The 45,391-nt window shown below is 63.7% G+C and carries 45 protein-coding genes; 25 read left to right on the forward strand and 20 right to left on the reverse strand.

Annotated elements, in window-relative coordinates; all coding sequences use genetic code 11:
• Nucleotides 1-36: 36 nt before the first annotated feature.
• The 3 genes from EN943_RS05575 to EN943_RS05585 are packed head-to-tail and all read left to right on the forward strand — an operon-like array spanning nucleotide 37 to nucleotide 3,816.
• Complete coding sequence (locus tag EN943_RS05575) at nucleotides 37-957, forward strand: sugar ABC transporter permease (RefSeq protein ID WP_127411824.1); 921 nt, start codon at nucleotides 37-39, stop codon at nucleotides 955-957.
• A complete protein-coding gene (locus EN943_RS05580) occupies nucleotides 957-1,814 on the forward strand; it encodes a carbohydrate ABC transporter permease (RefSeq protein ID WP_127411825.1) in 858 nt (285 codons plus the stop codon). The genes EN943_RS05575 and EN943_RS05580 overlap by 1 nt, the downstream gene beginning before the upstream one ends.
• 22 nt (nucleotides 1,815-1,836) lie before the next feature.
• Complete coding sequence (locus EN943_RS05585; protein WP_127411826.1) at nucleotides 1,837-3,816, forward strand: glycoside hydrolase family 127 protein; 1,980 nt, start codon at nucleotides 1,837-1,839, stop codon at nucleotides 3,814-3,816.
• Here EN943_RS05585 and EN943_RS05590 read toward each other — a convergent pair.
• Nucleotides 3,803-4,540 (reverse strand): gamma-glutamylcyclotransferase, encoded by a 738-nt coding sequence (locus EN943_RS05590; RefSeq protein WP_127411827.1) that lies wholly within the window; start codon nucleotides 4,538-4,540, stop codon nucleotides 3,803-3,805. The two genes, EN943_RS05585 and EN943_RS05590, sit on opposite strands and share 14 nt — an antisense overlap.
• Before the next feature lie 116 nt (nucleotides 4,541-4,656).
• Entirely contained in the window at nucleotides 4,657-5,511 is an 855-nt protein-coding gene (locus EN943_RS05595) for an AraC family transcriptional regulator (RefSeq protein WP_245475588.1), read from the reverse strand.
• A gap of 175 nt (nucleotides 5,512-5,686) precedes the next feature.
• On the opposite strand from EN943_RS05595, the gene EN943_RS05600 reads away from it, so the two are divergent.
• The 8 genes from EN943_RS05600 (at nucleotide 5,687) to EN943_RS05635 (ending at nucleotide 13,355) form a co-directional block, all read left to right on the forward strand.
• Nucleotides 5,687-6,451 (forward strand): phytanoyl-CoA dioxygenase family protein, encoded by a 765-nt coding sequence (locus EN943_RS05600; protein ID WP_127411829.1) that lies wholly within the window; start codon nucleotides 5,687-5,689, stop codon nucleotides 6,449-6,451.
• 230 nt (nucleotides 6,452-6,681) lie between these two features.
• Complete coding sequence (locus tag EN943_RS05605; protein WP_127411830.1) at nucleotides 6,682-7,704, forward strand: ABC transporter permease; 1,023 nt, start codon at nucleotides 6,682-6,684, stop codon at nucleotides 7,702-7,704.
• Nucleotides 7,705-7,742: 38 nt separating this feature from the next.
• Nucleotides 7,743-8,711 (forward strand): sugar ABC transporter substrate-binding protein, encoded by a 969-nt coding sequence (locus EN943_RS05610; RefSeq protein WP_127411831.1) that lies wholly within the window; start codon nucleotides 7,743-7,745, stop codon nucleotides 8,709-8,711.
• Between the two features lie 60 nt (nucleotides 8,712-8,771).
• Nucleotides 8,772-10,289, forward strand: coding sequence for a sugar ABC transporter ATP-binding protein (locus EN943_RS05615; RefSeq protein WP_127411832.1), 1,518 nt, complete (start codon nucleotides 8,772-8,774; stop codon nucleotides 10,287-10,289).
• Nucleotides 10,290-10,300: 11 nt separating this feature from the next.
• A complete protein-coding gene (locus EN943_RS05620; protein WP_127411833.1) occupies nucleotides 10,301-11,251 on the forward strand; it encodes a ribokinase in 951 nt (316 codons plus the stop codon).
• Nucleotides 11,248-11,709, forward strand: a complete 462-nt coding sequence (rbsD, locus tag EN943_RS05625) for a D-ribose pyranase (RefSeq protein ID WP_127411834.1) — start codon at nucleotides 11,248-11,250, stop codon at nucleotides 11,707-11,709. The genes EN943_RS05620 and rbsD overlap by 4 nt, the downstream gene beginning before the upstream one ends.
• A gap of 1 nt (nucleotide 11,710) precedes the next feature.
• Nucleotides 11,711-12,541, forward strand: coding sequence for a 3-methyl-2-oxobutanoate hydroxymethyltransferase (locus tag EN943_RS05630; protein WP_127411835.1), 831 nt, complete (start codon nucleotides 11,711-11,713; stop codon nucleotides 12,539-12,541).
• Between the two features lie 121 nt (nucleotides 12,542-12,662).
• On the forward strand, nucleotides 12,663-13,355 hold the full coding sequence (locus EN943_RS05635; RefSeq protein WP_127411836.1) for a DUF2270 domain-containing protein: 693 nt from the start codon (nucleotides 12,663-12,665) through the stop codon (nucleotides 13,353-13,355).
• A gap of 97 nt (nucleotides 13,356-13,452) precedes the next feature.
• On the opposite strand, the gene EN943_RS05640 is transcribed toward EN943_RS05635, so the two are convergent.
• Nucleotides 13,453-13,596: a hypothetical protein gene (locus EN943_RS05640; protein ID WP_081714329.1), complete on the reverse strand. Its 144-nt coding sequence runs from the start codon at nucleotides 13,594-13,596 to the stop codon at nucleotides 13,453-13,455.
• A gap of 426 nt (nucleotides 13,597-14,022) precedes the next feature.
• On the opposite strand from EN943_RS05640, the gene EN943_RS05645 reads away from it, so the two are divergent.
• The 3 genes from EN943_RS05645 (at nucleotide 14,023) to EN943_RS05655 (ending at nucleotide 16,289) form a co-directional block, all read left to right on the forward strand.
• A complete protein-coding gene (locus EN943_RS05645) occupies nucleotides 14,023-14,466 on the forward strand; it encodes an SRPBCC family protein (RefSeq protein WP_127411837.1) in 444 nt (147 codons plus the stop codon).
• Between the two features lie 158 nt (nucleotides 14,467-14,624).
• Nucleotides 14,625-15,773 (forward strand): amidohydrolase, encoded by a 1,149-nt coding sequence (locus EN943_RS05650; protein WP_127411838.1) that lies wholly within the window; start codon nucleotides 14,625-14,627, stop codon nucleotides 15,771-15,773.
• Between the two features lie 42 nt (nucleotides 15,774-15,815).
• Nucleotides 15,816-16,289 (forward strand): VOC family protein, encoded by a 474-nt coding sequence (locus EN943_RS05655; RefSeq protein ID WP_206522732.1) that lies wholly within the window; start codon nucleotides 15,816-15,818, stop codon nucleotides 16,287-16,289.
• Between the two features lie 20 nt (nucleotides 16,290-16,309).
• On the opposite strand, the gene EN943_RS05660 is transcribed toward EN943_RS05655, so the two are convergent.
• Nucleotides 16,310-17,311: an NADP-dependent oxidoreductase gene (locus EN943_RS05660; protein WP_127411840.1), complete on the reverse strand. Its 1,002-nt coding sequence runs from the start codon at nucleotides 17,309-17,311 to the stop codon at nucleotides 16,310-16,312.
• A 66-nt stretch (nucleotides 17,312-17,377) separates the two neighbouring features.
• Nucleotides 17,378-18,193, reverse strand: a complete 816-nt coding sequence (locus EN943_RS05665; RefSeq protein WP_127411841.1) for an oxidoreductase — start codon at nucleotides 18,191-18,193, stop codon at nucleotides 17,378-17,380.
• A 103-nt stretch (nucleotides 18,194-18,296) separates the two neighbouring features.
• Between EN943_RS05665 and EN943_RS05670 the strand changes: the two genes are divergently transcribed.
• Nucleotides 18,297-18,860, forward strand: a complete 564-nt coding sequence (locus tag EN943_RS05670; RefSeq protein ID WP_127411842.1) for a TetR/AcrR family transcriptional regulator — start codon at nucleotides 18,297-18,299, stop codon at nucleotides 18,858-18,860.
• 126 nt (nucleotides 18,861-18,986) lie between these two features.
• Here EN943_RS05670 and EN943_RS05675 read toward each other — a convergent pair whose 3' ends face one another.
• Nucleotides 18,987-20,048 carry a hypothetical protein gene (locus tag EN943_RS05675; RefSeq protein WP_127411843.1) on the reverse strand — a complete coding sequence of 354 codons (1,062 nt, stop codon included), beginning with the start codon at nucleotides 20,046-20,048 and terminating at the stop codon, nucleotides 18,987-18,989.
• A 74-nt stretch (nucleotides 20,049-20,122) separates the two neighbouring features.
• On the opposite strand from EN943_RS05675, the gene EN943_RS05680 reads away from it, so the two are divergent.
• Nucleotides 20,123-21,325: a cytochrome P450 gene (locus tag EN943_RS05680; RefSeq protein ID WP_127411844.1), complete on the forward strand. Its 1,203-nt coding sequence runs from the start codon at nucleotides 20,123-20,125 to the stop codon at nucleotides 21,323-21,325.
• A 73-nt stretch (nucleotides 21,326-21,398) separates the two neighbouring features.
• On the opposite strand, the gene EN943_RS05685 is transcribed toward EN943_RS05680, so the two are convergent.
• The 4 genes from EN943_RS05685 to EN943_RS05700 all read right to left on the reverse strand — a co-directional run bounded on the left by EN943_RS05685 (nucleotide 21,399) and on the right by EN943_RS05700 (nucleotide 24,673).
• Complete coding sequence (locus EN943_RS05685; protein ID WP_164778084.1) at nucleotides 21,399-22,988, reverse strand: GH3 auxin-responsive promoter family protein; 1,590 nt, start codon at nucleotides 22,986-22,988, stop codon at nucleotides 21,399-21,401.
• Complete coding sequence (locus EN943_RS05690; RefSeq protein ID WP_127411846.1) at nucleotides 22,978-23,721, reverse strand: hypothetical protein; 744 nt, start codon at nucleotides 23,719-23,721, stop codon at nucleotides 22,978-22,980. Before EN943_RS05690 ends, EN943_RS05685 begins: the two co-directional genes overlap by 11 nt.
• A gap of 400 nt (nucleotides 23,722-24,121) precedes the next feature.
• Nucleotides 24,122-24,319, reverse strand: a complete 198-nt coding sequence (locus EN943_RS05695; RefSeq protein ID WP_023809368.1) for a hypothetical protein — start codon at nucleotides 24,317-24,319, stop codon at nucleotides 24,122-24,124.
• A 120-nt stretch (nucleotides 24,320-24,439) separates the two neighbouring features.
• Complete coding sequence (locus tag EN943_RS05700) at nucleotides 24,440-24,673, reverse strand: hypothetical protein (RefSeq protein WP_127411847.1); 234 nt, start codon at nucleotides 24,671-24,673, stop codon at nucleotides 24,440-24,442.
• Nucleotides 24,674-25,083: 410 nt separating this feature from the next.
• Between EN943_RS05700 and EN943_RS05705 the strand changes: the two genes are divergently transcribed.
• From EN943_RS05705 to EN943_RS05720, 4 genes are read left to right on the forward strand one after another with little or no spacing between them, the layout of a single operon-like run.
• Complete coding sequence (locus EN943_RS05705) at nucleotides 25,084-26,088, forward strand: substrate-binding domain-containing protein (RefSeq protein ID WP_127411848.1); 1,005 nt, start codon at nucleotides 25,084-25,086, stop codon at nucleotides 26,086-26,088.
• Nucleotides 26,085-27,086 carry an ABC transporter permease gene (locus EN943_RS05710; protein WP_127411849.1) on the forward strand — a complete coding sequence of 334 codons (1,002 nt, stop codon included), beginning with the start codon at nucleotides 26,085-26,087 and terminating at the stop codon, nucleotides 27,084-27,086. Before EN943_RS05705 ends, EN943_RS05710 begins: the two co-directional genes overlap by 4 nt.
• Nucleotides 27,083-27,847: an ATP-binding cassette domain-containing protein gene (locus EN943_RS05715; protein ID WP_127411850.1), complete on the forward strand. Its 765-nt coding sequence runs from the start codon at nucleotides 27,083-27,085 to the stop codon at nucleotides 27,845-27,847. Before EN943_RS05710 ends, EN943_RS05715 begins: the two co-directional genes overlap by 4 nt.
• A gap of 39 nt (nucleotides 27,848-27,886) precedes the next feature.
• A complete protein-coding gene (locus EN943_RS05720) occupies nucleotides 27,887-28,972 on the forward strand; it encodes a Gfo/Idh/MocA family oxidoreductase (RefSeq protein ID WP_127411851.1) in 1,086 nt (361 codons plus the stop codon).
• 15 nt (nucleotides 28,973-28,987) lie between these two features.
• On the opposite strand, the gene EN943_RS05725 is transcribed toward EN943_RS05720, so the two are convergent.
• Complete coding sequence (locus EN943_RS05725) at nucleotides 28,988-29,263, reverse strand: hypothetical protein (RefSeq protein WP_127411852.1); 276 nt, start codon at nucleotides 29,261-29,263, stop codon at nucleotides 28,988-28,990.
• A gap of 145 nt (nucleotides 29,264-29,408) precedes the next feature.
• Between EN943_RS05725 and EN943_RS05730 the strand changes: the two genes are divergently transcribed.
• Entirely contained in the window at nucleotides 29,409-31,424 is a 2,016-nt protein-coding gene (locus EN943_RS05730) for an amidase (RefSeq protein WP_127411853.1), read from the forward strand.
• Between the two features lie 207 nt (nucleotides 31,425-31,631).
• On the opposite strand, the gene EN943_RS38220 is transcribed toward EN943_RS05730, so the two are convergent.
• The 9 genes from EN943_RS38220 to EN943_RS05775 form a co-directional block, all read right to left on the reverse strand.
• On the reverse strand, nucleotides 31,632-31,844 hold the full coding sequence (locus tag EN943_RS38220) for a hypothetical protein (RefSeq protein ID WP_245475589.1): 213 nt from the start codon (nucleotides 31,842-31,844) through the stop codon (nucleotides 31,632-31,634).
• Between the two features lie 209 nt (nucleotides 31,845-32,053).
• Nucleotides 32,054-32,284, reverse strand: a complete 231-nt coding sequence (locus EN943_RS05740; protein WP_245475591.1) for a hypothetical protein — start codon at nucleotides 32,282-32,284, stop codon at nucleotides 32,054-32,056.
• Between the two features lie 48 nt (nucleotides 32,285-32,332).
• The gene (locus EN943_RS05745) at nucleotides 32,333-32,980 is read right to left on the reverse strand and encodes a ThuA domain-containing protein (RefSeq protein WP_127411854.1); all 648 of its coding nucleotides are present in this window, start codon (nucleotides 32,978-32,980) and stop codon (nucleotides 32,333-32,335) included.
• 41 nt (nucleotides 32,981-33,021) lie between these two features.
• On the reverse strand, nucleotides 33,022-34,044 hold the full coding sequence (locus EN943_RS05750) for an LLM class flavin-dependent oxidoreductase (protein ID WP_164778086.1): 1,023 nt from the start codon (nucleotides 34,042-34,044) through the stop codon (nucleotides 33,022-33,024).
• A 70-nt stretch (nucleotides 34,045-34,114) separates the two neighbouring features.
• Nucleotides 34,115-35,002 carry an ABC transporter permease gene (locus EN943_RS05755; protein ID WP_127411856.1) on the reverse strand — a complete coding sequence of 296 codons (888 nt, stop codon included), beginning with the start codon at nucleotides 35,000-35,002 and terminating at the stop codon, nucleotides 34,115-34,117.
• A complete protein-coding gene (locus tag EN943_RS05760; RefSeq protein WP_127411857.1) occupies nucleotides 34,999-35,958 on the reverse strand; it encodes an ABC transporter permease in 960 nt (319 codons plus the stop codon). The genes EN943_RS05755 and EN943_RS05760 overlap by 4 nt, the downstream gene beginning before the upstream one ends.
• A 7-nt stretch (nucleotides 35,959-35,965) precedes the next feature.
• Nucleotides 35,966-37,603, reverse strand: coding sequence for an ABC transporter substrate-binding protein (locus tag EN943_RS05765; protein ID WP_127411858.1), 1,638 nt, complete (start codon nucleotides 37,601-37,603; stop codon nucleotides 35,966-35,968).
• 34 nt (nucleotides 37,604-37,637) lie between these two features.
• Complete coding sequence (locus EN943_RS05770; RefSeq protein ID WP_127411859.1) at nucleotides 37,638-38,414, reverse strand: DUF427 domain-containing protein; 777 nt, start codon at nucleotides 38,412-38,414, stop codon at nucleotides 37,638-37,640.
• 14 nt (nucleotides 38,415-38,428) lie between these two features.
• Complete coding sequence (locus EN943_RS05775; protein WP_127411860.1) at nucleotides 38,429-39,787, reverse strand: LLM class flavin-dependent oxidoreductase; 1,359 nt, start codon at nucleotides 39,785-39,787, stop codon at nucleotides 38,429-38,431.
• Between the two features lie 191 nt (nucleotides 39,788-39,978).
• Between EN943_RS05775 and EN943_RS05780 the strand changes: the two genes are divergently transcribed.
• From EN943_RS05780 to EN943_RS05795, 4 genes are all read left to right on the forward strand, one after another.
• Nucleotides 39,979-41,787, forward strand: a complete 1,809-nt coding sequence (locus EN943_RS05780; protein WP_127411861.1) for an ABC transporter ATP-binding protein — start codon at nucleotides 39,979-39,981, stop codon at nucleotides 41,785-41,787.
• Nucleotides 41,788-41,991: 204 nt separating this feature from the next.
• Nucleotides 41,992-42,414, forward strand: a complete 423-nt coding sequence (locus EN943_RS05785) for a hypothetical protein (RefSeq protein ID WP_127411862.1) — start codon at nucleotides 41,992-41,994, stop codon at nucleotides 42,412-42,414.
• Between the two features lie 397 nt (nucleotides 42,415-42,811).
• Nucleotides 42,812-44,707 carry an ABC transporter ATP-binding protein gene (locus tag EN943_RS05790; protein WP_127411863.1) on the forward strand — a complete coding sequence of 632 codons (1,896 nt, stop codon included), beginning with the start codon at nucleotides 42,812-42,814 and terminating at the stop codon, nucleotides 44,705-44,707.
• A gap of 48 nt (nucleotides 44,708-44,755) precedes the next feature.
• A partial coding sequence (locus EN943_RS05795) for an ABC transporter transmembrane domain-containing protein (protein WP_245475602.1) occupies nucleotides 44,756-45,391 on the forward strand: 636 nt, incomplete at its 3' end.

The following is a 45,391-nucleotide window of genomic DNA, read 5'->3' on the forward strand; positions in this document are numbered from 1 at the left end:
CAAGGAGGAGGGGGACGCAGCGCCAAGGGAACAGCCATGACCTCCATCGCAGCAACCACCGCCCCGCCCCGCGCCCGCAAAGTCGCCGGCCGCCAACAATGGATCGGCCTGCTCTATGTCGCGCCGGCTGTTGCGCTGGTCGTCGTCTTCTTCCTGATCCCGCTCGGCATGACGGCGTGGATGTCGCTGCACAACTGGCCGCTGATGGGCGAGCACAGTTATATCGGCCTCGGCAACTATATCGCCATCCTGCGCGACACCAGGTTCTGGAACGCGCTGCGCTTTACCGCCTACTACACCGTGATCGTCACGATCGCGATCTTCGTGGTGGCGTTTCCGCTGGCGCTGTTCGTCGAACGGCCGCGGCCGCTGACCAATCTCTACCGGACCATGTTCTTCATGCCGGCGGTTGTCGGCTTCGCCTCGGCCAGCCTGCTCTGGTCATGGCTGCTGAACGTCGATTCCGGCCTGTTCAGCCCGGCCGCCTATGACCTTGGCCTGATCGACAGGAAGTTCAACCTTTTGGCCACCTTCCAGCCGGCCTTCTGGTCGATCATCGCCATGGTCGTCTGGAAGGTCGCCGGCTTCACCATGATCATCCTGATGGCCGGCCTGCAATCGATCCCGCAGGACCTGCAGGAAGCCGCCGTCATCGACGGCGCCGGCCCTTTCGCCAGGTTCCGGGCGATCACCTTGCCGCTGATGCGCCGTACGCTGGCGCTGGCGCTGATCCTCTCCGTCGCCGGCTCGATCCTCGCCTTCGACCAGTTCTATATCATCCTGCGCGGCGGCCCGCGCAACCAGACGCTGACGGCGGTCTACTGGATTTTCAACCAGTCCTTCGTGTCGTTCAAGCTCGGCTATGGCGCGGCACTTTCCATGGTGCTGCTCGTCGTCCTGGTGGCGCTCAGCCTCGTCCAACTTTGGCTGTTGCGCAAACCCGAGGGGCTCGACTGATGGCGCAGGCCGCCTCCCGCAACCGCAAGCTCGCCGCCCGCATCGCAGAGCATTCGACCGGCATCGTCGCCTCGGTGCTGTTTGCCGCGCCGATTGTTTGGGCGGTGCTGTCGGCGTTCAAGCCGGCGGCCGAAGCACGCCTGCCGCCGCTGCCGCCGTGGCCGACGTCGGGGTTCTCGCTGGAGAACTATGCCACGCTCAACAGCTTCGGCGACGGGCTGTGGGTCTCGGCGCAAAACAGCATCTATGTCTCGGTGATGACGGTGGTTCTGTCGGTCGCCGTCAGCGTGCTGGCCGGCTACGGCTTTTCGCGGTTCCGGTTTCCGTTCAAGGACCTGTTCTTCATCCTCATCCTGTCGACGATCATGATCCCGTTCCAGTCGATCCTGACGCCCATCTTCCTGGTGCTGACCAAGCTCGGCCTGCACAACACGCTGACCGGGCTGGTCGGCGTCTATGTGACGCTGCAACTGCCGTTCTCGATCTTCATGATGCGCAACGCCTTCGACGCGGTGCCGCGCGAGATCGAGGAAGCCGCTCGCATGGACGGCGCCGGCAATCTCACCATGCTTTGGAAAGTGATGCTGCCGCTGGTCTGGCCGGGCGTCGTCACCATCGCGCTGTTTGCCTTCCTCGGCGCCTGGAACGAATTCCTCGCCGCACTCGTGCTGATGACCGACCAGTCCAAATTCACGCTGCCGGTGATGATGACCGCACTGCAGTCGGGCCGCTTCGGCGCCATCGACTGGGGCGCGGTGCAGGCGGGCGTCACCGTGATGATGGTGCCGTGCCTCATCCTGTTCCTGGCGCTGCAGCGCTTCTACATCCGTGGCTTGATGGCCGGGGCCGTCAAATAGACAGACCGAATGGAGTAAGTTCATGACCGCATCGCCATCCGCAAAAACCGGAAACCCAAAGCTCGCCTTCCGCCCGTTGCCGGTGCCGCAGGTCGACGTGCACGGCTTCTGGGGCGACCGCGCCGACGCCGTAGCCACGCGCACCGCCGATATCCTCTACGAGCGCTGCGTCGAGGCCCGCATGCTGGAGCAGATCGATCCGGACCGGCCCTCGCCCGGCGTCGTCATCCCCTTCCACTCGCCCTCTCCCGACGAAGCCGACCGCCAGGGCGCGGAATTCACCGGATCGACGGTGACCACGCAGATGTTCTGGGATTCCGATCTCGGCAAGACGATCGAGACCGCGGCCTATTCGCTCTACCGGCGCAAGAATCCCGAACTGGAGAAGAAGATCGATGCCGTCATCGACATGTATGGCAGGCTGCAGCAGGAGGACGGCTATCTCTCCAGCTGGTATCAGCGCATCCAGCCCGGCAAGCGCTGGACCAATCTGCGCGACTGCCACGAGCTCTATTGCGCCGGCCACCTGATCGAGGGCGCGGTCGCCTACTACCAGGCGACGGGAAAACGCAAGCTGCTCGATATCATGTGCCGCTATGCAGACCATATCGCGTCCGTGCTCGGTCCCGAGCCCGGCAAGAAGAAGGGCTATTGCGGCCATGAGGAGATCGAGCTGGCGCTGGTCAAGCTGGCACGGGTGACCGGCGAGCGCAAATACATGGAGCTGGCGAAATACTTCATCGACCAGCGCGGGCAGCAACCGCATTACTTCGACGAGGAGGCCCGCGCTCGCGGCGCCGACCCGAAGGCCTATCATTTCAAGACCTATGAATACAGCCAGTCGCACATCCCGGTGCGCGAACAGGACAAGGTCGTCGGCCATGCTGTCAGGGCGATGTACCTCTATTCCGGCATGGCCGACATCGCCACCGAATATGGCGACGATACGCTGCGAGCAGCACTCGACCTTCTGTGGGACGATCTCACCACCAAGAGCCTCTACATCACCGGCGGACTGGGACCGTCGGCGCACAATGAGGGGTTCACCAGCGACTATGACCTGCCCAACGAGAGCGCCTATGCCGAGACCTGTGCGGCGGTCGGCCTGGTGTTCTGGGCCAGCCGCATGCTGGGCATGGGGCCGAACGCCCGCTACGCCGACATGATGGAACGCGCCCTCTACAACGGTTCGATCTCGGGCCTGTCGCTCGACGGCTCGTTGTTCTTCTACGAGAACCCACTGGAAAGCCGGGGCAAGCACAACAGGTGGAAGTGGCACCGCTGCCCGTGCTGCCCGCCCAATATCGGACGCATGGTCGCCTCGATCGGCAGCTATTTCTACAGCCTGGCCGACGATGCGCTGGCCATCCACCTCTATGGCGACTCCACCGCACGTTTCGACATATCGGGCGTCCCGGTCATCCTGACGCAGACGAGCAGGTATCCCTGGGACGGCGCCGTCGAGATCACGCTCGAACCGCAGGCGCCGGTCGAATTCACCTTGCACCTGCGCATTCCCGCATGGAGCGCCAGTGCCGGACTGAAGGTAAACGGCGAAGCCATCAAGCTGGCTGAAATCACCAGCGACGGCTACGCCGCGATCAAGCGGACATGGAAAAAGGGCGACAATGTCCGGCTAGATCTCGAAATGCCGATCGAGCGGCTCTATGCCAACCCGCAGGTGCGCCAGGATGCCGGCCGCGTCGCGCTGTCACGTGGCCCGCTGATCTATTGCGTCGAGGCATCAGACAATGAGAGCCAGCCGCATCGCCTGACGCTGCCGCGGACGGCCACCATCGAAGCGCAGCACCGGCCGGAACTTCTCGGAGGCGTGGTGACGCTGTCGACCGCGGCACTTGCCGATGTCTCCGACGGCTGGCAGGACGGGCTCTACAGGCCCGAGCCGCCGGCCACCGCGCAGACGCGCCTGACCGCCATTCCCTATTTCGCCTGGGACAACCGCGAGCCCGGCGAGATGCTGGTATGGCTCAGGGACGGGTGAGGCGCGGCACCCTTCCGATCTCCTCGGCCACCAACGCTTGCAACGCCCACAGATTGCGGTCGCGGATGCCGCACGCATCCAGGTGGCGGATGGTCTCGAAAAGATATTGCGCGCCCGAGCCCCAATGTCCGACGGCGGTGGCCAGCGTCGCAGCGATCGCCTGCTTGTCGAGCTTGCCGGCATAACGCGGATTGGCGGGATCGACGACGAAGCCGAGCGCGCGGCATGAGCCGCCTTCGGTCCTGACCTGCAGCCAGCGCGGCACGTTGACGGCGGGCAGGATGGTCATTTCGCGGCGCAGCAGCGCTTCGAGGTTAGCCGCCACCGGTTCCGCGATCTCGAACACCATACCCTGGCACTGGCCGCCGCGATCGAGCGCCATCATCAAGCCGGGCTTTTCGACCGTGCCGCGAAAACGCTGCACCGTGAAGCAGAACGAACGATGCCAGCCGCTGGCCACCGCGCGTTCTCCGCCCCTCACCTCGCCGGCGGGCTTCCACAGCAGCGAGCCATAGGCAAATAGTTTCAGCGGCCCGGCCGGAGAGCCGGCCAGCACCTCGTCGCGGATACGCGCATAGTCGGCATCGGTCATGTGAACCATGCCCGGCGTCGGCCCGGCATCCTCGACAGCACGCATGGTGCGGGCGATGAGGTCCTCGGTCAGCGCCATCGGCGCCTTGCGCGGCGGGGACGTGCGAGGTGCGGTGGAAATTGGCTTGTTCATGTTCGTGCCTCGGCCATCGTCGCCATGTTGCCCAGGGACCGGAGATTCTCAAGGCCGGCCCGACTCAAGACCTGAACGGTTGCGGCCAACCGCCTGAAAGGAATCGTAAGTATCAACTAACGTCCCGGCGCAACACTCAGTTCGCTGCGCCGCCAGGCCGCCGGCGAGATGCCCACCGAACGCTTGAACTCGCGTCCGAAATGATAGACGTCGCAAAAGCCGCAGGCCTCGGCGACCTCGGCCAGCGGCTGGTCGCCCTGCACCAGCAGCGATTGCGCCTGCATCAGCCGCTCGCGCATCAGCCATTGGTGAGGGCTCGTGCGCAGATGTTTCTGGAACAGCCGCCTTATCTGCGAGGCGCCGAGGCCGGTGACGGTGGCAAGGTCCGGCGCCGTCCAGGCGGAACCGGGCGCGGCGCGCATGGCGTCGAGTGCTGCGGCAAGCGGCTTCGGCAGATCGTCATTGCCGGCACCGTTCACCGCACGGTCGACCAGCAGCAGGAATTCGGCGACCAGCTGGTTGAGGCGCAGGTCGAGCCCGGCATCGCGCCGCCGCAATGCCGCGAACAGCCGCTCGAACCACGGCGCCGGGCCGGTGCCTTCCGTGAACACGGTCCGCAATATCCCTTCGCCGAACAGTTTGCGCCGCAGGATGGCCGGATCGGGTCCGTCGAGCCTGAACCAGAGCAGGGTCCAGGGATCGGCCGGATCGGCCGCGTGCACATGCGGCGCCTCGTTTGCCATCCACACCAGCTGGTTCGCGCGCACCTCCAGCCTTTGCCCCAGCGTCTCCACGAAACCCCGGCCGGACAGGCAATAGAGGATGTCCTGGCCGGGATAGACGGGCCGCTCGATGCGATAATCGGACGCCGCGGCAACCTTGCCGGCGCGCAGCACGCTGAACGCCGTGCGCGTCCATCCGGCCGCCGGCACATAGTGGAAACTCTCGAAAACCGATGTCTTTCCTTGCATGCGCGTTTTATACAAAGAGAGTGCCTTGCTGTCCATTTTGTTCGCTGCCAGGCGCCGCTATGGTCGTTCTCAAGAGGACGGGATCTCGGCAAGCAGTGGCCGGATCCCTCGAGTTTTGCGGGTCTCCAGGCGCTTTGCGCCAGTGGCGGCCCGATGGGACCAGGGAGGCAAGACGATGTTGGCAATGACCAAGCAGGAAACCGAGCTCTATGCCCGCGACGGGTACATTATCCGCAGGGGGCTGCTGAGCGTGGCGGAAGTGGAGGATTTCCGCGGCCATGCCCGCAAGCAGCTCGAGGCGGAAAACAAGAGCGGCGCCGTGATGGCCAAGGGCGACAAGGAGGGCAAGACCACCCTTCTGAAGATGTGGACCAAGGCCGAAGACGACAAGTACGGTCTTCTGGCCCGCGACGAGCGCATGGTCGATCTGGCCGAGGCAGCCGTTGGCAAGCCGATCTACCTCTACAGCCACAAGATGACGATGAAGCAGCCCAACGAGGGCGGCGCTTGGGAATGGCATCAGGATTTCGGCTACTGGTACAATTACGGCTGCCTGGCGCCGGAGATGATGAGCATCTATGTCGCGCTCGACAAGGCGACCCGCGAGAACGGCTGCCTGCAGGTGCTGAAAGGCACGCACAAGCTCGGCCGCCTCAACCATATCAGGGAGAACGACCAGACCAATGTCGAGCAGGAACATCTGGACGCGGCGCTGAAGCGCTTCGAGCACATCTATGTCGAGATGGAAGCCGGGGACGCCCTGATCTTCGACGGCAATCTGCTCCACCGCTCCGATGCCAACCGTTCGGACACCTATCGCTGGGGCTATATCTGCTCCTACAACGCCGTGGAGAACGCGCCCTTCAAGAAGGTGCGCGACTACGGAAACTTCGACGAGATGCGCAAGGTGCCGGCCGGCTCTTTTCGCGAGGCGTCCTGACGCTGCAAATACAGGGTATGGGCTGTGATGCCCGCACCCGGCCATGATCCGGCGAGCCGCAACGGCTTTTCGAAAAATCATGACCGAACAGGGAGATAAAGCCTGATCCTGAATCAGTTCGGGACAGGTCCTGAAGCAGCGGCCCGCGCACGAGCTCGGCTCGGGTCGATGAAAACGGAGGGTGGCCACGCTGGTGAGGACCGGCGGGCCACGCGCAGGGAGGATACTATATGGCCGATGCGGTCAGGACCGGCGCGCGCGCGCCAGCCACGGACCGATTCACGGTGGCGCGGCTGTTGCGGGCGCGCGAGGCGGGCGTGTTCATCGCGCTGCTCGTGCTGTGCCTGGTTTTGTCCTTCGCCACCGATGGATTCCTGACATCGCTGAACCTGCTCAATGTCGGGCGCCAGATCTCGTTGCTCGGGATCATGGCGGTCGGCATGACGTTCGTGCTGATCGCCGGCGAGGTCGACCTGTCGGTCGGCTCTACCTATGCGTTCTCAGGCCTCGCCACCGGTATGCTGATCATTGCCGGCTGGGCGCTGCTGCCGGCGATCGGAGTCGGCCTGATGACCGGCGTCGCCATTGGCCTCATCAATGGCGTGCTCTCCACCTATGGCCGCCTGCCCTCGCTGATCGCGACGCTGGGCATGCTATCCATCGTGCGTGGTGCCGCCCTCATCTTGACCAATGGCCAGCCGGTGACGGTCAACGCCCGCAACGGCGCACTGCCCGACGTGCTGCAGACCTTCTCTTTCATCGGCCAGGGCTATCTGTTCACCATCATCCCGATGCAGCTGGTGTTCTTCGTCATCGTCGCGGCGCTGGCCTGGATCGTGCTGTCCTTCTCCAATTTCGGCTTCCGCGTCTACGCCGTCGGCGGCAGCGCCAAGGCCGCGCGTGTCTCCGGCATCTCCGTCAACAAGGTCAAGATATCAGCCTTCATCCTGATGGGCGTGCTCGCCGCTCTCGCCGGCATTCTGGGCCTCGCCTTCCTGCCCTCTAGCCAGGCTGGGCGCACCGGGCTCGGCCTGGAGCTCGACGTCATCGCCGCCACCATCGTCGGCGGCGCCTCGCTGTCGGGCGGCGAAGGCACCATCCTCGGCACCATTCTGGGCGTGCTGATCATCGGCGTCATGCGCAACGGCCTGGTGCTGCTCGGCGTGTCGCCCTTCGTGCAGGAACTGATGATCGGCCTGGTCATCATCATCGCGGTCGGCATCGACAAATGGAGCACGCGCCGAACGGGTTAATCGCAAAAACAGAAGCAACCAAAAAGGGAGGACTATCCATGAACATCAGACACGTCATTCTCGCAGCCACGCTCGGTCTGTTTCCACTGTCGGCCCACGCCGAATCCAAGCTCGCCGATTTCGCCCTGGCGCCGCGCATCAAGGCCAAGATCGATGCCGGGCAGCCGCTCGACATCTACGTTTCCTACCATGACGTCTCCAACGAATTCGCACCGTTCATGAAGGCTGGCGTCGAGCGCGCCGCCAAGGAGGACAAGGTCGGCGCCCAGTTCATCGGCCCGGTCGGCGCCGATGCCGACGGCCAGATCTCGGAGATCGAGACGCTGATGGGCAAGATGGACGGGCTGGCGATCTCCTCCGTCTCCACCGACGCGCTGGCGCCGGTGATCGACCGCGTCATCGCCGCCGGCATCCCGGTCGTCACCTTCAACACCGACAATCCGGAGAGCAAGCGCCTCGCCTTCGCCGGCCAGGACCTCGTCCAGTCCGGCCGCGAGGCCGGCAAGCTGATGGCCAAGGTGCTGGGCGGCAAGGGCAAGGTGATGATCACCACCATCGACGCCGCCGCACAGTGGTCGCTCGACCGCGAGAAGGGCGCGCGCGAGGCGCTGAAGGCCGAGTCCGGTATCGAGGTGGTCTCGACGCTCAACACCGGCACTGACCCGCAGAAGATCTATGCGGCGATCGAGAACGCCATGCTCGCCAATCCGTCGATCACCGGCGTCCTGTCGCTCGAATGCTGCTCGACGCCGGCCGCCGGCACTTGGGTGGAACGCAACAAGGCCGCCGACAAGGTCAAGGTGGTCGGCTTCGACCTGCTCGACCAGACTGTGCAACTGGTCCAGGACGGCAATGTCGATGCCACGATCGACCAGGCGCCCGAAAAGCAGGGCTTTGCCGCGGTCGACCTGATCGTGCAGTTCCTCAGCGGCAAGCCGATCGACAATGTCGATACCGGCGTCGGCATCTACACCAAGGAAAACATCGCCGAGGTGGCCAAGAAGTAACAAGCCAGCCCTGCGGGGGCGCCGGCTTTGGGCCGGCGGACCTGCTTGGTCAGCCCGCCAATGACAGAGCAACAGACCCCCGCCCCCATCGTCGAAATCTCCGGACTGACCAAGCGGTTCCCCGGGGTGCTGGCACTCGACCGCATTTCCGTCGGCTTCCGGCCCGGCGAGGTGCATGCCGTCATCGGCGAGAACGGCGCCGGCAAGTCGACTCTGATGAATATCCTTGCTGGCGACCTGCAGCCGGACAGCGGCGAAATCCGTATCGACGGCAGCCCCGCCACCATTGCCTCGCCGCTGGCCAGCCGCGCCGCCGGCATCACGGTGGTCTACCAGGAACTGGCGCTCTGCCCGACGCTGACCATCGCCGAAAACATCATGATGTCAGACATGGCGGCGCGCTCGTCGCTGTCCTTCGTACCGCGCGACCGGATGCGGCGCGAAGCGCGCTCGGCATTGACCCGGCTGGGCATGGGCGCGCTCGATCCCGACACCAGGGTCGCGCGCCTGTCGGTGGCAGAGATGCAGCTGGTCGAGATCGCCGGCGCCATCCGCCAGCGCGCCCGCGTGCTGGTGCTCGACGAACCCAATTCGGCGCTGTCCAAGCGCGAGAGCGAGCGTCTGTTCGAGATCGTCAGGCAATTGCGCGGCGAAGGCGTCACCGTGATCTACGTCTCGCATCACCTGAAGGAAGTGCTCGACCTTGCCGACCGCGTCACCGTGATGCGCGACGGCCGTACCATCGAGACAATGGACAATGACGGCCTGTCGGAGGACCGGTTGATCCGCGCCATGGTCGGCCGCGATCTCGACACGGCGGCGCAATGGTCGCTGCAAGCTGAAGCGCGGTCGGATGACGCGCCCATAGTGCTGTCGGTCGAGAAGCTGACCGCGCCAGGGGTGGACAGGCTGAGCTTTCATGCCCGCGCCGGCGAAATCCTCGGCATTGGCGGCCTGCCGGATTCCGGCAAGGACATGCTGGGCGAGGCGCTGTTTGGCCTGTGCCAGCGCAGCGGCCGCGTCACCATAGACGGCAAGGAATTGCGCGCAGCCGACCCGCAAGCCTCGATCCGCAACGGCATGGCGCTGGTGCCGGCCGACCGGCGCGGCGCCGGTGCGCTGTTGTCGATGAGCGTCGCGAACAATGTCGTCTCGGCCTCGCTGCCGCGCTTCTCGCTGGCTGGCTTCATGCGGCGTGGTGCCGTGCGCCGCGAGGCCCGCGCGCAGGTCGCGCGGCTTGACGCGCGCATTTCACATCTTGGCCAGAAACTGGCGACACTGTCGGGCGGCAACCAGCAGAAAATCATCCTCGGGCGCAGCCTGGTCACAAACCCGCGCGTGCTGGTGCTGCACGAGCCGACGCGCGGCGTTGATGTCGGCGCCAAGGCCGAAATCTACGCCATATTGCGCGGCATCGCCGCCGAGGGCGTCGCGGTGGTGATGATCTCGTCGGAGATCCCCGAGTTGATCATGAACGCCGAACGCGTTCTGGTGCTGCGCAATGGTGGCATATCGGGCGAACTGACCGGAGCCGGTATCAACGAGGAAGCGATCCTGGCCCGCGCCATGGCATCCTGAACGAGGCACTGATGAGCACACCAAGAATTACAATCGTCGGCAGTTTCGCGGTCGGCCTGACCATGCGGGCGCCAAAACTGCCGATCTTCGGCGAGACGATGCTCGGCACCGATTTCGACATGGGCGCCGGCGGCAAGGGCTCCAACCAGGCGGTGGCCACGGCAAGGCTTGGTGCGCGTTCGGCGCTGGTCGCCATCATCGGCACCGACAAGCTGGCCGGCATCGCCACCGACCTCTATGCCGCCGAGGGCGTCGATGCGAGCCTGGTCACGACGAGAACCGAGCGCGCCACCGGCGTCGGTTTCATCATCCTCAACGACAAGGGTGAGAACTTCATCATCCTCGACATGGGCGCCAACGAGCTGATGGATGCCGCGACCGTCGACGCGGCCGAAGAGCGCATCGCCGGGAGCGATGTCGTCATGACCGTGCTCGAAGTGCCGATCGCCGCCGCCGCCCGCGCCATGCAGCTTGGCCGCAAGCACGGCGCCCGCACCATTCTCAATCCGGCACCGGCACGCCAGCTTCCCGACGCGATCTTCGCCTCCGTCGATTATCTGACCCCCAACGAGAGCGAGTTGCGCATCCTGCTCGGCCTGCCCGCCGACGACCCACGCTCGTCGCGCGAGCTTGCCGGCGAACTGCGCCGGCGCGGCGTGCGCAATGTGGTGGTGACGCTCGGCCGCAGCGGCGCGCTGATCCTGACCGACGATCTCGATGTGATGGTGCCAGCCGTGCCGGTCGCCGTGGTCGACACCACCGGCGCCGGCGACGCGTTCAATTCCGGCTTCGCGGTGGCGCTGGCCGAAGGACGCGACATCGTCGACGCGGTCCGCTTCGGCGTCGTCTGCGGCGGCATCGCCTGCACAAAGCTCGGAGTCATTCCGGGCCTGCCCGGGCGGGCACAGGCCGACGCGCTCTATGCCGAAGCAATGAAGACAACCTGGAAGGAAACGACATGAACCGTAACCGGCTGCTCAACGCCGAACTGTCGCACGCCATCGCCTCGATGGGCCATGACGACCTGATGATCGTCTGCGATGCGGGCTTTCCGATCCCGTCGAGCGCTTGGCGCATCGACCTCGCCATCTCCCCCGACGTGCCGGATCTCGAAACCGTGCTGGCGCCGATCGCGGCCAACCTGATCGCCGAGCGCGTCGGCTATGCCGATACGCTGCCGGCGCACAATGCACCGCTGCTGGCCAAGCTGAAGCGGCTGTTTCCCGACGCCGATTTCGAGACCACGACGCACGAGACCATCCTTGGCGAAATGGCGGCCAAGGCCAAGGTCATCGTGCGCACCGGCGCTTTCGATCCGTGGGGCAACATCCTGCTCTATTCCGGCGTCGACGTGCCGGCATGGTTCTCCAAGCCCGGTGTCGTCGCGCCCGACTACTATGCCAAGAAGCTGAAGGGCTGAGATGCCGCGCATCTTCGACTTCGGCGGCCGCGAGGTCGAGCGCAGCGTGACGGTTGCTGGCCTGCGCGCGCTGAAGGGCAGCGGACGGCGTGTCGCCCAGGTGACCGCCGAAACCGCCGAAGAGGCAGCAGCCGCCGAGGCTGCCGGCATCGAGATGGTCGTCTGCCGCGCTGCCAACGTGCCCCGCGTGCGCGAAGGGTCGCGCCGCGTCTTCGTCACCGCCGCGCTAGGCTTCGCCGACGCGGTGACATCGGACGAGATCCTGCGAACCGCCTTCTCCGCTATCACGGCGGGTGCCGACGCCGTCATCACCGGGCGTGGTCTCGACACCGTGCGCATGCTCGCCAACGAACAGATCCCGGTGATGGGCCATCTCGGTTTCGTGCCGCGCAAATCCACCTGGGTCGGCGGCATCAGGGCCGTCGGCAAGACATCAGCCGAGGCGCTCGACTTGTGGGAGCGTTTTCGCAGGTTGGAAGACGCTGGTGCCTTTGCCGTCGAATGCGAGATCATCGCTGCTGAGGTGATGGCCGAGATCAACCGCCGCACATCGCTGGTTACCGTGTCGCTCGGCTCGGGCGCCGAGGCCGACGTGGTCTTCCTGTTCACCTCGGACATTTGCGGCGAGAGTGCCCGCCTGCCCCGCCATGCGCGAGCCTGGGGTGATCTGACCGTGCTGCAAAAGGCAGTGAGGGATGCTCGGGTCGAAGCATTGTCGGGCTTCCGCAACGAGGTCGCGGGCGGCAGCTACCCCGGCAACGCCGAGGTCGCCGGCATCGCTCAGGCGGAACTTGACGGTTTTCGCGAGCGGCTGGAGTCGGAACGGGACTAGAAGCTCTATGCCCTCTCCATGCAAGGCAACGCCGCTTCGTTGATCCAGAGGCGCCCATGACCGCCTAGCACCAGGGAACAATGTTGCCGGCAAACTGTTCTGTTCCTTGCCGGAGGATGCCATGAACGACGCGTCGGCAAAGCCCGCTGGCCCCGTCCTTTCATCGGCGGAGCGCGTCAACACGCTGTCCCATTTCCACCGCGCCGAGATCGCTCGCATGGCGGGATGGCGCGACCGGCTCGACCTGACGACCAACTGGGCAATCACGGTGGCGGCGGCGCTGCTTTCGGTATCACTGTCGACGGCGAGTGCACATCACGGCGTGCTGCTGTTCGCCATGCTGCTGATCCTGCTGCTGCTGTGGATCGAGGCGCGCCGCTATCGGTTCTTCGACTTCTATCGGGCGCGCGTACGCCAGTTCGAACGCCACTATTTCGCGCAGATCTTTTCCCCACAGCCCGACTTCGCCTCGGATTGGCTGCTCATCGTCGGCGAAGGCCTGCGCGCGCCAAAATTCCTGCTGTCGCAGCGCGTCGCGCTAGCCCGTCGGCTGCGGCGAAATTACATCTACCTGTTCCTGATCCTCTTGCTGGCCTGGGTGCTCAAGATATCCACACCCAGCCTTCAAACCGTGGGCGTCAGGACCGGTTTTGCCGGCTCGCTTCGCGAAGCCGTGGACAGCGCCGCCCTTGGTCCCGTTCCCGGTGTGGCGATCGTGGTTGTCGTGGCCGCATTCTATGTCGGGTTGCTTGCCATCGTCTTTTTCACGGCCGATGACGACGGCGAACTGTCCTTTGGCGACGTGCATGTTTGACGTTGATGCCCGGCAACACGCCGCTGCAACGCAAACGGCGGCCCGCGCGCTGAGATGGCCGGTCCGCCGAGACGTTTGAGGGAACGGAACTTCGCGCCTAGATGCCGAAGAACTGCTTGCCAACCATGTAACCCAGTGCCGCCACGACCAGCGGAAACAGTGCCGGCGCCGCCTTGCCTAGAAGGGAGACCTGCTGGTCCTTCGCCGGCGTATGACGTGCATTGCCGAGATTCTTGGTCATTGCTTGCCTCAGGTTCGAAAGACTAATTAGCAAATGCTGATTAACAGCATGGCCGCATTAACGGCCTGATAGGAAATCAACTCTGATCAGATGCAAATTCTAATGATCGGCACATGGACGGCAAGGACGCGCTGCCCTATTTAGCGGCGTTCGAAGCATTGACCGGAACGCGCGGCCGTTCGCGCCGCTCGGTAAAACCGCGCCTGAACAACAAGATGGCTCAGGAACCCGATTTAGCAGGTGAACGCCAGCTCCGGAGCCGATGCAGTTCGTCCGAGCTTCGTGTTGATAGGCGCGGGGTCGAAGGGCATGCCCGCAGCGTAGGCAGGCCGCACCCCGTCAAAAAATTCGCAAACCAATGTCGGACTGGTTACGCCTCGTTCGTCCTTGGGGTATCGAACAGGCATTTATGAAAGGATCCAGCATATGCCCGGCACCGTACGTTTGCACCGCGTTCTGACGACCAGCCCTGAAAAGGTCTATCGCGCCTTCGTTGAAGCGGACGCGCTGGCCAAGTGGCTTCCGCCAAACGGCTTCACCTGCACGGTCCATAATTTCGAGGCAAAGGTCGGAGGCACGTTCAAGATGTCGTTCCGCAATTTCACCACCGGCGACAGCCACGCCTTCGGCGGTGAGTATCTCGAACTCGTTCCGGGCGAGCGCCTGCTCTACACCGACAGATTCGACGATCCCAACCTGCCCGGCGAGATACGGGTGACCGTAATCTTGAAAAAGGTGTCGGTCGGCACTGAAATCGACATCACCCAGGCCGGCATACCGGACGTCATTCCGGTCGAGGCCTGCTATCTGGGCTGGCAGGAATCGCTCAGAAATCTGGCAAAGCTCGTCGAGCCCGAGATCAATCAATAGGCTGAGGATGGCCTGGAGAACGGTCGTTTCTGGCCTGCCGAAGCCTGAAACTTGGACTGTGGCGGGAACTGCCCTTTATCGCTAGCAATTCATCATTGCGTTTGACACCCCCTGTGACTGGATGTGTCGATGAAGAATGCAGCGGAGGCTGAAAAAGCATGACTCTGACCAACCGAGACATCGTCGAGTTGACCGCGTGGCGGCGCCAGCTGCACCAGAATCCGGAAATCTCGAATGAAGAGGAGAAGACGGCAAAGGAGGTCGTCGCCTTCCTCGCCGATACAGGGCCGGACAAGGTGCTGACACAGCTCGGCGGGCACGGCGTCGCGGCCATATATGACAGCGGCAAAGCGGGGCCGACGGTGCTGTTCCGTTCGGAACTCGATGCCTTGCCTATCGAAGAACTTTCAGGCGTGCCGCATTCGTCGCACGTGCCGGGCAAGTCGCATATGTGCGGCCATGACGGACACACCGCGATCCTGGCATCCCTCGGACGGCAGTTGGGGCGCGAGCGGCCTGCAAGCGGCCGCGTCGTGCTGATGTTCCAGCCGGCGGAGGAAACCGGCAATGGCGCGGCCGGCGTCGTCGCCGATCCCCGCTTCGGCGAGATCGCGCCGGATTTCGCTTTCTCGCTGCACAACCTGCCTGGCGTGCCGTTCGGCGAGGTGCGGCTCAAGCCCGGCGTGGTCAACTGTGCGTCACGCGGCATGCGCATAATACTGGAGGGCAAGACCGCCCATTCATCCATGCCGGAGACCGGTATCTCGCCGATGCTGGCGATCAGTGAACTGATGCCGGCACTGCCGGCGCTCGGGCGCGGAACCTTCGCCGCCGACGACTTCTCCATGCTGACCGTCACCCATGCCGCGATGGGCGAGGCCGTGTTCGGCATCGCGCCGGCTCATGCGCAGGTGTGGGCAACGCTGCGCACCCGGCGTGACGAGCGCATGGCGAACCTTTGCGCTGCTGCCGAAGCACTGGTCGCCAGGATCGCGGGCGAGCATCGCCTTTCCGCCCGCTGGGACTATCACGAGATCTTCGTCGCCAGCGTCAACGCGCAGGACGCGGTGGAGCATCTGCGGCGCGCGCTCGATGAAGAGGGCGTCGCGCACGGCGAAGAAGCCCTGCCGATGCGCGCCTCGGAAGATTTCGGCCTGTTCGGCCATAGTGCCAAGTCGGCGATGTTCTTCCTCGGTGCAGGCGAGCGGCATCCTGCCTTGCACAATCCCGACTATGACTTTCCCGACGACCTGATCCCGATCGGGTCAAGGATCTTCATGCGCACGGCACGCAATCTCCTGGGCTGACCCCGCCAACTCCAACGCCGAAAGGAACCCGCAATGCCAAAGATACCAAAGAACACGATTTGCCTCTGGTTCGACAAGGACGCCGAGGCTGCGGCACGCTTCTACGCGGAGACCTTTCCCGGCACCAACGTGGGCGCCGTTCACCGTGCGCCGAGCGACTTTCCGTCCGGCAAGAAAGGCGACGTGTTGACGGTCGAATTTACCGTTGCCGGCATTCCCTGCATCGGATTGAACGGCGGCTCCACATTCAAGCAGAGCGAGGCCTTCTCGTTCCAGATCGCCACCGACGATCAGCAGGAAACCGACCGCTACTGGAACGCCATCGTCGGCAATGGCGGCCAGGAGAGCGTGTGCGGCTGGTGCAAGGACAAATGGGGCGTGTCCTGGCAAATCACGCCGCGCACGCTGACCGAGGCTATGGCCGCTGGCGGCGAGGAAGCCAAACGCGCCTTTGATGCGATGATGGAGATGACGAAGATCGACGTCGCGGCGATCGACGCAGCCCGGCGCGGCTGACCTCGATCGCAGCTGAGTTGCTATCTGACCTTGATGACGACCTTGCCCTTGGCGCGTCCTGTTTCGACATAGGCCAGCGCCTCATTGGTCGCCTCGAAGGGAAATATCCGGTCGACGACCGGGCGGATCGCGCCGGATTCGATGAGCGATGCGATCTTGCTCAGCTGCTCGCCCTGCGCCCACATGAAAAGGAACGAGAACGTCACGCCACGGCGCTTGGCTTTCGCTCGAATACCGCGGCTCAGCAGGCGAAGCACCAGCCTCAGCACCACGTTCAGTTCCTTTTCCCTGGCAAATTCCGGATCCGGTGGGCCGGAGATGGAGATGAGCTTGCCACCCGGTTTCAGCACATTCAGTGATTTTTCAAGTGTCCTGGCGTCCTGGCTGTTCAAGACGACGTCGTAGCCCGAAAGGACTTTCTCGAAATCGTCTTTCCTGTAGTCGACGACGACATCGGCGCCGAGCCCCTTGACCAGACCGGCGCTCGCCGCGCTGGAGGTGGTCGCAATGGTCGCGCCGAGATGCTTTGCCAGTTGGATGGCGAATGTCCCCACGCCGCCGGAGCCGGCTTGAATGAAGACCTTCTGTCCCTTCTTCAGGTTGGCCCTTTCGACGAGCGCCTGCCAGGCGGTCAGGCCGACCAGCGGGATCGAGGCCGCCTCCTCCATGCTGAGGTTCCCGGGCTTCAGGGCCACGTCGGCTTCATCCATGGCTATGAACTCGGCGAACGTCCCGATCCGGCCATCGCGCGGCCGCGCATAGACGTCGTCGCCCAGTTTGAACTTGCGGACTGTCGATCCCACGCGCACAACCCTCCCGGCCACGTCGTGACCCAGGATGAAGGGCCGGCGATAGGGCAGGATCAGCTTGAACTCTCCGGTTCTGACCTTGGAATCGAGCAGGTTCACCGCCGCGGCGTGGACCTCGACCAGGACATCGCTGTCCCCGAGTTTCGGCTCCGGCATTTCGGCCAGCCGCAGCGTGCCGTTCTTGCTGTATTTGTCGACGACGAATGCCTTCATGGCAGTGACTTTCCGATAGTGATTTTGGTGCGTCGCATGTGCGTGAAATCCTGTGCTCGCTGTCGTTCAAACCGGCAGGCGGAACTGTTTGCGCAGGCTCTTGTCGAAGATTCCCGCGGGGGCAAAGCGGCGCAGCAGGCTGACCTGGCGCGCAGCCTTGCCGGCGGTGTAGCGCCGTTGCGGACGGGCATCGGTCGCTGCCTTGACGACCACTTGCGCCACCACTTCCGGCCGGTCGGCTACGGGCATCACATCGCGAAGCAGCGCTTCCATCGTAGCTCGGGCCTGATCGTATTCCTGCAGCGGCGAATCCGGTTGGATCCCGTTCTGGTCGAAGACGGTGCGAACGAATGCCGGCTCGATGACCGAGACGCGGATATTGAAGGCACGAACCTCGTGGTCGAGCGATTCCGAATAGCCCTCGAGCGAGTGCTTGACCGCCGAATAATGCGCTGAATACGGCGCCGGCACCAGTCCCAGCACAGAGCCGATATTGACGATGCGCCCTTCGCCACGCCGCCGCATCGACGGCAGCACCGCATTGGTCATGCGGATGACGCCGAACAGATTGACGTCGAACAGGGCCTGCACCTGTGCAATCGAGAATTCCTCGGCGCCTCCAAGCTGGCCGACGCCGGCATTGTTGACCAAGAGATCGATCCGACCGGCCTGCGAGAGTACCGTCGAAACGAGTGCGGCAACGGCCTCACCGTCGGTCACGTCGCAGATCAGCATGGTCACCCCGTCCGGATCGTTGCCGGCCTTGCGCCGGCTGGTTCCGAAGACGGTGAACCCTGCCCGCGCCAGGGCCTCGGCGCTGGCGCGGCCGATGCCCGACGAGGCTCCGGTCACAACAGCGGTTTTTCCGGCATTCGTTTTCATTTCGTGCTCCAAACTCATGAGGGCTAGCTTTTTTGCATCCGTTAAATTACAGTCGTAATATCAGATTATGATCATAATACAATAGCAGAAAGGAATAGCAGCCATGCGCTACGAAAAGGGCAGGAAGGACGCCTCGCGCGGCCGGATCCTGGAGGTCGCCGCCGACCGTTTTCGCGGCGACGGCATCGCCGCGTCCGGACTGGCGACCATCATGAGCGACGCCGGGCTGACCAACGGCGCCTTCTATCCGCACTTTCAATCCAAGGCGCAGCTTGTCCGCGAAAGCGTGGCGGCGGCGATGGAGCTTCAGGCGCAGCAACTGGCGGAAGCATTGGCTTCGGGCGTGGGGATGGCCATCGACACGTATCTGTCGGCCGAGCACCGGGACAATCCCGGAAAGGGCTGCGCGTCAGCTGCGCTGCTGCCGGAGCTCGCCCGTCAGCCGCCTGAAACGCGTGAAGCCTATACAGACCACCTGCTGGTTTTGGTGCGCCAGTTGGCGCAAGCGCTACCGCAGGCCAGGGATCCGGAGGGCGTGGCGCTGGCTGTCTTTGCAACGCTCCTCGGCACGCTGCAAATGGCCCGCGCCGTGGGCGGAACGGAATTGTCCGACCGCATCCTCTCGGCGGGGAAAGACGCGGCCAAGACGCTGATCGAGCAGCGTTAGCGCGGCAGTGTGCAAAGCGGTTCCGCTGCGGTCAAACGACGACTCGCTGTGGGATGCCGCCCCGCGTGGGCAGTGGAGCGATTAGGGGCTGCATTGCATTAAGTGTGAAGCCCAGTTGCGCTCATGTCACTCCCAGCCCAAGAGCCGCGCCAGCCGCTTCTTGAGCGGTCGCAGGGACAGGCGCCGACGCCGGGAGAATCCCGCAATCCTCTGCCGCACCACATGCATGGCATCGGCGTGGATGGCATCGACGCTCATGGTGCCGTTGCCGAGCAAAAGGTCAAGGCCCGAGACCGGGCGCATGATGCCACGCAGAGCCCGCTCATGCATCTCGGCGTAGCGGCTGTAATCCACCCCCGCCTCCCAGCCAGGCGGCCGCGTCAGAACGGACGGGTTGTTATTGATTTCAAAGGTCTGGACCTGGCCGTCGACGATGCCGTAATCGATGCGCCCATAGTCGATGCCGGCCAGGGCGAAGACACGCCCGATCTGCTCGGCATGCGGATTGTCGTCCACGTAGGCGCGGCTTTCGGCCCTGTCGGCCTCGGTGAAGCGGGTGCTCGGAAACTTGATGTACCAGTTCTCATTGATGAAGCAGTGCTGCGGATAGACGGTTGGGCCGACCTTGTAAGCCGAGTATTTGCGGAACCGCCCATCGGCCGAGGGAGCCGCGCCATATTCGACGATCATCAGGTCCGGGTCTTGACGGACATGGCCCGGCAGACGGGCAATCGCTGCTTCCAGCGCATCCGCGCCGTCGATCAGCCCGGTCAACGGCGGCTCATGCTGGCTTTCCCAGCGCACGAAAACTGGAAACCGGCGTACAGACTTGCGCTCACCCAGCCGATGCACATCGAAATGGTTGAGGCCCGCGGCCTTCAGGCGTTTCAGCAAGTCAAAGCGGCGTGGCACGATTGCTGGATCGTTGAGCAGCAACAGGCCCGGATTGAGCGAGGCGATGCGCTCATGGAGGGAGACCGCCGCCTGCAATTGAGCCGGCGCCAGCCTTTCAAAATCCGTAAAGATGAAGGTGCCGGGAGCGAGGGGGCCGAGCCTCGCGGCCAGTTCGTAGGGAATGATCCGGACAAGATCACCAAGCCCATGCTGGTAATAGCCAAGCAGTACGCCCATCGTGTAAGCATGTTGGCGCGTGCAGAAATAGTAAATCGGCCCCTGATTGTTGGTCATGGCCGGGTGTCGATATCCGGGCGTGCACGACACACCACTGTCTTGGCCGACAAGATTGGACTTCTCGCAAGGCAATGCATACCGAATCCCCCTCCAATGCTGTGTTCAATTCCGGCCGGCATCCCTGGCAAGGGATTCGCGCCGGTGCTTTCAAAGGTGCCGCGGACACCTATGCTATCCACGATGAAATGCGACGGCGCGCTCCGGTCTGGCAGGCGCCGTGGGGCGATGTCTATCTCACCGGCTACGATCTTGTTTCGAGCAGCCTCGCCAATCGCAAGCTTTCGCACGTGCCGCCGGCCGATGTAATGGAGGATCCGGATTCCGCGATACGCGACTGGCTGATCTATCAGGAAGGCAGCGCTCACGCCGCCCTGCGCCAGGCTCTGCAGCAGCCCTTTGTCGGCAAGGGCATGCCGGCTTTGCGTCCCATTGTAGCTGAAACGATCGAAGACCTCATGGGCGATTCCGGCTTGTCCGGGACGACCGAAGTCGTGGCCGCCTTCACGCGCGCCGTGCCCGAACGTGTCATTTGCCGCCTGCTTGGCGTACCGGACCAGGACATGCCGATGATCCGGGCATGGTCGGGTTCGATCCGCGCCCTTCTCGATACCGGTTTCGATGATGCCTTCGGCGGCGCCAACTCCGCCGACGAGATGTCCTGCTACTTCGTCGAGCATTTGCGCCATCTGCTTGCCACTGGGCGAATGCCGCCGCTGCTGACCGGGCTGGCCGGCCTGGTCGATGCGTTGGGGCTGACGGCTGCCGGTCGCAACATCGCCTTCCTGGCCTTCGCCGGTCACGAGACCACGGTGCACCTCATCGGCAACATGTTGTTCCATCTTGCTCACCAGCCCGCCCAGTGGGCGGCCCTGCGGGCCGACCGCCGGCTTGCTGCCAGTGCCGTTGCCGAAACGCTGCGGCTGGAAAGCCCGGTGCAGAAGATCTGCCGCTGGCCGCTTGAGCCTGTAATCATCGGCGGCCAGGAAATCGAAAAGAACCGGCTGATGGTGCTGCTTGTCGGCGCTGCCAACCGCGACCCGGCCCAGTTTGCCGACGCATCGCGTTTCGACCTCGGCCGGGCCGGCAGGCAGAACCTGGCCTTCGGCCGGGGCGCGCATGTCTGCATCGGCAGGGCGTTGGCCGAAATGGAAGGTGTCGCGGTGCTGGAAGCCGCACTCACCCACTGGAGAACCGTCGAGCCTGTTGCTGCATGTTGGATGGACAATTCCTCGATCCGCGGCCTGGATGCGCTGACCTTGCGGCTGACGGCCTGACCGGATGGTCGCTTGTCCAGTTTTCATGCCTTTACTCGACAAGCCGGGATTTTCCGCAACACGGGATGCCGCATCATCCTAGGGTGTCCTCCTTGTCCGCCCCGAGTGCCGCTAGAAGCGCTGCGTCCGATCGAGTGAGCAGAACCGGCGCCTTCATTCCGGCGATGCCCGTGCCGCCCTTCATGCGGTGGCGCTTCAGCCTGCCATAGAGGTCGTCCACGCCGGTCGTCCGCAGCGGCCCCAACTGGCCGATGCGGCGGGCATACTCATATTGCGGATTGGCCTTGAGCGCATGGTCGAGGCCGCCGCCAAGCACCTCAACGGCCCGCCCCCGACCGGTCTCGACGAAAAGCCGGTAATGCGGGTGCGGCGTCGCGACCGCCACCAGCAGCGAATAGGTACGATGATCGAGACCGGCCTCGGCCAGCGAGCGCACGACAAAGGCTTCCGTGAGTTTTTCCCCACAGAGATCGGACACCATGCCGGTACGCCCGCTGAAACGCAGGCGCGGCGTGTCACCGGTGAACCCGGTGACTTCGACCATGTCTTGCGTGTCGTAGCGATAGAGGCCGGAGCCTGTGGTCACGATAAGCCGGTAGGTCAGGCCTGCCTCCAACTGCCACGCGAAAAGGTTGGCACCGCTTTCATCGACAAATTCAAAGAACCCGCTTTGCGATGCCAGGATGCACCCGGACCCGTCGCCATAGGGAAACGAAACGGCAGCTTCGGTAGACATCAGCCCTTTGGACTGGATGAAGACATGCGGAAATTGCGCCTGCAATGCGGCGGCAAAGCCACTGCTGGAGGCGTCTGTCCAGCAGCTGATCGTGTCGAGGCGAGGCCAGATCGCCGACAGCTGTGAACTTCCAAGCGCGCCCTCCAGCGCAGCAATGCGGCGGCGCACCACGTCCGGCGGCCGCACGGCGCCCAGCCTGTCCGCAAGCTCCGGCAACAGGCTCTCGGCATCGCGCTGCATCGCGCGCAGGATTTCGGTGAGATAGGTCGGGCTCCAGACCCAGATCAGGCTCAGATCCTCGGCCGCCAGCAGGTGCAGGCAGGTCTGCCTTTGCCATTCGGCGAAATCGCTGAGCAGCCTCAAATCCATCGGTACCGCCGAAACTTGGATCAGGCTATCGCGTAAGGCGCCGAAATAAGCAAAAGGAACAGGACTGCCCAACCTGCGCGCACCGACACGCTCGCTTGCGCCGCGGCCTACCGGGCTTAGCGCGAAATAGCTGTGCCCTTGCGCAACGCCCGGCCGGCGCCGTATCAGTTCCGACATCCAGGGATAGAGACAATCGGTGTAGGCCTGCAGGCCCGTGTCGGTATACGGGATGTATTTCGCGCCACCGGAACTGCCGCCGGTTTGCTCGATAAACCGGACCGGCTCGGCAGTCAGCACATTCTCCTCTCCGGCGACGACACGATCGATGTATGGCGACAAGGCCTCGTAGCCGCAGATCGGCACGAGATCGCGAAAGGACTCGGCCGAAGCGACGTTGGCAAAGTTGTGGTCACCACCAAACACAGTCGCGGGATTGGCTTCTACAAGCCGCCGCAAGAGGCAGCGCTGCGTGGCCTCGATCTGACCGAGCCGCGCCCGAAAACCGGCATCCCCGGCCGCGGTCGCGCCGGCAATCCGTGCCCAGGCCTCAGCGCCCATCTTGCAGCCCTTCGGCAAAACTCGCGGCAGCATAGCGCTTCAGATTGCCGAGTTCGAATTCCGCGAGGCAGGCAAGTTCGACACCTCGGAAGTAGAAGGGATTGGCCCGGAGAAAGAAGGCGGCAAAACGGTTGCGGAATGCTGTTTCCTCGACATCTGCCCACTGTTCCCGCAAGTGGCCTTGCGACAGGCCGAAGTCGATCAGTCCGGTCGACGGCTCGAATTGACGCCCGTATCGGGCAGTTGCGATAGCATCGCGGATCGTCTGCAGGCGGGCCGAAACCGGCCCATCGACGGCTGGAACGAAGTCGCAGAAAAAATTGGGGAGAATGCGGAACGTCCTATGCCCTCCGATGATGGAGAACCAGAACAACCGGCCCGCCACCGCGGCCTTGGCAGCGCCGGCCGCGCGAAAGAAACCGCGCAGCAACACGGGGTCGCCCCAACGCGCGGAATGAAGAACGGTATCGCCGGAGAAGAGATAGTGGACAGTCTCCCCGCCCATGGCCAGTGGCCTGACAAGATAAGTCGAAAAGCCGATAATCTCCCGGTCGCACCGGATGATCACGACAGCATCCTTTTCGGCGAGATCGCGTTCGAAAACATTGCGATCGACTGCCTCGTAGTAGGTTTCATACAAGGCAAACATCCGGTCGCGCTCGTCAGGCGTCAGTTCCCGCACCGGCGTGGTTGTCGAGCCAATGGAACCGATCTCATCCGCAGTACTTTGCACGCAATCTTGCCGCCTATGTGAGACCCCACCAAATCGCATATCAGTCATGGGCTCAGTAGTTCAAGCCGCACCAACCTGAATCTTTATGAACATTTGTCTCGACATTGCCGGCAATGGCCCTTGCGAGTTCGCCGTCCCACTCGACACTGTCGGCCAAAGCGGCCGCATTGGCCGCCAGGGCATAGTGCGTTGGACAGCGGCCGGCGATCACACTGCCGGTCGCCCGCGAAATTGTTCGACCGCTACTTTCGGCTTTGGTCTGCTATCTTCATCGGAAGTCCAAAACTGCCTGTCCGCTTTCGGCCTGAAATGCGATGCCCGATATTGGGCGCAGTAAGGTTAGAGGCTGCCGGGATGAAAGCGCTGCCGATGCATGCGGCGGCATCCCAGCCAATTCTGCTCAGAAGTCGAGAGCGACCATCATGCCGCGGACTTCGGCCATTTCCAGCAGCAGGTCTTGCAGTCTTTCGTCCAGCGCGGCACCGGTCAGCGCCAGAAGCTCGGTGATGCTCTCTCTCATCGATATGACGGCAGCGCCTGTCTTCTCGGCGAGCAGCCGTCCGATGGCAGCTCGGATCAGGTCGTCCTGATCAGACATTGCTTCACCTCCCGGCGCACTGCAACCTCCCCTTGCTTTCCATGCCTCACCGCCGCTTTCGACAACAGGGCGTGATTTCCCATACGGTATGATTTTTGATGCGACATCGGGCAGCTTTGCTCATGCCAACAGACCGTCTCGATGGGCCCGCCAGTCATTCAACACCGACAATGAGGACAGCAGCGAAAAAGGGCCGGGCTGGACCGTTTCAACCGCTGCAAGCAGCGCCAGCGGCACTTCGTGCCGATAAAGCCCAATGCACACGCCCCCTTCGGCCGTTGCCGGCAATTCCGTAATTGTGTCGAAAATCGAAAACGTACCCGTTGGCTCTTCCACGATTTCGAAACGCCCCACCCGAAACCTCCCTCTGCACAAAAGTCGCGACCAACGCGGACATCCCCCAAGTGGTTCCCTGAGGCCGGCACTTTTTTCGCGCCTTGGTTGTAGCGCATGCCGGCAGCACAGTCATGCCCGCAGGACGCACAGTCAAAATCGGTACGCACATTTTAAATCTTGACGCGTGTCAATTTTTTATAAAACATGCGCAAACGCCGGCATGGCATCGGCCGGCGCTCTGGGAGGAGCAATGCCTGACATCGAGAAGCGCCCGAACCGGGCTGCAGTCCGCACATCCCAAAGCGGGCAGCAACCTGTTGGCGAACCATCGCGCCGGGCATCGGGCTGGCCTTGCGCGCGGTCGGACATTGCAGTCGCCGGACAGCGACATTGATGCAGCCCATAAAACAATCAGGAGGAGGAAAACCATGCGCGTGTTCAATTGCCTGAAACTCGGCACGAGCCTGCTTGGCGCCGGCATGCTTGCAACCATCGTCTCAGCGCCCGCCCACGCCGAGGACGCGGCGAAAGTCGCGGCCATCGTCAAAGGCCTCGACAACCCGTTCTTCCAGACCATGCAGAAGGGCATCGAGGAGCAGGCCAAGGCCAACGGCGTCAATGTCAGCGTCCAGGCCGCCGCCAACATGGGTGACGCCACCGGCCAGGCCGACCGCCTGACCGCCATGGCCATGCAGGATTTCGATTGCTACCTGGTCAACCCGATCAGCGTCTCCAATCTCGTCCAGGCGCTGGTGCCGGTCGCCCAGAAGAAGAAACCGATCGTCAACATCGACTCGACCATCGACCCCGAGCAGGCCAAGGCCGCCGGCTTTGCCGTCTCGACCTATATCGGCACCGACAATGTCGCCGCAGGCGCGCTGGCCGGCGAAGAGATGCTGAAGCTGGTGCCGAAAGGTTCCAAGGTCGCGCTGGTCGCCGGCATCGTCGGCGATGTCGGCTCCAACGCCCGCATCAAGGGCTTCAAACAGGCGGTGGAAGGTAAACTCGAAATCGTGGTGATGGTCAGCGCTGACTGGGATCGCGAAAAAGCCTTGACCGCCGCTACCGATATCCTCGCCGCGCACCCGGATCTCGCCGGCTTCTTCGCTGCCAACGACATCATGGCGCTCGGCGTCGAGCGCGCCGTGCGGACATCGGGCAAGGACGTCAAGGTGATCGGCCTCGACGGCATTGTCGATGCCCTGAAGTCGATCGCATCAGGCGAACTCACCGCCACCGTCGCCCAATACCCCTATGTCGTCGGCGCCATGGGCCTCGAAGCCTGCGCTATCGCGGCCAAGGGCAAGGAACTGCCGGCCAACGTGCCGGCACCTGTGCTGTTGATCAACAAGGATAATGCCGAAGCGTCGCTGAAGAATTTTCCGCGTCCGGGCGGCGACTATCCCGATCCCTTCCGCGAGATGCTGAAGTGAGCACACCTGCAGACAACGCGCCCGCCGCCCATTCGGCGGGTGCGGAGGAGAGCCGTCCCTCCCTGGCGGCTCTCCTCCTCGATCCCTCCTTCTGGGCCGACTGGGCATCCGTCGTCGGCCTGGTCGGCCTTGTCATCGTCTTCGGCGTCGCCCAGCCGGTCTTTCTCAGCGTCGCCAATCTGCAGGCGCTGCTGCTGGCGGCGGCGATCCTGGTCGTGCTGTCGATCGGCCAGACCTTCGTCATCGCCACCTCGGGCATCGACCTGTCGCTGGCGGCAGCCGTCATGCTCGGCGCCATCATCCTCGGCCTCGTCAATGCCGCCGGCTACGGCATCTTCGTCGCCTGCGTGCTCGCGGTTCTCGCCACCAGCGCCGTTGGCTTCCTCAACGGGCTTATCATCACGGCAGGCAAGATCCCCGACTTCGTGGTGACGCTCGGCACGCTGTCGGGCATCACTGGCCTTGGCCTCATCCTGTCGGGCGGTGAACCGACCATGGTCGGCTCGACCTTCCTGCTCAAGCTCGCTTCCGGCTCGTTCGGACCGTTCGGTTATCCGGTCTGGGTAGCGATCGCAGCCGTCATCGTCGCCCATATCGCGCTCTACCACACACGCTTCGGCGTGCATTTGCTGGCGACCGGCGGCCAGGCCGAAAGCGCCGGCGCGCTCGGCATCCGCACCAACCGGGTCAAGATCGCCGCCTATACGATTTCCGGTCTCTGCGCCGGCATCGCGGCTATTCTCCTGGTCGCCCGCATCGGCTCGGCCGAACCGCAGATCAACACCAGCCTGCTGCTCAATTCGGTGGCGGCGGTGGTGCTGGGCGGCGTCAGCCTGTTCGGCGGCCGCGCCAGCATTCTGGGACCGGCGATCGGCGCGCTGATGCTTACCGCACTCGTCAACGGCCTGACCTTGCTCAACGTGTCGGCATTCTACCAACCGCTTGCCGTGGGCGCCATCGTGGTGCTGGCGGCGCTGATCATGCGGTATCAGAAATGAGCGCGCCCCATCACATCCCCGCCGCTGAGGCGATCATTGCCTGCGAAGGGCTGAGCAAGCATTTCGGCGGCATCCGCGCCTTCACCGACGTCGCCTTCCAGGCTCGTCGTGGCGAGGTCACCGCCGTCATCGGCGACAATGGCGCCGGCAAGTCGACGCTGATCCGCAGCCTCGTCGGCGTGCATCAGCCCGACGCCGGCAATCTGTTCTTCGACGGCCGCGCGCGGCCCTTCGCCAACCCCGACGAGGCGCGCAAGGCCGGCGTCGAGACCGTGCACCAGAACCTGGCGCTGATCGACGAACTGACGGTCGCGCAGAACCTGTTCCTCAACCGCGAGATCGTGCGCCGCATCGGCCCGTTCGCTTTCCTCGACCGCAAGGCGATGAAACGCGAGGCCCGCTCAATGCTGTCGCGGCTGTCGATCAACGTGCCGTCGATCAACCAGCGCGTGCGACGCCTGTCGGGCGGCCAGCGGCAGGCGATCTCGATCTGCCGCGCTGTCGGCTCCGGCGCCAAGCTGGTGGTAATGGACGAACCGACAGCAGCGCTCGGCGTGCAGGAAACGGCCAATGTCGAGGCGCTGATCCGGCGCCTGCGCGAGCAGTCGGTCTCAGTCATCCTGGTCAGCCACAATTTCGATCAGGTCTGCCGCCTGTCCGACCAGATCTGGGTGATGCGGGCGGGAAAGATGGCAGCGACCGTGCGCGCTTCCGAAACATCAGGCAACGAGCTCGTCGCGCTGGTCACCGGCGCGGCATAGTCCTGCAGCATCAGACTTGAAATCAAAAGGAGTTTGCCGGTGGCACCAATTCGTGTCGGACTTGTAGGTCTTGGAGAGGTCGCGCAGTCGATCCATCTGCCGGTGCTGAGCGATCAGCGCGAGCGCTGGGTGATCGCGGGCGTGTACGACGTCTCGCCCAGCCTGGTGTCGCTCGTCACCTCCGAATATGCGACGGCAAAAGCCTTCGAAACGGCCGAGGCGCTGATCAGTTCCCCCGACATCGACGCGGTCTTCGTGCTGTCATCCGACGACACCCACAGCCGCTTCGTGCATGCGGCGATCAAAGCCAACAAACACATCCTGCTGGAAAAGCCCGCCTGTCTGACGGTGCGTGAGATCGACGATCTGCTGGCGCTGATGCCGGGCTACGACAAGACCCTGTTCGTCGGCTATATGCGCCGCTACGCGCCGGCCTATCTGGCCGCCAGGGATGAGCTGCCGGCCTTCGCCGACATCACCCATGTCCGCATCTTCGACCTGATCTCGGAGGGCCGGCATTTCCTCAAGAAGAGCCGGAACGTCCTCTATCCCAACGACATAGACCCCGCCCTGCTGGCGCGTGGCGCCAAGGAGCGCGACGCGCTGATCCGCGAAGTCGTCGGCGCCGATGCGCCGGCCGACCTGGTGCGCGCCTATCGCGGGCTGACGGCGCTTTCCTCGCACCACATTTCGGCGATGCGCGGGCTGATCGGCGAGCCGGCGCGCGTGCTGGCCGCGCACCGCACCAATGGCGGCGCCAACACATCAGTCACCTTCGACTACGGCCATTTCGCTTGCCTCTATGACGCCGTGGTCGACGATCTCGGCCTGTTCGACGCCATGATCGAGGTGCGCTCCAACACCAGGCGCGTGCGCATCCTCTACGACACGCCCTACATCCGCAGCCTGCCGACCCGTCTGCAAGTCACCGATGCCGGCCCGCTTGGCCCGGTGACGAAGACCTTCGGCCCGCTCTATGGCGACGCCTTCTCGAATGAACTGGAAATTTTCCACCGCCACATCACCGAAGGCACGAAGCCGCTCACCGACCTCGCCGATTCCCGTCGCGACCTGGCGCTGATGGCCGAAATCATCGAGCGGATGAGAGAGAGTGGCGGGCTCTGAGGCGCTGCCTGCTGCCTACTTCCCACAGTGATGGTCGTTGATCTTGTTCACCGCATTCGCGTCCGTTCCGACGCGATGGTAGGAGCAGGCGCCGGCCGCCGTCGTCACCAACTGCTGATCGTAGTAGCGCGGGCCGCCGAACAGGATGTCGATGAGATCGCCTTCGGCGGGAACGTAGCGTTCGGAGTGGACCCGGCGGTCGTGATGCCGGTCGCCAGCCAAGGCCGGGGCGAAAACGCTTGAGCCCATGGCGACAGCGAGAGCTAGGATCGCAACGGATTTCGTGGTCATCGCCAATACCCTCCTGGCCATTCCGGAATCACACCATACATCCAAAACCGCCAGCCGGACAAAAGTTCCAACGAGGACCGCGATAGGCTCTTGCCGAAGCAGGCGGCCTCGCTCATCCATGGCGCGTGGAAATGTGGGACCTGTGATGACCGACCTTCATCTCGTCGAAGCGACGATCGACCAATTGCGCCGCGCGCTCGATGACGGCACCGTCACCAGCGTCGAACTGGTCGGGGCGTATCTGAGGCGCATCGCGCATTTCGACCGGCACGGCGTCAGCCTCAATGCCGTTCCCGTGCTCAACCCTGACATGTTTGAGGAGGCCGCCGCTTCCGACCGGCGCCGTCGCAATGGTACCGTGCTCGGGCCACTCGACGGCATCCCCTACACCGCCAAGGACAGCTACAAGGTATCAGGCCAGACGGTCGCCGCCGGCTCGCCAGCCTTCGAGCATCTCATTGCCAATGAGGATGCCTTCACCATCGCCCGGCTGCGCGCCGGTGGCGCCGTGCTGATCGGGCTGACCAATATGCCGCCGATGGCCAATGGCGGCATGCAGCGCGGCGTCTATGGCCGCGCCGAAAGTCCGTACAATGGCGACTACCTCGCCGCCGCCTTCGCGTCGGGCTCGTCCAATGGCTCCGGCACGGCGACAGCGGCCAGCTTCTGCGCCTTCGGGCTTGGCGAGGAAACCTGGTCGTCCGGCCGCGCGCCGGCCACCAACAATGCGCTGGTCGCCTACACGCCGTCGCGCGGCGTCATTTCGGTGCGCGGCAACTGGCCCCTGGTGCCGACCATGGATGTCGTGGTGCCGCACGCGCGGACAATGCCCGACATGCTCGAATTGCTTGACATCATCGTCGCCGACGATCCCGAGACCCGAGGCGATTTCTGGCGCGCGCAGCCCTGGGTCAAGCTGCCGAAAAGCGCCGATGTACGGCCGCCCCGCTATACCGATCTCGCACTGGCGGGTTCGTTGAAAGGCAAGCGGCTGGGCGTGCCCAGAATGTATATCGGCAGGGACAGCGAGGCCGATGCGCCGATCGAAACCCGCGCCTCGGTGCTTGCCCTATGGGAGCGGGCAGCGGCCGATCTGAAGCGGCTTGGCGCTGAGGTGGTCGAGGTCGATTTCCCCGTCGTCTCCAACTATGAGCACGACCGCCCCGGCGCGCGCAGCATGGTCGAGCGCGGGCTGATGCCCCCAGAGTTCGCCGAGCGCGAACTCTGGGATCTCTGCATCTGGGGCTGGGACGACTTTTTGCGCGCCAATGCCGACCCGGCCTTGCCCGATCTCGTCTCGGTCGACGGCCCAAATATCTTCCCGCAGCCGCCGGGCACGCTGCCCGACCGCTATGAGGGCGGCTTCGATCTGAGGGAATATGTCGAGCGGGCACGGTCCGGCGTCACGCCCGTCACGGAAATCCCGACGATTGAAGAAGGCCTGAAGGGCCTCGAAGCGACAAGGCGGATCGATTTCGAGGACTGGCTGGACGCGCAAGGCATCGACGCCGTGGTGCTGCCCGCCGCCGCCGATGTCGGACCGGCCGATGCAGACATCGACGAGGCGTCCGCCGCCCTTGCCTGGCGCAACGGCACCTGGGTCGCCAACGGCAATCTGGTCTGGCGCCATTTCGGCATCCCCACCGTCACCGTGCCGATGGGAACCATGGCCGATATCGGCATGCCGGTAGGCCTCACCTTCGCCGGCAAGGCCTACGACGACGAAAGGCTGCTGCGCATGGCCGGCGATTTCGAACGTGCCACGCAGCGCCGCACCAGCCCGCCCCGCACGCCGGAACTTGCCGACGATGTGTTTTCAGGCCGCCCCGCCCGAGCCGGCGACAGCAAGGCGCCAGCGTTCGCCATCACGCTTGCCGCCGAGACGCGGCCTTCCGGCGATCAGGACGAGATCGTCATCACGCTCGACCTGCCCGGCGAGGCCGCCGAAACGGCCAACATCCAGGTGCATGTCAACGGAGAGGTCGTCGTGCTGCAGCGAAGCGGTGCGCGCTTCATCGGGCATGCCCTCATTCCGGCCGCAGAGCACCAGCGGTTCCACAGCGTCTGGCGTGGCTCGTATGGCTCGATCGTGACGGCTATTGTGCGGCTGGAGGATGGGCGCAGCGCCGGCGCCTATCTGGTAACCGGAGGGATTGGATGAACGCCAGCCGCTAGGAAGGCAGCGAAGTCAGCCATTCTTCCCAAAATTCCTGCATATGGACGAAAACCGGAACCACGTCGACGCCATCATCAATATGTCGACCAGATCGCTCTCTTGCGGAAATTGCCCCGTCTTCACCTTGCAGGCTATCAATCCGCGACTTTTCTCCATCACGGTATTTTCCGGATAAACATTGGCGCTTGCTCCCTAACAGAAGGGTAGCAGGCCATCGACTTCGAGTGCCTGACGGATTTGGAACAGAGCCTCGAAAAAGTCTTCCTCTTCTGCCTCGATCACCTTGTCCCGATAACTGCATTTCAGATTGCAGGCAGCGCCGTTCACGTGCAGCGTGAACACGGCTTGCTCGTCGTCACCAACGGAACCTGCGCCGATCAGAAAAACTGTACGCTGATGGTCCATCTCATCCCCCTCGCCATGCGACGGGATGGTAGTACGACAACGGCCGCTTTTCCAGCATGGCAGGGATTGGGACGCGGCCGCACTCCCTCCCGTCGTCATCCGCTGGCCGAGCGTCCCGCCGCAAAGGCAAGGTCCCGCCGAATGGCGTTCAATTTGTCTTGCGACAGACCGGCAAGCAGCTTTTCATCGAGATATCCTGCTCGAATAAGCTACGCGAACACGAAGAGAAGCTGCGAATAGCGATAGTCGAACGTGCGATCGATTTCCCGTCGCTGTTCACGCAAATAGCCTTCGAGCACCCACATCTCGGAGGGCTGCGTCACCGCACTCGCCTTGCTTTTGAAGTCGGCCATCGTCTTTGCGAGCGCCGCCTCAAGAGCGGTATCGAAGGCATGGCGCGCGAGCTTCTTTTCGGATCCGGACCACTCGAAATCACTCATTTGATATCTCCATGGATGCCCTGTGAATTCAACCCACTTCGCCTGCTTCTACCCCCGCGCCGCCCAAAGCAAACCCCGCTCCACCATCAGCGCCATTTCCGGCACCGCGAACTCATCCGACGTGTGACCAAGGGAACTGTAGAAAACCTTCCCCGCTCCATAGCGCCGTTTCCAGACGACCGGCATGACGACGCCGCCTATCCCCGGAAAATGCGCGTCGGTGAAGGTGGTGGTCGCCAGCACCTCGTTGCTTGGGTCGACATGCATGTAGTATTGCTCCGACCGGTAGGCGAAATCGCTGATGCCTTTTGTGATCGGATCGTCCGGCCGGGTGATGGCGACGTGATAGTCGATGATATTGCCGGGATGCGCCACCCATTGGCCGCCGGTCATGAACTGATAGTCGGGCTCGTTGCGGAAACTGTCGCCCATCGTGCCATGGAAGCCGCCGAGGCCGCTGCCCTGGCGAACGGCAAGCGTCAGGTTCTGCAGCTCGGCCTTTTCGATCGTCGACATCGTGATGACAGGCACGATGAGATCGAAGGAAGCAAGCTCCGGATCAGCGAACATCGCTGTACCCTCACCCAGCGTGACGTCGAAGCCGTTTCGCTCAAGCAAGGTGCGAACGATCTTCGCGCTCTGCTCCGGCGTATGGCCCTCCCAGCCGCCCCAGGCGATCAAGGCCTTCTTTGGCATTGTGTACCTCCCTGGAAAACTCGACCCTGATCGATCCGGCGTCAGCGCCAGCCCAGCGCCGGAGCGACATGGGTCAGGATCGCCTCGATGACATGCGCATTGTAGTCGACGCCGAGCTGGTTCGGAACGGTGAGCAGCAGCGTGTCGGCCTCGGCGATCGCCTCGTCCTGCGCCAATTCCTTGATCAGCACATCCGGCTCGGCCGCGTAGCTGCGCCCGAAGATCGCCTTGGTGTTTCCCTCGATGAAGCCGATCTGGTCGCGGCTCTCGTTGCCGCGACCGAAATAGCCGCGGTCGCGATCGTCGACCAGCGCAAAGATGCTGCGGCTGACCGAGACGCGCGGCTCGCGACTGTGGCCGGCCGCCTTCCAGGCCTCGCGATAGATGCGGATCTGTTCGGCCTGCTGGATGTGGAACGGCTTGCCGCTCTCGTCGAATTTGAGCGTCGAACTCTGCAGGTTCATGCCGAGCTTGGCCGCCCATTCCGACGTAGCGTTGGTAGCCGCACCCCACCAGATCCGCTCGCGTAAACCCTCCGAATGCGGCTCGAGGCGCAAGAGGCCGGGCGGATTGGGGAACATCGGCCGAGGATTGGGCTGGGCGAACCCCTCGCCGCGCAGAGTCTCGAGGAAGACCTCGGCATGATGCCGCGCCATGTCGGCGTCGCTTTTGCCTTCCGGCGGCGCGTAGCCGAAATGACGCCAGCCATCGATCACCTGCTCGGGCGAGCCACGGCTGATGCCGAGCTGCAGGCGCCCGCCGGCGATAATGTCCGCAGCACCGGCATCTTCCGCCATGTAGAGCGGATTCTCATAGCGCATGTCGATGACGGCGGTGCCAATCTCGATGCGGCTGGTCTTCGCGCCGACCGCCGCCAGCAGCGGGAACGGCGACGCGAGCTGGCGGGCGAAATGATGCACGCGGAAATAGGCCCCGTCCGCGCCGAGCTGCTCGGCGGCGACGGCCAGCTCGATGGATTGCAAAAGCGCGTCCGAAGCCGAGCGTACTTGCGATTGCGACGAGGGCGTCCAGTGCCCGAACGACAGGAAACCGATTTTCTTCATAGCCATGCGATATAAGGATGCGCGTCAGGCTTCAATGCAAAAGAGATTTTTCGACGCGCCCGATCAAGGCTCATGCATCGCTATTCTCGAAGGCGCCGATGCCTTGTGCGATCAGATTGGTCGCCATCACCAGCGAGACGATTGCCGCGGAATTGAAGACGACGACCCACCATTTGCCGCCTGTCAGGAAGCCATAGCCGTCGGCGACGGCCAGTCCCCAGTCGGCCGATGGCGGCTGGATGCCGAGGCCGAGAAAGCTCAGCGTCGCGATCGAAAAGAACGCGTAGCCCAGCCTTGTGACGAGTTCGATAAGGATCGTTTCCCTGATGTTGGGCAGGATCTCCAGGAACATGATGGCGAGCGCGCCCTCGCCGCCGAGCCGCGCGGCGCTGACATAGTCGCGCTCTTTCTGCTCGCGCACGGCGGCGCGAACGGTGCGCGCCACCAGCGGCGCGTAGGCGATGCCGATCACCAGGATGACGGTCAGGTTCGACGGGCCGATCGCCACCAGCGTCATGGTGACGAGAACGATGAACGGAAACGCCATCAGCGTATCGAGCAGCCGCGCGCCGATGGCATCGGTGAGGCCGTCGAAATAGCCGAGCACCAGGCCGATGATGCTGCCGGCGGCAACGCCGGCCAGCGTCGCCAGCGGCGCAACCAGCAGGATGTCGCGCGATCCGATGATGATGCGGGACAGCACGTCGCGGCCGAGTTGATCGGTCCCGAACCAGTGCAGCGCATCGGGCGGCGTCAGCATCGCCAGGAAATCCTCGGCATAGGGGTCGTATGGAACGAAGAGATTGCCGAACAGCGCGCACACGACCCAGAACAGCAGCAGCAGCGATCCGACCACGACCGACGGCGGCAAACCGGCGAAAGCACTGCGGATCCGGCGCACTGCCGGAAAGCCGGCCACAACGCGCCCCGGTGCGGGAAACTCGGCCAGATCCGTCATGGCGAGGTCCGGCGGCGTTGTCGCGGATCGAGCAGCGCCAGCAAGAGGTCGCCGGCCGCCGCCGACAGCACGAAGATTGCCGCCATCACCAATACGCCGGCCTCGAGCATCGGGAAATCGCGGGCCTTGGCCGCGTTCAGAACCAGATTGCCAAGCCCCTGGATGCCGAACAAAGCCTCGATCACCACCAGCCCGCCAAGCATGTATCCGGTCTGCGTCGCCAGCACCGCGACGGTCGGCGTCAGCGCATTGCGCAGCACGTGCCGAAAGATGATCTCGCGCCGCTCGAGCCCTTTCAGGACGGCGGTGCGCGTGTAGTCAGCGGCGATCGCCTCGATCACGCCTGCCCGCGTCATCCGGGCGATGTAGCCGGAAAGGTTCAGCACCAGCGGCAGCGCCGGCAGGATCAGATAATAGCCATGCGTCCAGAAGCCCGCGCCATCGGGCGCAACGCCGGAGATCGGGAACCAGTTCAGCCACAGGCCGAAAATGATGAGCAGCATCAGGCCGGAAACGAAATCAGGCACAATGCCGAAGGAGACGCCCGCCATCACGATCAGCCGGTCGATGAGGCGACCGGCATTGAGACCGGCGATGACGCCGGCACCAACGCCCAGCGGAACGAGGAAGAGCAGAATAATGCCGGCAAGGGCCGCGGAGCGCTTGAGGCTTTCCAGCACGAAGGGCGCCACCGGCCCACGCATCGACAGCGAGGTGCCGAAATCGCCGGTCACCGCCTTGCTGAACCAGAGCCAGTACTGGACGAGAACCGGCTGGTCGGCGCCCAGCCGCTTGTTCAGTTCCGCCACCGCTTGCGCATCGGCAAAAGGCCCGAGCATGACACGGCCGACATCGCCGGGCAGGACCTGCCCGGCGAAGAACACCAGAATGCTGACCAGCCACAGCGTAAGGACAAGTGTGCCCACACGCGCTGACAGAATGCGACCGGTCAGCATGTCGCGATCATGCCTGGACGAAGGAAACGCGATCGAGCAGCAGATGCGAAATCGCGGTGAAGCGCACGCCCTCGACCTTGGAGCTGACGATGCGGCTGTATTGCGAGAAGTAGCTGATGATCGCCGGCGTCTCGTCGAGCAGCAAGGTCTGGATCTTGCCGGCAACGAGGCGCTGTGCCTGCAGGTCGCGCGCCTTCGAGTAGTCGAGCAGCAGCGCATCATAGGCCGGGTTGTTGAAATGCGCCGCGTTCCAGGCGCCCGAACTCTTCAGCGTCGCGTTGAGGAAGATGTCGGGCGTGCCGCGATGGCCGTAATCGGTGATGCCGAGCACCGAATCCAGCCAGGGCGAGCTGCCGAAGGTCGCCGAGCCGTAATAGGCGTCCTGCGGCAGGACGTTGAGTTTGATGTCGATGCCGGCCTTCTTTGCGAAGTTCTGGATGATCACCGCATAGTCGGGAATGTCATAGGCGCGTTCGGTGGTCAGCGTCACCTCGAAGCCGTTCGGCACGCCCGCCTCGCCAAGCAGGCGCTGGGCCTCGGCAATGTCTTGCTTGCGCTGCGGCACCGATGGATCGGCCGAAGGGAAGATCGGCGCGAACGGGGTGTCGTTGCCGACGATGGCACGGCCCTTCAGCAGGCCCTTGACCACCGCCTCGCGGTCGATGGTGAGCGCCAGCGCGCGGCGGATGCGCTTGTCGGTGAACGGCGCCTGGTCGGTTCTGAGATGCACCTGGTCATGCGAGCTTGCCTGCACGCTGAGCAGCTTGAAGTTGGGATTGCCCTCGATCGCCAGTTCCAGCCGCGTCGTGCTCGGGATGACGTCGAGCTGGCCGGCCTGCAGCGCCAGCACCTGCGCCTGCTCGTCGTCGAAGAACTTGATCTCGACCCGGTCGGGCAGCGCCTTGTCGCCCCAGTAATCCTCGTTGCGCACGAAGCTGGCGCCTTGCTTGGGGCGGAAGGATTCCAGCTTGAACGGACCCGTGCCGTTGAAATTCTTCTCGAAATCGCCGGCATAGTCGGCCGGCAGGATGACGGCGTTGTAGACGTCGGAGGAGACATAGAAGGGGAAGTTGCTGTTCGGGCCGTCGAGATCGAAGGCGACCGTCTCGTCGTCGACCAGCTTGGCGCCGCCCTTGGACAGGATACCCTTGTAGGCCGACAGAGCCGACGAGCCGCTGGCCGGGTCGACCAGCCGCTCGAAGCTCGCCACAACGTCTTTGGCGGTGACCGCGCGGCCATCATGGAATTTCACCCCTGGCCGCAATTTGAAGGTCCAGCGGCTGGCCGTCTCGTCGGCCTCCCAGGACAGAGCGAGCTTCGGCTGCAGACCGTCCTTCGGATCGTCGAGGATCAGATACTCACCGACCTGACTGATCACCCCGATGCTGGCCGGATCGGTGACCGAAACCGGATCGATCGCCTTGGTCGGCTGGCCGAGCCCGACACGCACCGTGCCGCCTGCTGCGGCTCCAGCGCGTGCGCCTCCTAGCCCCTGCGAGGCGGCAAAGCCGGTCAGGCCGAGCAATGCTGCGTATTTCAGGAAATCGCGGCGCTTGAGAAAGCCGCCCTGATATTCGTCGACGGCGACATTCCAGATGTCCCCCGACAGGTTACGAACTGCGTCGATATCTCTGCGTTTGGTCATGTTGAACCCCTGCTCTGAAATGAAGATGGAAAAGCTATGCGACGGGTTCGCCGTCGAGGTGGATACGGTCGACAGCCTGCGGATAGAAGGCGATGAGCCCTTTGATCTTCGGCATCTCCGCGATTGGGTCCCGGTAGCTCCAGGCGATGTCCGGACGCACTGTTCCGTCGCTCAGCAGGCCCGACCAGTAGGAGGCGATGCCCTTGTAGGGACATCGCGTCGTGGTGGCCGAGGCCGTCAACCGCTCCAGATTGATGTCTTCCGCGGGCAGATAGAAACGGGTCGGCAGATGCGTCTCGAACAGCAGCACCGGGCGGTGGCTGTCGGCGATCGGCTCGCCGTCAAACCAGATCTGCACATGGCTTGAGCTTTGCAGCACATCGATGCGTGCATAGGGGTCGCGGGCATGGACGAAGACTTCCTCTTCCTCCTCGAACCATTGGTCGACGGCCTTCCAGGTGAAGGCGATGCGGCCGGCCAGCGGCAACAGGTTTTCATCCGGCGGCGAGACGAACGACCACGCCGCGTTGGCACTGCGCCGGTCGCCGCTGTCGATATCCCAATAGGCGGTCTCGCCACCGACAGGGTGCGGCTCGCGATGCAGCGACGGCTTCAGCACCGACGGGTCGACCGCTGACGGCGGGAAGAAATAGATCGGCAGGAAATGGTTGGAACGCAGCACCAGCACGTTGCGGCTGTCGGCGACGGTGCGGCCGCCGAATTTGACGCGCACGCGCTTGGGGCTGTGCAGGACATTGACGAGCTGTGGCGCGGTGGCTTCGCGGGGCTGCAATCTTGGCGCAACGGTCATGATCGTTCTCCCGGTCAGGACACGGCGCGCGTGTTGTCGCGCTGTTCGGCGAAGCGGTTGGCGGGCCGCGCCAAGCCGAAGCGGTCACGCAGCGTTCCCGGCGCGTATTCGAGGGGGAATACGCCGCGCCGCTGCAGCTCCGGCACCACCTGTTCGGCGAAGTTCACCCAGTCCTCCGGCAGCAGCGGGAACATCAGGTTGAAGCCGTCGGCGGCACCCGAAACGAACCAGTCCTGCAACTGGTCGGCGATCTGTACCGGCGTGCCGGCGACCGTCGGCACCGAACCGCTGTTGGCGAGCTTGCGGGCGATCTCGCGCAGGCTGAGATTCTGCTTCGCCCACTGCTTGACCCGGTTGAGCGAGGTGCGTCCGCCGTTGAACGTGCTCTCGTCCGGCAGCGGCGGCAATGGCCCGTCCGGCGGGAACAGCGACAGGTCCAACCCGCTCCAACTCGACAGAAGGTCGATGCCGACCTGGTCGGGCAGCAAGGTCTGCAGGTATTCCTGCTTTTCCCGGCCTTCGGCTTCGGAAGCCGCCACGATCGGCAGGATGCCGGGCAGGATCTTGAAGCTCTCCGGTCGCCTGCCGTGGCGGGCCAGCCGCTCGTTGATATCCTGACGGTATTTGATGCCATCGTCCTTGGTGCTGTAGATGGCGAAGTGCGCATCGGCCTGGGCGGCGGCGAAGTTCTTGCCGTCCTCGGACGAGCCGGCCTGGACGATCAGCGGATGGCCTTGCGGCGGCCGCGAGACGTTGAGCGGGCCGCGCACCTTGAAATGCTTGCCCTTGTGATCGATGGGATGGACCTTGTCGGGGTCGGCGAAATAGCCTGACGCCTTGTCGATCAGCAACGCCTCGTCTTCCCAGCTGTCCCAGAGCGCCTTGACGATATCGAGGAATTCGGCCGCGCGCTCATAGCGGAACGCATGTTCGATGTTGCCGTCGCGGCCGAAATTGCGCGCCTCCTCGTCCATGGCCGAGGTGACGACGTTCCACGACGCCCTGCCCTTGCTGATATGGTCGAGCGAGGCGAACATGCGCGCCACGTTGTAGGGCTCGCTGTAGGAACTCGACGCCGTGGTGATCAGGCCGATGTGCTTGGTCACGCCGGCCAGCGCCGACAGCAGCGTCAACGGTTCGAGGCGGGCATTGGCGTAGTGGGCGACGCCGCTCTTGACCGAATCCCAGATCGACACGTGGTCGGCGACGAAGATGGTGTCGATCCTGGCGCGTTCGGCCGCCTGCACGAGATCGCGGTAGAATTCGAAATCCAGCACCTCGCGGCCCGGCGCCCGCGGATGGCGCCACGACATCCGATGATCGCCCTGCGGGTTGAAGAAAAATGCGCTGAGGATCATGTGGTCTCGAGCCATGCCGGCCTCCTTCCAGATCTGCCTCCGGAGACCGTCGCGCTGCTTGCGCAAGCGGCAACAATCTCTGCTGATCCGAGAAAGGTAGATTGCGCTTCGGCTTAATCCGAGTAATTTTATAGAGATAATGCATTGCGAAAGCGGAAGCGATTGCCCTCGATGGCGGCGCTGGAAGAAAGTGGTTTCAAGTCCCCATGTCCTCCTCGGTTCTGAACGTAGACCAGCTGTCCGTGGCCTATGACGGGCGCAAGGGATCGCATCCCGCTGTCAGCGGCGTGTCGCTGCACATCGGCGAAGGCGAGGCGCTCGGTCTGGTCGGCGAGTCGGGATCAGGCAAAAGCTCGGTGGCGCTCGCCATCCTGCGCTATCTGCCGAAAAACGCCCAGATCGCTGCGTCGGCGCTGGAATTCCAGGGCCGCGAAATCCGCGATCTCTCCGCCGAGCAACTGCGCCGGCTCAGGGGAAATCACATCGCCGCCGTCTACCAGCATCCGGGCGCGGCGCTCAATCCAAGCATGACGATCGGCCGGCAGATCACCGAGACGATCATGCGGCACCGCCGGCTTCGCCTCGACGAGGCGCGCGAACGGGCCGCCGAACTGCTGGGCCGTGTCCGCGTCAGCCATCCGGAGCGTGTGCTGGGGCTCTATCCGCACGAACTGTCCGGTGGCATGCAGCAGCGCGCCAACATCGCCATTGCGATTGCGCTTGATCCGTCGCTCCTGGTGCTGGACGAACCGACGACGGCACTCGACGCCAGCGTTCAGTCCGAGATCATTGCCATCCTGCATGACCTGCGCAAGGATCACAAAACCTCAATCCTGCTGATCAGCCACGACATCAACATGATCCGCCGCTCTTGCGACCGGGTGGCGGTGATGCAGGCGGGAACCGTGGTCGAAAGCGGCGTTGCGGGCGATGTCTTCGACAACCCCTCTCACGCCTACACCAAGGCGCTCATCGCCTCGATCCCGGCGCTCAACTACACGAAGCGGGACGGAAGACTGGCGGAGACGGACGGGCTGCCAGCGCACCCAAGAGCCCAAAGCGAAGACGCCGGCGCGCCAAAGAAACGCCGGATCGCGATCGCCTGCAAAGGCATCAGCCATGCCTTCGGCAGCCAGCCAGTGCTGCGCGGCATCGATCTCGACGTCGGCCAGGGTGAAACCTTCGGGCTGATCGGCGAGTCCGGTTCCGGCAAATCGACCTTGGCACGCATCGTCACCGGCCTGCAGACACCGGACGCCGGATGGGTCGAACTGTTCGGCAGGACGGTCGCGCCGCGCGTCGAGAAGAGAAACCTTGCCGAACGCCGCGACGTGCAGATGGTCTTCCAGTCGCCGGATCGCACGCTCAACCCGCGCCAGCGGATTGGCCGCATCCTCGGCCGCCCGCTGCGCCGGCTCACCGGCCTGCGCCGCAGCGAGGTGAGAGCCCGCGTCAGCGACCTGCTGGCCTCGGTTCGCCTCGCCGGCACTACCGCCGAGCAGAAGTCGCGATCGCTATCCGGCGGCCAGCGGCAACGGGCGGCGATCGCGCGCGCCTTCGCCGGCGTTCCGAAGGTTGTGGTGCTCGATGAACCGACCTCGGCACTCGACGTCTCCGTCCAGGCGACCGTTCTCAACCTGCTCAACGACCTGCAGCGCGACAAGGACACGACCTACCTTTTCATCAGCCACGACCTCAGGGTGGTGCGCTACATGGCCGACAGGATCGGCGTGCTCTATCGCGGACACCTGGTCGAAACCGGTTCATCCGACCAGATTTTTCGCGGCCCCAACCACCCCTACACAGCCCTGCTTCTGGCGGCATCTTCCGATGAGGCCGAGCCGAAACTATCCGCTCCAGCCGAGATCGAGGCCACCGGCATCCCGAACACCGGATGCGCCTTCGTCGATCGCTGCCCCCTGGTCCTGCCCGGCTGCCGAAAGGCCGAGCCGCCCGTCATAGAGGTCGCGGCCGGCCACCGGATTGCCTGCTGGCGGCACGGCCAGGGTTTTTGAGCGACTCAACGGCAGTCCGAAGGTCCGCCGCGGCGGGGTTTTTGCGGCAAGCAGATCGTCGATGTATGGAACCCCTCTGACGGCTGCCGCCAAGTTCACGCGGCCATGCTGGGGTTGGGCGCTTCCTCGCATACAATTACATTCGTTTGTGCTAATATACAGCGGTCATGCACATTCGTTCGTGACGAACATGTGGAGGATGCAATGAGAACCATGAATCGCAGGTCTGCAATTGCTATCGGTATGACGGCTGCTGCGATAACGCCTTTGTTCACCTTGGTGGCGTCCGCGAAGGCCAAGAAATATGGCCCGAAGGAAGGCAAGGAGATTGCGCCCGGTGTCAGGGTGGTTGAGGTCAGCACCGGCAACTCCGACATTCCCGCCTACAAGAGCATCGCAATTGTCGACGTGGTGTTTCAGCCCGCTGCACACGCGCCTCAGATGGTGATGGACAATGACATGGTCTGCACCATTACTTCAGGCGCATTCACGATCAAGAAGGCAGACAAGGAATTCAAGCTCAAGACGGGTGACATGTACACCTGCGCCAAAGGCAAGACCGACGAGGCCACGAACACAAGCAAGGAGGTCGGCGTGCATCGTATCGCCGTCTTGATACCTGCCTAGAGCATGATGCCGAAAAGTGTGAAGCGGTTTTCGGACGACATCATGCTCTATCTCTTTGATTTAGAGACGGATTCAGATTTCAGGTCGAACAGACCTGAAATCATCCGGCTCTAGCAGACCGCATTCCGGCCGGATGGAAGGTCGCACGCCGTCCGGCCGTCGCTTGCATACAGCCGGATGCTGGCCTCGTCCGGCCAACGCCCTTCGGCAAGATCGGCAGGATCCCGCCGCTGGTGCCAGCCGGGTTGCAGTCGCATGCTCGCTTTCCGTTCAGGCACAGTGCGATACCGGAATTGGCTCTTGAAGCGTCAACTCGGACGCGCGTAACATCGCGCCATCTGGATTGAGTCTGCTTTATTAGTCCGGGCTAACCTCCGGATTGGTTTGGATATTTTCCTTGAACACGCAAGCAATCGGCGGCGCGCCGGAGCGCGGCAAATCGTTTGCCCATGTGGCGGAAGCCTCCTGGGGCAAGGGCCTCAGCACCTTGCTCCGCATCGTGCGCATGACGTTGCGCCATCCCTGGCAGGTCGCCATCACCATCGTCTCGACCTTCATTGCCGCGACTTTGCAGCTTTTCATTCCACGCCTGCTGGGACGCGCCATCGACCAGGCGCAGGGCGTCATGGCCGCGGGTGCCGGGGCCGCGGCGGAACAGGCGCTGTGGAACACGGCGCTGACGCTGCTTGTCGTCTCGATCCTGCGCGGTCTCTTCACTATGGCGCAGAACTACTATGGCGAGGCCGTCGGCCATCGCACCGGCTATGAACTGCGGCTGGCTTTCTATGAGAAGATCCAGCGCCTGAGCTTCGCCTACCACGACAGGGTACACACCGGCGATTTGATCACGCTCGGCCTGCTCGATCTCGACGGCGTGCGCATGTTCTTTTCCACCGGCATCCTGCGCGTTGTTCTGCTCGGCGTGCTGATCGGCGTCGGCGCCTATCTCCTGATCAGCACCGATCTCGTGCTCGGGCTCTTGAGCCTGAGTTTTGTGCCGTTCGTCGCCTGGCGATCCTCGGTCACCCAGCTGGCGTTGCGCAGCACCTGGCTGACGCTGCAGGAGCGCCTTTCCGTGCTGAGCCGGGTGATGGACGAGAATCTCGGCGGCATCCGCGTCGTGCGGGCCTTTGCAGCACAGCGGCATGAGCTGGAAAAATTCGACCGCGCCAAAAAGTCGGCGCTGGAGCTTGCCAATCAGCGCGTCGACATCCGCGTCTCAAACACCAGCGCCATGAACTTCTCGTTCCTGGCCGCCATGGGACTGGTGCTCTGGTTCGGCGGCCAGAAGGTGATCGCAGGCCAGATCAGCGTCGGAACGCTCGCCCAGTTCCTCACCTTCATGACCATCCTGCAGATGCCGGTGCGCCAGCTCGGGCTGATGGTCAATTCCTTCGCGCGCGCCTCGACCTGCGGCACCCGCCTGTTCGAACTGCTCGACGCCGAACTCGATATCGAGGACGCGCCCGATGCCACGGACCTCGTCGTCACCGACGGCGTGCTGCGCTTCGACAATGTCGGCTTCCGCTATGAGGGCGCAGGCGACCGCCCGACGCTGTCGGGCATCTCCTTCAAGGCCCGGTCCGGCGAGACCATCGGCATCGTCGGCCCGCCAGGCAGCGGCAAGTCGACCATCGCGCACCTGATCCCGCGCTTCTACGACGTCACTTCGGGCGCGATCACCATCGACGGCCAGGACATCCGTGCGGTGACGCTGAAATCGCTGCGCAAGGCGGTCGGCGTCGTGCAGCAGGATGCGTTCCTGTTCACCACCTCAATCGAGAACAACATCGCCTATGGCAATCCCTGGGCGCGCGAGACCCGCATCGGGCAGGCCGCCGAGTACGCGCAGCTGCGCAACTACATCATGGGCCTCCCAGCCGGTTACACCACGGTCGTCGGCGAACGCGGCGCATCGCTTTCCGGCGGCCAGCGGCAGCGCCTGACCATTGCGCGCAGTCTGATGCTGCGGCCATCGGTTCTGGTCTTCGACGATTCAACCGCGGCCATCGACGCCGGCACCGAGCAGCGCATCCGGGCGGCCATGAAGCGCTTCGCCAAGGATCGCGTCACGCTGATCATCTCGCACCGGCTGAGTTCGCTGATGCATGCCGACCAGATCCTGTTCGTCGAAGTCGGCCGGATCGTCGAGCGCGGCACGCATGAGGAGCTGCTGGCGCAAGATGGACGCTATCGCGCGCTTTACGACCTGCAATTGCGGCCCGACGAGGACCGACCCTCGGGAGCAATTCCAGGAAAAGTGGAAACCGGTTTTCCCGGGAAAAGCGCGTAGCGCTTTCCCTTGGGAATTACGTCAAAACTAAAGAGATAGAGCCGCGTGATGTCGAAACACATCGACGACGACAAGGAAGACACCAGCGGCCGGCCGACGAAGGCGGTCGTAGGCTCGCACCGCGACGACGAAGAGGTTTTCGGCAAAGCCTACGACCCGCGCATCGTCAGGCGCATCTGGAGCTTCGTGAAACCATATCAGAGCCGGATCTTCATCTCGGTCGCCGCAGTGCTGGTGTTCACGCTGACGCAACTGGCGATCCCGCTGGTCATCCGCTACGCCATCGACCACGGCATGACGGCAGGCAAGCTCGACCAGTCGGTGATGATCGCCGCGATCATCACTTTCGCCGTCATCATCCTGATCAACTATGCCGCCAGCTATGTGCAGGAAAGCGTCGTCGGCAAAGTGGCCGAAAACGTGCTCTCCGATCTGCGCCGCGCCATGTTCAGCCACCTGCAGCGTGTCTCGCTGAGCTTCATGGACAAGACCGAGGTCGGGCGGCTGATGTCGCGTCTGCAGGGCGACGTCAACTCGATGCAGGAGTTCCTCGAGACCTCGGTCATGTCGGTCGGCGACATCGTGCTGCTGTTCGGCATCGTCAGCGTCCTGCTCTGGCTTGATTTCCGGCTCGGCCTGCTGACGCTGTCGACCATGCCGGTGCTGTTCATCGTGCGCCTGTTC

This window comes from Mesorhizobium sp. M7A.F.Ca.US.006.01.1.1, from assembly GCF_003997935.1.
Taxonomy (GTDB): domain Bacteria; phylum Pseudomonadota; class Alphaproteobacteria; order Rhizobiales; family Rhizobiaceae; genus Mesorhizobium.

Excerpts from the sequence above, each read along its gene's own strand:
- EN943_RS05575 (WP_127411824.1), top strand. The coding sequence starts at position 37 with ATGACCTCCATCGCAGCAACCACCGCCCCGCCCCGCGCCCGCAAAGTC.
- EN943_RS05580 (WP_127411825.1), top strand. The coding sequence starts at position 957 with ATGGCGCAGGCCGCCTCCCGCAACCGCAAGCTCGCCGCCCGCATCGCA.
- EN943_RS05585 (WP_127411826.1), top strand. The coding sequence starts at position 1,837 with ATGACCGCATCGCCATCCGCAAAAACCGGAAACCCAAAGCTCGCCTTC.
- EN943_RS05590 (WP_127411827.1), bottom strand. The coding sequence starts at position 4,540 with ATGAACAAGCCAATTTCCACCGCACCTCGCACGTCCCCGCCGCGCAAG.
- EN943_RS05595 (WP_245475588.1), bottom strand. The coding sequence starts at position 5,511 with ATGCAAGGAAAGACATCGGTTTTCGAGAGTTTCCACTATGTGCCGGCG.
- EN943_RS05600 (WP_127411829.1), top strand. The coding sequence starts at position 5,687 with ATGTTGGCAATGACCAAGCAGGAAACCGAGCTCTATGCCCGCGACGGG.
- EN943_RS05605 (WP_127411830.1), top strand. The coding sequence starts at position 6,682 with ATGGCCGATGCGGTCAGGACCGGCGCGCGCGCGCCAGCCACGGACCGA.
- EN943_RS05610 (WP_127411831.1), top strand. The coding sequence starts at position 7,743 with ATGAACATCAGACACGTCATTCTCGCAGCCACGCTCGGTCTGTTTCCA.
- EN943_RS05615 (WP_127411832.1), top strand. The coding sequence starts at position 8,772 with ATGACAGAGCAACAGACCCCCGCCCCCATCGTCGAAATCTCCGGACTG.
- EN943_RS05620 (WP_127411833.1), top strand. The coding sequence starts at position 10,301 with ATGAGCACACCAAGAATTACAATCGTCGGCAGTTTCGCGGTCGGCCTG.
- rbsD (WP_127411834.1), top strand. The coding sequence starts at position 11,248 with ATGAACCGTAACCGGCTGCTCAACGCCGAACTGTCGCACGCCATCGCC.
- EN943_RS05630 (WP_127411835.1), top strand. The coding sequence starts at position 11,711 with ATGCCGCGCATCTTCGACTTCGGCGGCCGCGAGGTCGAGCGCAGCGTG.
- EN943_RS05635 (WP_127411836.1), top strand. The coding sequence starts at position 12,663 with ATGAACGACGCGTCGGCAAAGCCCGCTGGCCCCGTCCTTTCATCGGCG.
- EN943_RS05640 (WP_081714329.1), bottom strand. The coding sequence starts at position 13,596 with ATGACCAAGAATCTCGGCAATGCACGTCATACGCCGGCGAAGGACCAG.
- EN943_RS05645 (WP_127411837.1), top strand. The coding sequence starts at position 14,023 with ATGCCCGGCACCGTACGTTTGCACCGCGTTCTGACGACCAGCCCTGAA.
- EN943_RS05650 (WP_127411838.1), top strand. The coding sequence starts at position 14,625 with ATGACTCTGACCAACCGAGACATCGTCGAGTTGACCGCGTGGCGGCGC.
- EN943_RS05660 (WP_127411840.1), bottom strand. The coding sequence starts at position 17,311 with ATGAAGGCATTCGTCGTCGACAAATACAGCAAGAACGGCACGCTGCGG.
- EN943_RS05665 (WP_127411841.1), bottom strand. The coding sequence starts at position 18,193 with ATGAAAACGAATGCCGGAAAAACCGCTGTTGTGACCGGAGCCTCGTCG.
- EN943_RS05670 (WP_127411842.1), top strand. The coding sequence starts at position 18,297 with ATGCGCTACGAAAAGGGCAGGAAGGACGCCTCGCGCGGCCGGATCCTG.
- EN943_RS05675 (WP_127411843.1), bottom strand. The coding sequence starts at position 20,048 with ATGACCAACAATCAGGGGCCGATTTACTATTTCTGCACGCGCCAACAT.
- EN943_RS05680 (WP_127411844.1), top strand. The coding sequence starts at position 20,123 with ATGCATACCGAATCCCCCTCCAATGCTGTGTTCAATTCCGGCCGGCAT.
- EN943_RS05685 (WP_164778084.1), bottom strand. The coding sequence starts at position 22,988 with ATGGGCGCTGAGGCCTGGGCACGGATTGCCGGCGCGACCGCGGCCGGG.
- EN943_RS05695 (WP_023809368.1), bottom strand. The coding sequence starts at position 24,319 with ATGTCTGATCAGGACGACCTGATCCGAGCTGCCATCGGACGGCTGCTC.
- EN943_RS05705 (WP_127411848.1), top strand. The coding sequence starts at position 25,084 with ATGCGCGTGTTCAATTGCCTGAAACTCGGCACGAGCCTGCTTGGCGCC.
- EN943_RS05715 (WP_127411850.1), top strand. The coding sequence starts at position 27,083 with ATGAGCGCGCCCCATCACATCCCCGCCGCTGAGGCGATCATTGCCTGC.
- EN943_RS05725 (WP_127411852.1), bottom strand. The coding sequence starts at position 29,263 with ATGACCACGAAATCCGTTGCGATCCTAGCTCTCGCTGTCGCCATGGGC.
- EN943_RS05730 (WP_127411853.1), top strand. The coding sequence starts at position 29,409 with ATGACCGACCTTCATCTCGTCGAAGCGACGATCGACCAATTGCGCCGC.
- EN943_RS38220 (WP_245475589.1), bottom strand. The coding sequence starts at position 31,844 with ATGGACCATCAGCGTACAGTTTTTCTGATCGGCGCAGGTTCCGTTGGT.
- EN943_RS05740 (WP_245475591.1), bottom strand. The coding sequence starts at position 32,284 with ATGAGTGATTTCGAGTGGTCCGGATCCGAAAAGAAGCTCGCGCGCCAT.
- EN943_RS05745 (WP_127411854.1), bottom strand. The coding sequence starts at position 32,980 with ATGCCAAAGAAGGCCTTGATCGCCTGGGGCGGCTGGGAGGGCCATACG.
- EN943_RS05750 (WP_164778086.1), bottom strand. The coding sequence starts at position 34,044 with ATGAAGAAAATCGGTTTCCTGTCGTTCGGGCACTGGACGCCCTCGTCG.
- EN943_RS05755 (WP_127411856.1), bottom strand. The coding sequence starts at position 35,002 with ATGACGGATCTGGCCGAGTTTCCCGCACCGGGGCGCGTTGTGGCCGGC.
- EN943_RS05760 (WP_127411857.1), bottom strand. The coding sequence starts at position 35,958 with ATGCTGACCGGTCGCATTCTGTCAGCGCGTGTGGGCACACTTGTCCTT.
- EN943_RS05765 (WP_127411858.1), bottom strand. The coding sequence starts at position 37,603 with ATGACCAAACGCAGAGATATCGACGCAGTTCGTAACCTGTCGGGGGAC.
- EN943_RS05770 (WP_127411859.1), bottom strand. The coding sequence starts at position 38,414 with ATGACCGTTGCGCCAAGATTGCAGCCCCGCGAAGCCACCGCGCCACAG.
- EN943_RS05775 (WP_127411860.1), bottom strand. The coding sequence starts at position 39,787 with ATGGCTCGAGACCACATGATCCTCAGCGCATTTTTCTTCAACCCGCAG.
- EN943_RS05780 (WP_127411861.1), top strand. The coding sequence starts at position 39,979 with ATGTCCTCCTCGGTTCTGAACGTAGACCAGCTGTCCGTGGCCTATGAC.
- EN943_RS05785 (WP_127411862.1), top strand. The coding sequence starts at position 41,992 with ATGAGAACCATGAATCGCAGGTCTGCAATTGCTATCGGTATGACGGCT.